This window comes from Marinobacter sp. OP 3.4 (genome assembly GCF_036224885.1).
Lineage (GTDB): Bacteria > Pseudomonadota > Gammaproteobacteria > Pseudomonadales > Oleiphilaceae > Marinobacter.
Map to the genome: position 1 here is coordinate 1 of NZ_JAVVLT010000096.1, position 56,937 is coordinate 56,937.

General features: G+C 64.3%; 50 protein-coding genes. 23 read left to right on the forward strand and 27 right to left on the reverse strand.

Annotated features, from left to right (window positions below; all coding sequences use genetic code 11):
* Positions 1 to 444: 444 nt before the first annotated feature.
* From RO069_RS15265 to RO069_RS15290, 6 genes are all read right to left on the reverse strand, one after another.
* Positions 445 to 1,674 (reverse strand): heme biosynthesis HemY N-terminal domain-containing protein, encoded by a 1,230-nt coding sequence (locus RO069_RS15265; protein ID WP_328188684.1) that lies wholly within the window; start codon positions 1,672 to 1,674, stop codon positions 445 to 447.
* Positions 1,671 to 2,840, reverse strand: coding sequence for a uroporphyrinogen-III C-methyltransferase (locus tag RO069_RS15270; RefSeq protein ID WP_328188686.1), 1,170 nt, complete (start codon positions 2,838 to 2,840; stop codon positions 1,671 to 1,673). Before RO069_RS15270 ends, RO069_RS15265 begins: the two co-directional genes overlap by 4 nt.
* Positions 2,841 to 2,852: 12 nt before the next feature.
* Complete coding sequence (locus RO069_RS15275) at positions 2,853 to 3,677, reverse strand: uroporphyrinogen-III synthase (protein ID WP_328188689.1); 825 nt, start codon at positions 3,675 to 3,677, stop codon at positions 2,853 to 2,855.
* Entirely contained in the window at positions 3,658 to 4,599 is a 942-nt protein-coding gene (gene hemC / locus RO069_RS15280; RefSeq protein ID WP_328188691.1) for a hydroxymethylbilane synthase, read from the reverse strand. The genes RO069_RS15275 and hemC overlap by 20 nt, the downstream gene beginning before the upstream one ends.
* Positions 4,600 to 4,715: 116 nt before the next feature.
* The gene (locus tag RO069_RS15285) at positions 4,716 to 5,456 is read right to left on the reverse strand and encodes a LytR/AlgR family response regulator transcription factor (RefSeq protein WP_328188869.1); all 741 of its coding nucleotides are present in this window, start codon (positions 5,454 to 5,456) and stop codon (positions 4,716 to 4,718) included.
* Complete coding sequence (locus RO069_RS15290; RefSeq protein WP_328188693.1) at positions 5,453 to 6,526, reverse strand: sensor histidine kinase; 1,074 nt, start codon at positions 6,524 to 6,526, stop codon at positions 5,453 to 5,455. The genes RO069_RS15285 and RO069_RS15290 overlap by 4 nt, the downstream gene beginning before the upstream one ends.
* Before the next feature lie 92 nt (positions 6,527 to 6,618).
* On the opposite strand from RO069_RS15290, the gene argH reads away from it, so the two are divergent.
* A complete protein-coding gene (gene argH, locus RO069_RS15295) occupies positions 6,619 to 8,013 on the forward strand; it encodes an argininosuccinate lyase (RefSeq protein WP_328188695.1) in 1,395 nt (464 codons plus the stop codon).
* Between the two features lie 32 nt (positions 8,014 to 8,045).
* Here the strand turns inward: argH and RO069_RS15300 are convergent, their stop codons facing one another.
* Complete coding sequence (locus RO069_RS15300) at positions 8,046 to 9,248, reverse strand: EAL domain-containing protein (RefSeq protein ID WP_328188697.1); 1,203 nt, start codon at positions 9,246 to 9,248, stop codon at positions 8,046 to 8,048.
* A gap of 241 nt (positions 9,249 to 9,489) precedes the next feature.
* Between RO069_RS15300 and RO069_RS15305 the strand changes: the two genes are divergently transcribed.
* The 8 genes from RO069_RS15305 to RO069_RS15340 all read left to right on the forward strand — a co-directional run bounded on the left by RO069_RS15305 (position 9,490) and on the right by RO069_RS15340 (position 21,248).
* A complete protein-coding gene (locus tag RO069_RS15305) occupies positions 9,490 to 12,372 on the forward strand; it encodes a class I adenylate cyclase (RefSeq protein ID WP_328188698.1) in 2,883 nt (960 codons plus the stop codon).
* A 119-nt stretch (positions 12,373 to 12,491) separates the two neighbouring features.
* Positions 12,492 to 12,632 (forward strand): LPS translocon maturation chaperone LptM, encoded by a 141-nt coding sequence (lptM, locus tag RO069_RS15310; RefSeq protein WP_328188699.1) that lies wholly within the window; start codon positions 12,492 to 12,494, stop codon positions 12,630 to 12,632.
* A 12-nt stretch (positions 12,633 to 12,644) separates the two neighbouring features.
* Positions 12,645 to 13,895, forward strand: coding sequence for a diaminopimelate decarboxylase (lysA, locus tag RO069_RS15315; protein ID WP_328188702.1), 1,251 nt, complete (start codon positions 12,645 to 12,647; stop codon positions 13,893 to 13,895).
* A gap of 11 nt (positions 13,896 to 13,906) precedes the next feature.
* On the forward strand, positions 13,907 to 14,836 hold the full coding sequence (dapF, locus tag RO069_RS15320; RefSeq protein ID WP_328188704.1) for a diaminopimelate epimerase: 930 nt from the start codon (positions 13,907 to 13,909) through the stop codon (positions 14,834 to 14,836).
* A 72-nt stretch (positions 14,837 to 14,908) separates the two neighbouring features.
* Positions 14,909 to 15,631, forward strand: a complete 723-nt coding sequence (locus RO069_RS15325) for a DUF484 family protein (protein WP_328188705.1) — start codon at positions 14,909 to 14,911, stop codon at positions 15,629 to 15,631.
* Between the two features lie 120 nt (positions 15,632 to 15,751).
* Entirely contained in the window at positions 15,752 to 16,702 is a 951-nt protein-coding gene (gene xerC / locus RO069_RS15330; protein ID WP_442915380.1) for a tyrosine recombinase XerC, read from the forward strand.
* Between the two features lie 86 nt (positions 16,703 to 16,788).
* Positions 16,789 to 18,456 carry a diguanylate cyclase gene (locus RO069_RS15335; protein ID WP_328188707.1) on the forward strand — a complete coding sequence of 556 codons (1,668 nt, stop codon included), beginning with the start codon at positions 16,789 to 16,791 and terminating at the stop codon, positions 18,454 to 18,456.
* A 32-nt stretch (positions 18,457 to 18,488) separates the two neighbouring features.
* Complete coding sequence (locus tag RO069_RS15340; RefSeq protein ID WP_328188873.1) at positions 18,489 to 21,248, forward strand: ATP-binding protein; 2,760 nt, start codon at positions 18,489 to 18,491, stop codon at positions 21,246 to 21,248.
* Positions 21,249 to 21,253: 5 nt separating this feature from the next.
* On the opposite strand, the gene RO069_RS15345 is transcribed toward RO069_RS15340, so the two are convergent.
* Positions 21,254 to 21,619 (reverse strand): hypothetical protein, encoded by a 366-nt coding sequence (locus tag RO069_RS15345; RefSeq protein WP_328188709.1) that lies wholly within the window; start codon positions 21,617 to 21,619, stop codon positions 21,254 to 21,256.
* Between the two features lie 240 nt (positions 21,620 to 21,859).
* Between RO069_RS15345 and RO069_RS15350 the strand changes: the two genes are divergently transcribed.
* Together RO069_RS15350 and RO069_RS15355 are read left to right on the forward strand one after the other, a co-directional pair.
* Positions 21,860 to 22,471 (forward strand): hypothetical protein, encoded by a 612-nt coding sequence (locus tag RO069_RS15350; protein WP_328188711.1) that lies wholly within the window; start codon positions 21,860 to 21,862, stop codon positions 22,469 to 22,471.
* 38 nt (positions 22,472 to 22,509) lie between these two features.
* Positions 22,510 to 24,765 carry a patatin-like phospholipase family protein gene (locus RO069_RS15355; protein WP_328188713.1) on the forward strand — a complete coding sequence of 752 codons (2,256 nt, stop codon included), beginning with the start codon at positions 22,510 to 22,512 and terminating at the stop codon, positions 24,763 to 24,765.
* An 18-nt stretch (positions 24,766 to 24,783) separates the two neighbouring features.
* On the opposite strand, the gene cls is transcribed toward RO069_RS15355, so the two are convergent.
* Positions 24,784 to 26,217 carry a cardiolipin synthase gene (gene cls, locus RO069_RS15360; protein WP_328188715.1) on the reverse strand — a complete coding sequence of 478 codons (1,434 nt, stop codon included), beginning with the start codon at positions 26,215 to 26,217 and terminating at the stop codon, positions 24,784 to 24,786.
* Positions 26,218 to 26,345: 128 nt separating this feature from the next.
* On the opposite strand from cls, the gene RO069_RS15365 reads away from it, so the two are divergent.
* The 4 genes from RO069_RS15365 (at position 26,346) to RO069_RS15380 (ending at position 29,864) form a co-directional block, all read left to right on the forward strand.
* Positions 26,346 to 27,137, forward strand: a complete 792-nt coding sequence (locus tag RO069_RS15365) for an alpha/beta fold hydrolase (protein WP_328188717.1) — start codon at positions 26,346 to 26,348, stop codon at positions 27,135 to 27,137.
* 36 nt (positions 27,138 to 27,173) lie between these two features.
* Positions 27,174 to 28,283 (forward strand): SMP-30/gluconolactonase/LRE family protein, encoded by a 1,110-nt coding sequence (locus RO069_RS15370; RefSeq protein ID WP_328188719.1) that lies wholly within the window; start codon positions 27,174 to 27,176, stop codon positions 28,281 to 28,283.
* Between the two features lie 20 nt (positions 28,284 to 28,303).
* Positions 28,304 to 28,789: an acyl-CoA thioesterase gene (locus RO069_RS15375; protein WP_328188720.1), complete on the forward strand. Its 486-nt coding sequence runs from the start codon at positions 28,304 to 28,306 to the stop codon at positions 28,787 to 28,789.
* A gap of 121 nt (positions 28,790 to 28,910) precedes the next feature.
* On the forward strand, positions 28,911 to 29,864 hold the full coding sequence (locus tag RO069_RS15380) for an NADP-dependent oxidoreductase (RefSeq protein WP_328188721.1): 954 nt from the start codon (positions 28,911 to 28,913) through the stop codon (positions 29,862 to 29,864).
* An 18-nt stretch (positions 29,865 to 29,882) separates the two neighbouring features.
* Here the strand turns inward: RO069_RS15380 and tcdA are convergent, their stop codons facing one another.
* From tcdA to speA, 4 genes are all read right to left on the reverse strand, one after another.
* The gene (gene tcdA, locus RO069_RS15385) at positions 29,883 to 30,683 is read right to left on the reverse strand and encodes a tRNA cyclic N6-threonylcarbamoyladenosine(37) synthase TcdA (RefSeq protein WP_328188722.1); all 801 of its coding nucleotides are present in this window, start codon (positions 30,681 to 30,683) and stop codon (positions 29,883 to 29,885) included.
* A gap of 117 nt (positions 30,684 to 30,800) precedes the next feature.
* Positions 30,801 to 31,436 carry a ChrR family anti-sigma-E factor gene (locus RO069_RS15390; protein WP_328188724.1) on the reverse strand — a complete coding sequence of 212 codons (636 nt, stop codon included), beginning with the start codon at positions 31,434 to 31,436 and terminating at the stop codon, positions 30,801 to 30,803.
* Positions 31,433 to 32,032, reverse strand: a complete 600-nt coding sequence (locus tag RO069_RS15395) for a sigma-70 family RNA polymerase sigma factor (RefSeq protein ID WP_328188725.1) — start codon at positions 32,030 to 32,032, stop codon at positions 31,433 to 31,435. Before RO069_RS15395 ends, RO069_RS15390 begins: the two co-directional genes overlap by 4 nt.
* Before the next feature lie 150 nt (positions 32,033 to 32,182).
* The gene (speA, locus tag RO069_RS15400; RefSeq protein WP_328188727.1) at positions 32,183 to 34,084 is read right to left on the reverse strand and encodes a biosynthetic arginine decarboxylase; all 1,902 of its coding nucleotides are present in this window, start codon (positions 34,082 to 34,084) and stop codon (positions 32,183 to 32,185) included.
* A gap of 208 nt (positions 34,085 to 34,292) precedes the next feature.
* Here speA and speE point away from each other — a divergent pair, with 208 nt between their 5' ends.
* Positions 34,293 to 35,174, forward strand: a complete 882-nt coding sequence (gene speE / locus RO069_RS15405) for a polyamine aminopropyltransferase (RefSeq protein WP_328188729.1) — start codon at positions 34,293 to 34,295, stop codon at positions 35,172 to 35,174.
* An 82-nt stretch (positions 35,175 to 35,256) separates the two neighbouring features.
* On the opposite strand, the gene RO069_RS15410 is transcribed toward speE, so the two are convergent.
* Together RO069_RS15410 and glnK are read right to left on the reverse strand one after the other, a co-directional pair.
* The gene (locus RO069_RS15410) at positions 35,257 to 36,525 is read right to left on the reverse strand and encodes an ammonium transporter (protein WP_328188731.1); all 1,269 of its coding nucleotides are present in this window, start codon (positions 36,523 to 36,525) and stop codon (positions 35,257 to 35,259) included.
* Between the two features lie 72 nt (positions 36,526 to 36,597).
* Positions 36,598 to 36,936 carry a P-II family nitrogen regulator gene (gene glnK, locus RO069_RS15415; RefSeq protein WP_004578958.1) on the reverse strand — a complete coding sequence of 113 codons (339 nt, stop codon included), beginning with the start codon at positions 36,934 to 36,936 and terminating at the stop codon, positions 36,598 to 36,600.
* 475 nt (positions 36,937 to 37,411) lie between these two features.
* On the opposite strand from glnK, the gene RO069_RS15420 reads away from it, so the two are divergent.
* The 3 genes from RO069_RS15420 (at position 37,412) to trmB (ending at position 40,091) form a co-directional block, all read left to right on the forward strand.
* Entirely contained in the window at positions 37,412 to 37,678 is a 267-nt protein-coding gene (locus tag RO069_RS15420; RefSeq protein WP_328188733.1) for an accessory factor UbiK family protein, read from the forward strand.
* Between the two features lie 62 nt (positions 37,679 to 37,740).
* Entirely contained in the window at positions 37,741 to 39,264 is a 1,524-nt protein-coding gene (locus RO069_RS15425) for a YifB family Mg chelatase-like AAA ATPase (protein ID WP_328188735.1), read from the forward strand.
* Between the two features lie 110 nt (positions 39,265 to 39,374).
* Entirely contained in the window at positions 39,375 to 40,091 is a 717-nt protein-coding gene (gene trmB / locus RO069_RS15430; RefSeq protein WP_328188737.1) for a tRNA (guanosine(46)-N7)-methyltransferase TrmB, read from the forward strand.
* A gap of 42 nt (positions 40,092 to 40,133) precedes the next feature.
* Here trmB and RO069_RS15435 read toward each other — a convergent pair whose 3' ends face one another.
* The 10 genes from RO069_RS15435 to RO069_RS15480 all read right to left on the reverse strand — a co-directional run bounded on the left by RO069_RS15435 (position 40,134) and on the right by RO069_RS15480 (position 49,255).
* On the reverse strand, positions 40,134 to 40,670 hold the full coding sequence (locus RO069_RS15435) for a hypothetical protein (protein WP_328188739.1): 537 nt from the start codon (positions 40,668 to 40,670) through the stop codon (positions 40,134 to 40,136).
* A complete protein-coding gene (hemW, locus tag RO069_RS15440; protein WP_328188875.1) occupies positions 40,667 to 41,821 on the reverse strand; it encodes a radical SAM family heme chaperone HemW in 1,155 nt (384 codons plus the stop codon). Before hemW ends, RO069_RS15435 begins: the two co-directional genes overlap by 4 nt.
* Positions 41,821 to 42,417 (reverse strand): RdgB/HAM1 family non-canonical purine NTP pyrophosphatase, encoded by a 597-nt coding sequence (rdgB, locus tag RO069_RS15445; protein ID WP_328188741.1) that lies wholly within the window; start codon positions 42,415 to 42,417, stop codon positions 41,821 to 41,823. The genes hemW and rdgB overlap by 1 nt, the downstream gene beginning before the upstream one ends.
* Before the next feature lie 19 nt (positions 42,418 to 42,436).
* Positions 42,437 to 42,877, reverse strand: a complete 441-nt coding sequence (locus tag RO069_RS15450) for a DUF4426 domain-containing protein (protein WP_328188742.1) — start codon at positions 42,875 to 42,877, stop codon at positions 42,437 to 42,439.
* 2 nt (positions 42,878 to 42,879) lie between these two features.
* Complete coding sequence (gene metW / locus RO069_RS15455) at positions 42,880 to 43,479, reverse strand: methionine biosynthesis protein MetW (RefSeq protein ID WP_328188744.1); 600 nt, start codon at positions 43,477 to 43,479, stop codon at positions 42,880 to 42,882.
* Positions 43,476 to 44,624 carry a homoserine O-succinyltransferase MetX gene (metX, locus tag RO069_RS15460; protein WP_328188746.1) on the reverse strand — a complete coding sequence of 383 codons (1,149 nt, stop codon included), beginning with the start codon at positions 44,622 to 44,624 and terminating at the stop codon, positions 43,476 to 43,478. Before metX ends, metW begins: the two co-directional genes overlap by 4 nt.
* A 157-nt stretch (positions 44,625 to 44,781) precedes the next feature.
* On the reverse strand, positions 44,782 to 46,746 hold the full coding sequence (locus tag RO069_RS15465; protein ID WP_328188748.1) for a dynamin family protein: 1,965 nt from the start codon (positions 46,744 to 46,746) through the stop codon (positions 44,782 to 44,784).
* Positions 46,747 to 46,999: 253 nt separating this feature from the next.
* Positions 47,000 to 47,569: a YggT family protein gene (locus RO069_RS15470; RefSeq protein ID WP_328188749.1), complete on the reverse strand. Its 570-nt coding sequence runs from the start codon at positions 47,567 to 47,569 to the stop codon at positions 47,000 to 47,002.
* Positions 47,570 to 47,617: 48 nt separating this feature from the next.
* Positions 47,618 to 48,454 (reverse strand): pyrroline-5-carboxylate reductase, encoded by an 837-nt coding sequence (proC, locus tag RO069_RS15475; RefSeq protein ID WP_328188751.1) that lies wholly within the window; start codon positions 48,452 to 48,454, stop codon positions 47,618 to 47,620.
* A 57-nt stretch (positions 48,455 to 48,511) separates the two neighbouring features.
* Complete coding sequence (locus RO069_RS15480; RefSeq protein WP_328188752.1) at positions 48,512 to 49,255, reverse strand: YggS family pyridoxal phosphate-dependent enzyme; 744 nt, start codon at positions 49,253 to 49,255, stop codon at positions 48,512 to 48,514.
* A 110-nt stretch (positions 49,256 to 49,365) separates the two neighbouring features.
* Between RO069_RS15480 and RO069_RS15485 the strand changes: the two genes are divergently transcribed.
* From RO069_RS15485 to RO069_RS15495, 3 genes are all read left to right on the forward strand, one after another.
* Positions 49,366 to 50,400: a type IV pilus twitching motility protein PilT gene (locus RO069_RS15485; protein WP_328188753.1), complete on the forward strand. Its 1,035-nt coding sequence runs from the start codon at positions 49,366 to 49,368 to the stop codon at positions 50,398 to 50,400.
* 68 nt (positions 50,401 to 50,468) lie between these two features.
* Positions 50,469 to 51,590 carry a PilT/PilU family type 4a pilus ATPase gene (locus RO069_RS15490; protein WP_328188755.1) on the forward strand — a complete coding sequence of 374 codons (1,122 nt, stop codon included), beginning with the start codon at positions 50,469 to 50,471 and terminating at the stop codon, positions 51,588 to 51,590.
* 180 nt (positions 51,591 to 51,770) lie between these two features.
* Positions 51,771 to 53,144, forward strand: a complete 1,374-nt coding sequence (locus RO069_RS15495) for an OmpP1/FadL family transporter (protein ID WP_328188757.1) — start codon at positions 51,771 to 51,773, stop codon at positions 53,142 to 53,144.
* A gap of 2 nt (positions 53,145 to 53,146) precedes the next feature.
* Here the strand turns inward: RO069_RS15495 and RO069_RS15500 are convergent, their stop codons facing one another.
* The gene (locus RO069_RS15500; RefSeq protein WP_328188759.1) at positions 53,147 to 53,518 is read right to left on the reverse strand and encodes a hypothetical protein; all 372 of its coding nucleotides are present in this window, start codon (positions 53,516 to 53,518) and stop codon (positions 53,147 to 53,149) included.
* A 225-nt stretch (positions 53,519 to 53,743) separates the two neighbouring features.
* Positions 53,744 to 56,467 (reverse strand): DNA polymerase I, encoded by a 2,724-nt coding sequence (gene polA / locus RO069_RS15505; protein ID WP_328188761.1) that lies wholly within the window; start codon positions 56,465 to 56,467, stop codon positions 53,744 to 53,746.
* A 99-nt stretch (positions 56,468 to 56,566) separates the two neighbouring features.
* Here polA and RO069_RS15510 point away from each other — a divergent pair, with 99 nt between their 5' ends.
* Positions 56,567 to 56,911 (forward strand): DUF2782 domain-containing protein, encoded by a 345-nt coding sequence (locus RO069_RS15510; RefSeq protein WP_328188763.1) that lies wholly within the window; start codon positions 56,567 to 56,569, stop codon positions 56,909 to 56,911.
* The last annotated feature ends 26 nt before the right edge of the window (positions 56,912 to 56,937 follow it).

Below are 56,937 nucleotides of genomic sequence, written 5' to 3' on the forward strand. Positions count from 1 at the left end.
GCAAAGCTGAGCTTAATTGACAATAAGCGCGCGAATTAACCGAACGGGACACTAGCCTTCATGTTGAGGTGCAGGGCCTCGGGGTGGTGATACTTTCTCCGCTGCAATTCACGGTACGTCCTGTACCGACCTTGCACCGGACCATCCATGGTCCTGCTACGAAAGCACCACCACCCCAAGTCCCACAGAATCAGGGGGTAGACGCTACTGACTTATCCAACCATTCCTGGGCAGGTAGGAGGGAGTGCTTCCTGGAATTTATTCGTCTCGATCCATTGAGGTAACTCCGAATCCTGATAGGGGTGTAGTGGGGGACCTTTTGGAGCAGCGCCAGGGACGGCGCGGTGCAAGGTCGGTCCATGGACGGGCCGTGAATTGCAGCGGAAAAAGGTCCCCCACTGCGGCCCAGGCACCAGACCTGGACCGCCCACTCCAAACGAAGCTTCAGGCCCGGGGCATCGGCAAATCCGGCAACCCGGTTTCCTTGACGAGGCCCTGCATCAACAGCCGCATGCTGGCTTCTTCATCGCCCATATGGGCGTTCAGCCGGCTGAGCTCCGCGAGGGTCTCCTGGTTACGGCGCAGGTGCAAGCTGGTCTCGAAGTATTCACGGGCCTTGCCCCAGAGCTCATTGCGCAGGCTCAGGCGCCCCAGGGCCAGCAACAGGTCCGGGTTGTTGGGCCGGTCCTGCAGCCAGCGCTCGGCAGCCAGTAGCTGCTCATCGGGCTTGGAGCCGCAGATACGGCCATAGAGACGAATCAGCTCATCGCTCCAGTGATTGCGCAGCACCTTCCGCAACAGGGTTTCCGCCTGGGCCTCGTCACCGGCCCGGGCAAGCAGTTCCGCGTACACCCGGATGGTGTGCTCATCCCGCCGCATGGACCCCGGTAGCTCGTCCCACAGACGGGTCAGGGGTGTCATATCCTCGTTACCCTGACGCTGGCACTCGTCCGCGGCCCGGTGCAGCAACTTGTGCCAGGCCGTGCGTTCCAGCCGGTCCAGTTCACCGGAGTCACCCAACTGACGCTTGCGCAGTTCCGGGACCAGCCGGGACAGCTCCCGCCAGTCTTCCAGGCGAACGTAGACATTCTTCAGCAGCTTGAGCACGAACGGATGGTGGGGGGCCTGCTTGCGCAGCCGTACCAGTGTGGCCAGCGACTGCTCCAGCCGGTTGGCGTTCAGTTGCAGTTGCGCCTGGGTGATGCCCACCGCCAGATCGGAACCGGGGGTGCTTTCAAAGGCCTTGCGCAGCAGTTCGTCCACATCGTCATGGTCGCCGGATTCCGAGGCGGCCTGGGCGGCGGCCAGGTAGTTGATCAGTGGCGTGTCCGCCTGCTCCGCCGACGCCTCCAGCTTCTTGCGGGCCTGGGGCCAGTTGCCCTCCGCCAGGGCCAGCAGGCCTTCCGTGGTGCGGCGGCGGGCACGGCGTTGCTGGCCTTTTGCCAGCCATTGGGTGACGACACCCGTCTGTTGCGTCAGGCGGCGGATAAACCAGATCACCGTCAGCAGGACCAATACCAGCGCCACCAGCAGCACCAGCCCCACCCAGAAATTGGTCTCGATCAGGTAGTTGCCCAGGCTGACACGGATATAGCCCAGGTCATAGTGAAGGCCCTGGCTGAGCCCCAGCCCGAGCAGCAGGGCAACGACGAGGATGATCGCCAGGCGGATCATGACTCACCGTCCCCGCTGTTGGCGGGCTGTTCCCGGATTTCGTCGTCCGGGGCATCGGTGCCGTTCATGGGTGCCTCGGTGTTGGCGTGACGACCGGCAATGCGACCCTTCAGGAGCGTCAGCGAGCGGCTGATGTCCGGCAGTTCCGGGTTGATGTCGCGCCCCTTCAGTTCGGTCAGGGTGTCCCTCAGGGCGATGATGCGGTTGTTGCTGCTGTCGTACCAGGTGTCCAGGGAAGTGAGGGCCTTGTCCAGGGCCTGCTGGTACAGGTTGTCGTGGCCGCGCAACACCGCCAGTTCCGCCTGCTCGATCATCAGTTGCAGGTTCAGCCGTGCCCAGGCGCTCTGGTCCGGGGACAGCAGTGGCTTCACCGGTTCGTCCAGCCGGCGGATGGACACCACGTTGCCCAGGCTCGACTTGACCCGTTTCCAGGCCCGGGAGAGGGCGCTGGATTCCTCGCCGGTGCTGACGGTATCGCTTTGCGGGTCGTCACCGGAACCGGTGAAGTCGGGGGCCTGCTCGATCAGGGCCCGGTCCGTGAGCCGGGTGACGGTGTCCCGGGCCGCTTCCAGTTTCAGGTAGAGGCCGGTGCGGTCGATGTCGGTCACGCTGCGCAGGGCCATGATTTCCCGCGCCAGTTGCTCCCGTACCGGGTAGACGCCCACGTCGTCCGTTTCCCGCAGTACCTCATCGGCGGATTCCAGGGCCGCCAGGGCGCCCCGGATATCTTTTTCGATCTGCAGGCGCTGGTTGGCGATGCGCATCAGGTATTCCGCTTCCGCCAGCAGCCAGTCCGTGCGGGTGCGGTTGCCGGCATCCAGCAATTCGCCAGCGGTATGGTCGATCTGCCGTTGCTGCTCGTTCAGCCTCTGCTGCTGCTCCCGCAGGGTGGTCTCCAGGGATTGCAGCCGTTCGGTGCGGCTGTCCCGGCCCTGGTCCAGTCGCTGGTCCAGTTGACTGTTCATCTCGGTGACGTGCTGCAACGACTGCCGGAGCTGTTGCTGGGTCTGCCACTGCTGCCAGCTCCACAGCCCCAGGGCGATCAGGCCAGCCAGCAGGATCAGGCAGGCCAGCCAGACCGGCCAGAGGGCAGCCCGGCGGGGCTCCGAATGGGCGGGTATGGTCGCGGGAAGCTGGTTCTCATTGTTGGATTCGGTCACAGGCATCCTTACTGGCTGTCAGGGCGATCCGGGCGTCGGGGCTGGTCCTGTCTGGTGAGGAGGATAGCAGCCAATCACCCGGTTCACGATGTCCTCGTCTGCCATGCCGCTGGCGCAGATGACCCGGTCGAACCCGGCCTCCCGGGCCTGTTGGGCCACCCGGTCGGTTGGAACCAGCAACAGACTTTTCAGGCAATTATGGCCGCTATTCTCACTCAGTGCGATGAAATTGTTCAATGTTTCCCCGGACAGCGCGATGATGACGTCGGGGGCGAACCGGTCCAGGCGGTCCGCCAGTTGCTCCGGTGACGGGGCGGTCGGCTGGCGACGGTAGAGTGGTAGTTGGGTGACCGACGCGCCCCGCTGTTCCAGGGTCTCGCGGATCAGGTCACGACCGGTCTCGCCCCGGGCCAGCAGTACTTTCTCGTGGGTCAGGGCCTGTAGTGACGGTAACGCCAGCAGGGCCTCGCTGGTAAAGCCTTCCGACGGATGTTTGCAAGTCAGCCCGGCGCTTTCCAGTACCGCCGCGGTGCTGGCCCCGACGCCGTACCAGTGGACGCCGGTGGGGAACTGGGGCCACCAGGTATCCACCCGGTCCAGCAGTTGCCGGGCGGCGTAGGGGCTGACGGCAATGACATGCTGGAACAGGTCCAGGTCGAGGATCACCTGCCGGCTTTCCGGGGTTTCCGGCAGCGGCACCCGTTCCATCACGGGCAGGGTGCGGGTATCGGCACCGGCTGACCGGAAGGCCCCTGACAGTCGGGTGGCCTCCGGTTCCGGCCGACAGATCAGCACCCGCGCGCCGGTCAGGGCACGCACGCCCTCAGGTTGGGGTGTGTCCATAGATATCGGCCAGTATCCGGTCGGCGCCCATCCTGAGCAGGTCCTCGGCCAGTTCCCGGCCCAGGGTCTCGCCCTCGGCCCGGGCGCAGCGGCCTTCCACCCGCAGGATTTTCTTGCCGTTAACCGTGCCCACCAGGCCCCGCAGCCAGAGGGTGTCTTCGTCTTCCAGCAGGGCGTAGGCGGCGATGGGCACCTGGCAGCCGCCTTCCAGGCGCTTGTTGAGGGCCCGCTCGGCGCTGACCCGGTCCCAGGAGTCCCGGTGGTTGAGGGGTGCCAGCAGGTCGATCAGTTCCTGGTCACTGACGCGGCACTCGATACCCAGGGCCCCCTGACCCACCGCTGGTAGCGACAGGTCGTCCGGCAGGGTGTAACGGATGCGGTCATGGAACCCCAGGCGCTTGAGGCCGGAGGAGGCCAGCACGATGGCCTGATAGTCACCGGCATCCAGCTTGGCCAGGCGGGTGTTGACGTTGCCCCGCAAGGTGCGGACATCCAGGTCCGGGCGGTGGTTGCGCAGCTGGGACTCGCGCCGCATGCTGGCGGTACCCACCACGGCGCCCTGGGGCAGGTCGTCCACGGTGTTGTAGTCGTTGCTGATGAAGGCGTCGGTGGGGTCTTCCCGTTCGCAGATGGCCACCAGGCCGAGACCTTCCGGGAATGTCATGGGCACGTCCTTCATGGAGTGCACCGCCAGGTCGGCGCGCCCGTCCAGCATGGCTTCTTCCAGTTCCTTGACGAACAGGGCCTTGCCGCCAATCTTGGCCAGGGGCACGTCGAGGATCTTGTCGCCCTGGGTCTTGATGCCCACCAGCTCCACCTCGACGTTGTCGTGCAGACGCTCCAGCTCGGCCTTGATGTGTTCCGCCTGCCACAGGGCGAGGGCGCTGGTACGGGTTGCGATGCGAAGGGTTCGTTTTGCCATGGTGTCCGTGTTTGTTGAGCGGAATGAGAAGGGCGGGAGATACACTGACCGTGTCCCGCCTGCTTGTGCACAAGCCTAACGCGATGGCGCTGAAAAGTCCCGTCAGCGGGTGTTGATTACAGGTCCCTGAGCCATTGCCTGACTCGGGCCACATGGCGGCGGCTCACCGGCAGCGCTTCATTGGTGTCGGCCACCCGGACCTGGCTGGAACCATCCTCAAGGCGCTCCAGCGAGCGGATGAAGTGGGTGCCGACCAGGGTATGCCGGTGGATGCGCAGCAGGTGCTCCGGAAACCGGCTTTCCAGAGCCTTCAGGCTCAGGTCGGTCAGGGTCTCGCCGTTGTCGTGGTGCAGGGTGACGTACTTCTGGTCGGCTTCGCAATACCTGACCCGGGTCATGTCCACCAGTTCGGTGCCCCGGGCGCTGCTGACACTCAGGTGGTGGCTGTCGGTGTCCGCTTGCCCCTGCAACGCCTGGAGCTGTACCCGGTTCAGCCGTTCCGCCTGGCCCAGGGCGCCGGCCAAGGCCTCCCGGCGCACCGGTTTCAGCAGGTAGGCCACCGCCTGTACCTCGAAGGCGCGGACGGCGTAATCGTCGTAGGCGGTGCAGAAGATGATGGCCGGCGGATTGGGTTGGCGGGACAGGTGCGCGGCCACCTCCATGCCATCCCGGCCGGGCATGCGGATATCCAGCAGCACAATGTCCGGAATGTCCCGGGCCATGGCGTCGAGAACCTGGTCCCCGTTGGCCGCCTCACCGCTGACCCGGTAGCCATCCAGGTCTTCCACCATCCGGGTCAGGCGTTCCCGGGCCAGGGGTTCGTCGTCGGCAATCAGTACGCGGCGCTGGCTGGTCATGGTGTCGTACCTGTGGTCTGCCATGGAAGCCGCAGGGTAACGGTGTAAAGATCATCCTGCTGGCTGTGCTTGAGCACGGCGGTTTCCCCGAACAGGGTCTGGATCCGCGCCTGGGTGTTGCTGAACGCGACCCGGTTGCCCTGGTGCTGACGGGCGCCGTCCTCCGGTTTCGGGTTCTGTACCAGCAGGTAAACGTACTGGCCGCTGCGCTGGCTTTCAATCACCACCGTGCCCCCCTCGGCCCGGGGCTGGATGCCATGGTAGATGGCGTTCTCCACCAGCGGCTGCAGGGTCAGCGGGGGGATGGCCTGGGTATCCAGGGCCGGGTCGGTGCGCCATTCCACCCTGAGCCGGTCTCCCAGCCGCAGTTTCTCCAGGGCCAGGTAGCGTTGGCACAGGCCCAGTTCTTCCTTCAGGGGCACCACCCGCTCGGTGGTCCTGAGTGAGGCCCGGAACAGCTCCGACAGGTCCAGCACCGCATCCTCCGCCTGTTCCGGTCGGGTGCTGATCAGGCTGGCGATGGTGTTCATGCTGTTGAACAGGAAGTGCGGATGGATGCGGGCCTGCAGGGCGGTGAGCCGGTAGGTCATTTCCGCCTGCTTCTGCAGCCGCCACTGGTGCTGCAGGTAGAAATAGCGCAGGGCCATGAGGGTGGCGATGATGGCAATCAGCAGGCTCTTGCCCATGGCCTGCCCGTGTTCGGCGATGGATTCCGGGTAGAGGAAGACACCGGCGAGTCCACTGAACAGGAGGACGTCCAGCGCCACCAGGGTCACCATGGCCAGGGTGGCCCGGGCGGTGGACAGGCTCGACAGCCAGGGCCGGGCCAGGCAGATCAGCGCCGCGCTGGTGAGTACGGTCCACTGCACCAGCAGCGACACCAGGCCGAAATAGTTCCAGTCCAGCCACTGGCCCCGGGCATGGGCCATGGCCAGCAGCAGCACCATCAGTTCGCTGGTGATTACCAGCATGAACACGGATCGCACCCGGCACAGGTCCGGCACGAAGAACCCGTTGAGTGGCGCGCCGGGATCGTCCTGCTGACGGTTTCTGGTACTGCTGACAGTCATGCGGGTGAGAGTCCTCTCCGGAGTGTTATAATCCGCACACATTTTTTCGCACCCGGATCATTCTGCCGGGCCGTCAGCAGGAAAGATACACCATGACCGACCAGAACAAGAGCTCTGAAAAACCCTGGGGAGGCCGTTTCAGCGAGCCGACCGACGCATTTGTGGAAAGGTTCACGGCCTCCGTGGATTTTGACCGGCGCCTGTACCACCACGATATCCGCGGTTCCATCGCCCACGCCACCATGCTGGCGGAGGTGGGCGTGCTGACCGCCGACGAGAAGGATCAGATCATCCAGGGGCTGGAAGGGGTCCGGTCGGATATCGAGAAGGGCGAGTTCGAGTGGTCCGTGAGCCTGGAAGATGTGCACATGAACATCGAGGCCAAGCTCACCGAGCGCATCGGCATCACCGGCAAGAAACTCCACACCGGTCGCAGCCGCAACGACCAGGTGGCCACGGATATCCGCCTTTACCTGCGGGACGAGATCGATGCCATCGCCGCCGAGCTGGCCCGCCTGCGTGGTGGCCTGCTGGACCTGGCGGAACGGGAGGCGGACACCATCATGCCCGGCTTCACCCACCTGCAGACGGCCCAGCCGGTGACCTTCGGTCACCACCTGCTGGCCTGGGCCGAGATGCTGGAGCGGGACGCCGAACGCCTGCAGGACTGCCGCAAGCGGGTCAATGTGATGCCCCTGGGGGCGGCGGCCCTGGCCGGCACCACCTATCCCATCGATCGCACCATCACCGCGCGGCTGCTGGGCTTTGACCGGCCCACCGAGAACTCCCTGGACTCGGTCAGTGACCGGGACTTCGCCATTGAGTTCTGCAGTTTCGCGGCCCTGCTGATGACCCATCTGTCCCGCTTCAGCGAGGAACTGGTGCTGTGGACCTCGGCCCAGTTCGACTTCATCGACCTGCCGGACCGCTTCTGCACCGGCTCCTCGATCATGCCCCAGAAGAAGAACCCGGACGTGCCGGAACTGGTGCGGGGCAAGACTGGTCGCGTCAACGGCCACCTGGTCAGCCTGCTGACCCTGATGAAGAGCCAGCCGCTGGCCTACAACAAGGACAACCAGGAAGACAAGGAACCCCTGTTCGACACCGTGGATACCGTCAAGGGCAGCCTGCGGGCCTACGCCGACATGGTTCCCGCCATCACCTCGAAGGCGGACAGCATGTATGAGGCGGCCCGTCGCGGTTTCTCCACCGCCACCGACCTGGCCGATTACCTGGTCAAGAAGGGTGTGGCGTTCCGGGATGCCCATGAGATCGTAGGCAAGGCAGTGGCCCTTGGGGTGGCCGAGAAGAAGGATCTGTCGGAAATGACCCTGGCGGAGCTGCAGCAGTTTTCCGATACCATCGGCGAGGATGTCTTCGACGTGCTGACCCTGGAGGGGTCGGTGCAGGCCCGGAACCATATGGGCGGCACGGCGCCGGATCAGGTGAGGGCGGCGGTTGGTCGTGCCCGGTCGCGGTTGGGGTGATCGCTAACGGGGCGTGCCGGGGTGTTGCCGATTCAGGCGATGGCGCCGGTCGACCATTTGCCCTGGTCGGGGGTGCCCAGTTCCTTCAGGGGGCGGGGCGCACTGACCAGCCGGCCCTGGATCAGGTGGATGCCCAGGTTCTGCACCCGCTGACGGGCAATGTCGTTCTCAACGGCGGTGGCGATGGTGATTTTGCCGGAGGCATTGGCGATCCGCTGCAGCGCTTCCATCATCACCAGGTGGGTGGGTTCGTCCCGCAGCCCCCGCAATAGCTCCGGGGCAAGCTTGATATAGTCCACCGGCAGGCGGCCAGCAAGACGGTAGCTGTCCATGCTGTTGCCGGCCCCGTCCAGGGCGGTCTTGCAGCCCAGGCGGCGCAGCATGCGGCAGATCTGGCGGCAGTCGGCGGTGTAGGCGACGGCATGGTGGGCCGGAATCTCGAAACACAGGGACTCGGGTTTCAGGCCGGTCTTTTCCAGTGCCCTGGCAATGAATCCGGGGAAGGTGCGGTCCTGCAGGGACCCCAGGGACAGGTTGAAGCCGCAATAGCCCATTGAGCCGGCCACCTGCGGGTGATTATACAGGTGACACAGTGCCTGCTTGATCACCTGTCGGTCCAGGCGTCGCGACAGTTCGAAGCGCTCTATCAGGGGCAGGAACTGTGATGGCGTCATGGCGGTCCCGGCGCCGTCGGCGCCGCGCAGCCGGGCCAGCACCTCGAAACACAGCCCGTTTGTCCTGGTCGTCAGGGCTTCGATGGGCTGGAATTCCAGTGGCAGGCCACCATCGGCAAGGCAAGAGCGGATATGGGCCAGCATGGCCTTGGTCTGGGCAATGTGTTCCCGGTGGGGGGATCGACCGGCCCGCTGTACGGGGGCTTGCTTGGGAACCACCAGGGTGTCCGCGGTCTGTGAACGGGCCATTGGTTTGGGAGCACTGGCCTTGCGCACGGTTACTTTCGCTGCCATAAAATAACCACGGCCATGGCGCAGGGTGACGGTGAGGGGGCGGCCACTGTCGTGGTAGCCGGCATAGTCCGGGCTCAGCGGATTATCTTCTGCAGAGGCAATCAGCTGTTTGAGGGGGCGACCTTCGATGTCACTGCTACTGTACCCCAGAACCACGGAAAGGTTGGGGTCCGTCGCGGTTACCGTGCCGTCCTGGTCCACGGTCAGTATGGTCGTCACGCCCTCGCCGGCAACCGGTCGGTGGCGGCAGATGACGAGCTCATTCACGTCAGAGTACTCCTGTCTCAGTCCCTGTTGTCGCTCCGTAAACAGGTCGGCGCGCCGGACTGCGTTATTATTCTTTCCAGTATTGCTTGGCTCTGGCGTCCGGTGCCGGGAATCCGAGGTGGTCAGTACCGATGACCCGCTCAGTTAGTTAGATGTTCTGTTAGGCTATCCAAATGCCAACCCGATCACATTGTACAGATAAAACGCAGAAAGGAAACGTCTCGATCCCGGAGTGGTGTCGATGACGCCAGCGCATGCCGTATCGGTGGACTTTTCCGAGGGTGTTGACCGCAAGGTCCTGAGGCGCATTACCGATCGTTTCTGCACCCTGAACCAGCTGCGGCTGGACCGTGCCCGCTCGGCGCTGACCTGGCGGCAACAGGTGGTGCTGGACCTGCTGCCGCTGGTGTTCCATCTCAACCATCCGGCCCTGCCGGGCTACCATGCCACAGATTGCCCCCGGGGACTGGACCGGTATCAACCCTCGGATCAGGCCATGCATGCTGCCCAGCGCCTGGCCCGCTCGTTCCGCTTCAGTGCCGGAAAAAAGGGGGCGGCGGAACTGACCGGTCTTTACCTGATGGGCAGCCCCGGATCCCTGGGGCATTCCGTGGCCAGTGACCTGGATGTCTGGGTGTGCCATCGGGGTGACCTGCCGCCGGAGCGGGTGGCCGCCCTGAACGAGAAGGCCGAACGACTCACCCGCTGGGCGGCGGATTACGGCCTAGAGCTGAACCTGTTCGTGTTCAGTGCCGAGGATTTCCGCCAGGGACGGCAGCAGGCGGAGGTCACCACGGAGAACTGCGGCAGTGCCCAGCATTACCTGTTGCTCGATGAGTTCTATCGCACCGCGATTCACCTGGGAGGGCGCTATCCCCTTTGGTGGCTGATTCCGGTGGAGGAGGAAGCGCGCTACGACGAACTGACCCGGTTCCTGCAGGACAACCGCTTCATCCGCCCGGATGAGTACCTGGATTTCGGGGCCGTGCCTTCTGTCCCCGTTACCGAGTTCCTGGGGGCTGGCGTCTGGCAACTCTATAAGGGTATCGATTCCCCCTGGAAGTCGCTGCTCAAGCTGCTGCTGATCGAATGCTACGCCCGTGATCGGGACAACGGCCTGTTGTCCGGGGATTTCAAGCGAGCCGTCTACCATGGCGAGACCTCGGTGGACGCGGTGGACCCCTACGTGATGCTTTACCGTCGGCTGGAGCGCTGGCTGACGGCCATGGACGCCCCGCAACGGCTGGACCTGGTGCGGCGCGCTCTCTACCTGAAGACCGGTCTGCCGCTGACCCGGGCCGGGGAGACCGCTAGCCGCTGGCAGGGTCGTATCCTACGGGAGCTGGTGTCGGAATGGGGCTGGCAACGGGAGACCCTGTCCGAGCTGGATGCCCGACACCAATGGCGGGTGGAGCTGGTCATGGAGCTGCGTCGTCGGGTGGTGTCGGAACTGACCCACAGCTACCGGCTGCTGTCGTACATGGCCCGCAGTGACAATGTTCGCGCCAGTATCAGCAAGGCCGACCTGGACCTGCTCGGTCGTAAGCTCTATGCCGTCTTCCAGCGCAAGGCGGGCAAGGTGGAGATCATCAATCCCGGGATCGCGCCGTCCCTGGCCGAGGAGAACCTGTCGTTCTGCCAGCGCACCACCTCCGCGCGCCAGCTCACATCGGACGGGTGGTTGTTGTTCCGTAACCTGGAGAGCCTGGCGGACATCGTCTGGCAGTCGCCGATCCGTCGGGCCGGCAGCCTCGTGGAGCTGGTGGTCTGGTGCCAGTGCAATGGCCTGCTGTCGCCGGCGACACGGATCAACCTGCGCCAGGAGTACCAGGAGCCGGATGCCCCCGCCCCAGCGCTGACAGTGAAGGGCCTGCGGGCCATGACGGCGTTTATCGGCCAGCATCTGGGAGTGCCCGAGCCGCCGTCCCGGGAGGCGCTGATGGCGCCGGTGCGACCGGACACCCATCTCCTGCTGGTGAACGTGGGCGTCGATCCCCTGGCCAGGCTTACCGAACGCGGCCTGCACAAGCTCAGCGGCCAGCACGATTCCCTTGGGTTCAGCGGCGGCCGTGACAACCTGGTGGCCACCATCGAGCAGGTCACCATCAACAGCTGGCGGGAAATCAGTCTGCAGCGTTACGTGACCGGTGATGCCCTGGTGCAGTGCCTCAAGAACCTGTTGGCGTTGGTGGCCCGGGATCCGGCCCATCCACCGGTAGTGAAGGTGTGGTGTGCCGGTGGCAGTCACGCCACCGCCATTTCCCGGCGTATCCGTGAGCTGGTGGAGGACGTCACCCGGCAGTTCTTCGCCGGTGGCACCGGGCCACACCCATTGCGCTACCTGCTGAAGGTGGATCAGCGCTGGTTCGTGCTGCGTTTCGACGGGCTGGAGCCCGGCTTTATCGGTCTGGCTTCGGATCAGGAGCTGATGGGCTACCTGGCCCGGCCCCAGGAGGAATACACGCCAGTGGTGCCGGACCGGTACGCGCTGCAACAGGATCCCGCCTTCCGCGCCGTGTGCAATGCCTGCCAGCCGGATGTCATCCAGATGTTCTGGCAGCGGGGCAACGGTCGCCTGCGGTTCTGGGTCACCGATGAGACCGGCTCCCTGTACGGCTGGAGCCAACCCTGGTCCGGCAGCCGGCGCCAGTCACTGCTGCCGCTCATGCGGTTCCTGGAAAACCTGACCGAACGCAGACAGCTCCGCCAGATGGCCGGGGCGGAAAGTCCGGTCGCCGGGCTGATCTGTACCGAGGTGATTGTCGAGGCCGGCGAGGCCCGCCTGGAACGCACGCCCCTGGCGCCGGAATCCCTGTCGCTGGATGGCATGGAGCTGCAGGCGGTGGGGGTGCAGCAGGGGGACGGCAGCCTGCGTTTCGACCTGTACTGCGATGAGCAGGAATTCAGCCTTGCCGAGTACGGCGACCGGCAGATGGCGGCAGTGGCCCACTACGTCCGCCAGCTCCGGCGCAGTGGTGAGGATTACCCGGTTTATCTCACCGACCTCCATCTGCCCCATGATCTGGATCCGCAAATGTGGCAGCAGGAACTCCAGACCTGCCAGTACCTCTGGTACCGCCAGCAGCTCCAGCAGGCCCTGAACCGGGAGCTGGGGCTGGCCTGACCTGTCGCTCCGTGGCTCGCTCTCGCCGGGCTCCCTCAGGTATACTGCTCCATTGATTTTTTCGAGGTGCAGCCCTGTCGTGACGGGGCCGTCGCCGGATGAGGCAGGAAGGTCTGACCATGAGAACTGCGATTTACCTGGCTGTGCTGGTGTTGATGTCTGGCCTGGTGGCCGGATGCGGCCAGAAAGGGCCGCTGGAGCGTCCCCAGGAAACCACCACTGCTGTCTCTTCGGCGGATGAAGACGCCGAGACCCGTTAACAGGATTTATTCATGGATCAGTTCAACTATCGCGACGGCCAGCTGTTCGCGGAACAGGTAGCCGTGGCCGACATCGCCCGGGACCATGGTACCCCGGCCTACGTGTACTCCCGGGCGGCGTTCGAGGACCACTACCGGGCCTACGACAGGGCCCTGGCAGGGCGTCCCCACCTGATCTGCTATGCGGTCAAGGCCAACAGCAACCTGGCGGTGCTCAATGTGCTGGCCCGTCTCGGTGCCGGTTTCGATATCGTCTCCGCCGGCGAGCTGGAACGGGTGCTCCGTGCCGGCGGTGATCCGGCCCGGGTGGTGTTCTCCGGCGTGGGCAAGCAGCCCTGGGAAATGCACCGGGCCCTGGAGGTGGGCGTACGCTGCTTCAATGTGGAATCCGACACCGAACTGGACCGCCTCAACCAGGTGGCCGGCGAGCTGGGTGTGAAGGCGCCGGTGTCCCTGCGGGTGAACCCCGATGTGGACGCGGGTACTCATCCCTACATCTCCACTGGTCTCAAGGAAAACAAGTTCGGCATCGACATCGCCGACGCCCCCAGGGTCTATGCCCGTGCCGCCGCCATGCCCCACCTGGATATCCAGGGCGTGGACTGCCACATCGGCTCCCAGCTCACCACGGTGGCGCCCTTCCTGGACGCCATGGACAGGGTGCTGGCACTGGTGGACCGTCTGGCGGAGGACGGCATTGTCATCCGTCACCTGGACATGGGCGGTGGCCTGGGCGTGACCTATGAGCAGGAGCAGCCGCCGGCGCCGCAGGACTACATCGGCGCCATGGTGGAACGGCTGGGCGACCGTAACCTGGAGCTGGTGCTGGAGCCGGGGCGTTCCATCGCCGCCAACGCCGGCATCATGCTGACCCGGGTGGAGTTCCTCAAGTGCACCGACCAGCACAATTTCGCCATTGTCGATGCCGCCATGAACGACCTGATCCGCCCGGCGCTGTACAGCGCCTGGCAGGCCATCGTGCCCGCCGCGCCCCGTTCCGACCTGGAGGCGAAGTCCTGGGATATTGTGGGCCCGGTGTGCGAGACCGGCGACTTCCTGGGCAAGGATCGCATCCTGGCGCTGGCGCCGGGCGACCTGCTGGCGGTCCGGTCCGCCGGGGCCTATGGTTTTGTCATGAGTTCCAACTACAACACGCGCAACCGCCCGCCGGAACTGATGGTGGACGGCGACCGTGTGCACGTGATCCGTGAGCGGGAAACCCTGGATGACCAGCTCCGCCACGAACACTGCCTGCCGCAATGAGTGAGCATGGGATGAGTCGACCAGCACGCAGCCAGGGCCCGACGCTGTCATTCACCAAGATGCACGGCCTGGGCAACGATTTCATGGTGGTGGATGCCATCAGCCAGCCGTTCCGCCTGCGCCCGGAGATGATCCGCAAGCTGGCGGACCGGAACTTTGGTATTGGTTTCGACCAGTTGCTGGTGGTGGAACCGCCCGGGTTGCCGGACGTGGACTTCCGCTATCGCATCTTCAATGCCGATGGCTCCGAGGTGGAGCAGTGCGGCAACGGCGCCCGCTGCTTTGCCCGTTTTGTACGCGACCAGCGCCTGACCAACCGCCGGGTGATCCGGGTGCAGACCGCCGCCGGGGTGATCGAACTGCGCGTGGGTCGGGACGGCTGGGTCACCGTCAACATGGGCGTACCGGAACTGAACCCGGCGGCCATCCCGTTTGCGGCGGAATCCCGCCAGTCGGTGTACCCCGTCGAGGTGAACGGCCAGACCCTGGAGCTTTCCGCGGTGTCCATGGGCAACCCCCACGGGGTGCTGCTGGTGGACGATGTGGACACGGCACCGGTGGAGACCCTGGGGCCGGCCCTGGAGCGGCACCCACGATTCCCGGCCCGGGCCAATATCGGCTTCCTGCAGGTGCTGGACCCCGGCCGTGCCCGGCTGCGGGTGTTCGAGCGCGGCGCGGGGGAAACCCTGGCCTGCGGCACCGGTGCCTGTGCTGCGGTGGTCGCCGGACAACTGCGGGGGCTGCTGGGCAAGCGTGTCAGGATCACACTCCCGGGGGGCGACCTGGTAATCGAATGGCAGGGGGAAGGGGCCCCTGTTATGATGGAAGGACCAACCGCCCGTGTCTTTGACGGCCAGATCCGCCTGCCTGGCGACAATCGCCGCCGGGGTCGCCGTCATTCCTCCGCACGCGAGCCGGAACGCCGGCCCGCGGACCGCTGAGCCGGGCGACCATAGGAACCGTGACACACAACGGCCCGGCAGAAGGCCGTCGCGATAACAGGGGAACCTTCAGTGGATGCAACCTTGACCGCCGAGCAGGTGGCCGATTACCTGCGGAATAATCCGGATTTCTTTATCGGCCGGGACGAGCTGCTGCGCGCCCTGACCCTACCCCACGACAGTGGGCGGGCCATCTCCTTGGTGGAGCGACAGGTGCACCTGTACCGGGAGCAGCGGGACACCCTGCGCCACGAGCTGGTGGAACTCGTCTCCATTGCCCGCCAGAACGATCGCCTGTTCGAGAAGAGCAAGCGCCTGCTGATGCAGGTGATTGAAGCCCGCAACCTCACCGAGATGGCCTCCGCCATCGACGACAGTATCCGCGGCGATTTCGGCCTGGACGCCGCCTCACTGATGCTGGTGGGGGGCTCCCTGCCGGCGGGCAGCACCACCGGCGCCCTGCACGTGGTGTCCGACGAGGATGCCAACCGCCAGCTCGGGGCCCTGCTCGACGGCGAACGCGCGGTCTGCGGCCAGTTCCGGGAGTCCGACCGGAATTTCCTGTTCCCCGGTCGTGATGAGCCGGTGGCCTCGGTGGCACTGGTGCCCCTGCGTACGGATCGCCTGATCGGTGTCTTTGCCGTGGGGAGCTGTCAGCCGGGGTATTTCGACCAGAGCATGGGGTCACTGTTCCTGTCCTATATCAGCGACACCCTGAGCCGGCTGTTGCCGCCCCTGTTGCAGCGCCATCGCCAGGTGGAACCGGTGCTGGATGCGGTGGCCGAATCCCGCTGACGTGACCGGCACTGGCGACGGCTTGACCAACCGGTTAGGTGGCGTCGGGTGTTGGCCATGGTGCCGGCTGGACTGGATCGGGAGGATAGCTTGAACCGCAATGAGTCCGACAGGCAGGCCCTGCCCGACAGCCTGACCGAGGGGGTGGTTGCGTTTCTCCACCACCTGTCCGCCGAACGTCGCCAGTCCCCCCACACCTGCCAGGGTTACCGGCGTGACCTGACACGGCTGATGCACTGGGCCTGTGAACAGTCGCCCCCCATCGACCAGTGGTCCATGCTGACCGTGGCGGATGTCCGGCGCTATGCCGCCACTCTCAACCGGGAAGGCCTCTCGGGCCGCAGTATTGCACGGGCACTGTCCGCCATCCGCCGTTTCTACGACTACCTGATCCGGGAAAACCGCGCCAGGAGCAATCCGGCCCTGGATGTGAGGGCGCCGAAAAGCGGCCGCCGGTTACCGGTGGCGGCTGATGCCGATCAACTCGGCCACCTACTGGATGCCACCCCGGACGACCCACTGGAAGTCCGGGACCTGGCCATGTTCGAGCTGTTCTATTCATCGGGCCTGCGGCTGTCGGAACTGACCGGCCTTGATCTGGTACACCTGGATCTGCCGGACAGCGAGGTGCGGGTACGGGGCAAGGGCAACCGGGAGCGGGTGCTGCCGGTGGGTCGCAAGGCGGCCAAGGCCCTGCGGGAGTGGCTGGCCCTACGACCGGCGCTGGCCGATGCGGGCGAGAATGCGCTGTTTGTCAGTCGCCGGGGCCAGCGACTCAGCACCCGTAGCGTGCAGCAGCGGTTGGCCCGCTGGGGGCTCCATCATGGCGCGGACCAGCACCTGCACCCACACATGCTGCGACACTCCTTTGCCAGCCACCTGCTGGAGTCCAGTGGCGACCTGCGGGCGGTGCAGGAGTTGCTGGGACACGCCGATATCGCCACCACCCAGGTCTATACCCATCTGGACTTCCAGCACCTTGCCCGGGTCTATGATAATGCCCATCCCCGGGCGAGGCGCCGGAAGGGGCTGACGTCTGAAAAGGGCCCCGTGCCCGGGGATTCGCTATAGTGGTCATGGGGTTTGTGATATTCCCAGGTTCAAGCGGTCCTGTCGGGGCGTATTGAGAGACGGAATTCAGCAGAACGGGATTGGATATGTCATCAAGAAACGCTGGTCAGCCCACGTCCGCTGCCGATGAAACCGAGCTTCGCTACCTGATTGAGCGCCTGCTGGCCCGTACCAGCCTGGCATCGGAGGGCCAGGACGGGCGCCTGGATGCGCTGGTGTCCGAGCTGCGCCAGTACCTGCGGGGGCGCGACCGTGACCTGGACATCCTCCGGGACTTCCAGGAACGCCTGGACGATGAACTCGAGCGCCTGGATGATCAGGTGGCCGGGGATGCCCGCCAGGCAGGGCGGATCCTGGGCGAACTGCTATCGGCGGTAGAGGGGAATGACCTGTTCCAGACGGTGGGTTCCGACCTCAAGCGACTGCGCAAGAAGCTGGGCCCCCGGGGGTTGTCCCGTCAGCAACTGCTTCCCTGGCTGGAGGGTTTCTGCGCGGCAACCGAGAGAGCCCTGGCCCACCCGACCCCGGGCAATGGCCGGGAACGGGGGTTGCTGGACCGGCTTTTCAAGCGTGGCGATGAGGCGGCAGTGGATACCGGACCGGAGTCTCGCAGGCCACCGGCGCAGGATGATGAGCTCGAACTGGCCACCGGGGCGGACGATCCCCTCAGCACCGTTCCGGGAGACGGGGAGCAGCGCCTGCGTATCGCCCGTCGGGTGGGTGAACTGATGGAGCGGATCATGCAGCAGGTGGATCTGCCACCGGACACCCATAAGCGGGCGGTCCTCCTGAGATCACGCCTGTCCGACCTCCATGACTGGGACTTGCTGCGCCAGAGCCTGGATGAAACCGCGGATCTGGTGATTGCCGTGGTCACCCACAGCCAGCGGGAGTTCCAGAATTTCCTGCAACGTCTCGATGAGCGGCTGTCCTCTCTCTATGGCCATCTCAGTGACCATGCGGACGTTATCGAGGGGCGGCGGACATCCGCCGCCGAGCTGGAGCGGACCCTCCGGGCGGAACTGTCGGAACTGGGGGGCCGCCTGGAAACCAGCTCCGATCTGGCGGAATTGCGCACCTCCGTGTCGGGTCACATCGAGCGGATCGCCCGGACCGTGGAGGCGTTCCGGACTCAGGAGGACCGGCGGGAGGAGCAGGTGTCTGAGCAGATGATGCTCATGCGGGAAAAGCTCGTGGCCATGGAAACCCATTGCGACCAGGTTCGTGAGCAACTGGAGCGGGAACGGGCCCGGGCACTTACCGATATCCTGACCCAGCTACCCAACCGTGAGGCCTGGGACGAGCGGCTCCGGTTCGAGTACCAGCGCTGGCAGCGTTATGGACGCCCGGTCACCCTGGCCATGATTGATATCGACTACTTCAAGCGGGTCAACGACTCGTTCGGCCACAAGGCCGGGGACCGGGTGCTCCAGCTTGTGGCCAAGGCGATCCAGGAACGTCTGCGCGCCACGGACTTCCTGGCCCGCTATGGTGGCGAGGAATTTGTCGCCATACTGCCGGAAACCTCACCCGAACAGGCCGCCGGCATGCTGGATGAGATTCGCCGCCATGTGGCGGACATGCCGTTCCACTTCCAGGGTCAGCCGGTCAGGGTAACCGTGTCCGCGGGCTTTTCCGGGTTTCGGGAGGACATAGAGCCCGACCTCGTCTTCGACGAGGCGGACAAGGCCCTCTACCAGGCCAAGACCCATGGCCGCAACCGTGTGGAGTATGCCAGGGAGTTGGAACTGTAGTGAGACTGGCCCTTTTCCTGATCCTGGTACTGATGTCCCTGGCGATTCCCCATGTGGCGGCGGAGCCCGATACACCCTTGCCCTGGCCGGTGCTCGGGGCCGATGAACTGGCCCTGGTGGAAAGCATCGACGAGCTGGAAGTGGGCGTGCGGGCCGGACAGACCCCGCTGGCCTTTGTGACGGCGGAAGGCTGGCTGGCGGGTACCTATGTGGACTACCTGACCCTGATGGCCGCAAAGCTCCGCATTGGTCTTGATGTGACCTCCCTGGGGACGGAGCGGGTGGAGTCGGAAGGGCAGGACACTGGTGAGCCGGACCTGCGGGTCAGCACGCGACGGCCCGAGGAGTCGCAGGCGGATGGCTGGCTGCGGACGCAGCCTTTCATGCAGCTTACCTATGGCATCTTTGCCGACCCCGGTGATGCCGGTATCCGCCGGCTGGCGGACCTGGAGCGCCGACGGGTCGCCTTGGTGGGAAAGGACAGCAACCAGTACGCCCTGCTGGATTCCGTGGACAACTTCACCCCGGTGCCCGTGGCCACCATCAGCGAGGCGGTGAGCATGGTGCTGTCGGGCCAGGCCGATGCCTTTGTGGGGCCGGTGCCGGTGGTGTCGGATTACCTGCAGTCGGCCCTGATCAACGGCGTTGGCCTGATCGTCCTGCTGGACGAACACCCGGTGGATGTGGTACTGGAAGTCAGGGAGGAGCGGGCTGAACTGATTCCCGTGCTGAACCGCACCATCGAGGCCATCAGTCATAATGAACATAGGAGGATACGATCCGCCTGGTTGCCCGACCCGGTGGTGGAACGGGATACCTCGGAGGGACTGGCCCTCAGTTCCATTGAAAGCGAATGGCTGCGCCAGCACGGTCCCCTGCGGGTAGCCTATCGGGAGAACTGGCCGCCGTTCGAGTTCACCGAGAACAACAGCCCCCGGGGGCTGGTCCCCGACCTGGTGCAGAGGCTGGGAACCAGCCTGGGGACGGATGTCCAGACACGTTCCGTCTCCGACTGGGCCACGGCCGAGAAGATGCTGCGCAACGGCGATATCGACATTCTCCCGGCGCTGCCCCGCACCCCCAGGCGGGAAGAGGATTTCCTGTTTACCAGGGCCTACCTCACCCTGCCCATCGTGGTGGTGATCCGGGAGGACGGCCGGTTCATCGGTGACCTGCGGGAACTGCGCCAGGAGCGGGTGGGTGTTGTCAGTCAGCATGCCGCCCATGACTACCTGCTGATCAACCATCCGGATCTCAATATCTACCCGGTCAATACCGTCCAGGACGGTCTGCTGGCCCTGTCCAACGGCGACCTGGATGTGATGGTCACGCACATTCCCGGGGTCAGTTACACCGTGGCCAAGCTGGGGCTGTCGAACCTGCGGATCACCAGCATCACCCCCTACGAGTATGAGTTCCGCATGGCGGTGAACCGCAATCGGGGCGACCTGGTGCGTATCCTCAACAAGGGGCTGGGCAACATTGATGCCGCCGAGAAGGACGCCATCTACAATCGCTGGGTGTACCTGGATATCGAGCAGGACCGGGACTACACCGCCATCAAGCGGGTGGTGCTGATCGCGGTGGTCGTGGTGCTCATCTTCCTTTACTGGAACCGCAAGCTGTCCCGGGAAGTGGATGAGCGCATCCGTTCGGAACATGCCCTGCGGCGCAGCGAGGACGAACTGCGGGCCGCCAAACTGGAGGCCGAGCGGCTGGCGCGGGAGGCGGAGGGCGCCAACCGGGCCAAGAGTGAGTTCCTGGCCAATATGTCCCATGAGATACGCACGCCCATGAACGCGGTGATCGGCTACAGTGACCTGCTCAGCAAGACGGTGACCGATCCCCGCCAGAACCACTACCTGGATGCGATCCGTGCCAGCAGTCGCAGCCTGCTGATGTTGATCAACGACATCCTCGACCTGTCCCGCATCGAGGCCGGCAAGATGCGCCTGGAATTCGGCCCGGTGAGCCTGCGCCGGATGTTGCAGGACGTGCGCCATATCTTCGACCTGCGGGCCCGGGAGCACAACGTCAGCCTGGAGGTCAGCGTGGCCCCGGATATGCCGACGGGCATGGTGCTGGATGAGACCCGGCTGCGGCAGGTGCTGTTCAACCTCGTGGGTAATGCCATCAAGTTCACCCATGAAGGCGGGGTGACCCTGCGGGCGACCGTGTCCGCCATGGAGCAGCGGGATGATCAGGAGTTCTGTCGCCTGATCATTGCAGTCACCGACACCGGTATCGGCATTGCGGACGACCAGCGGGAGCGAATCTTCGACGCCTTCGAGCAGCAGGAGGGCCAGAGCAGCCGCAAGTATGGCGGCACCGGCCTGGGCCTGGCCATCAGCCGCAAGCTGGCGCGCATGATGGGAGGGGAACTCAGCGTCGAGAGTACCCAGGGGCAGGGTTCCACCTTTACCCTGGTGCTGCCGGACGTACAGGTGGTTCCCATGGCGGAGGAGCCTGAGGACCAGCCCCAGGCCAGCCAGGCGCCCATGACCGAAACCCTCGACATGCAGGAGCGGAGTTGGCTCAAGGAGCAGCTACGGGACGATTTCGGTGATGAGTGGCGCACCGTCCGGGAAAGTGGTGATCCGGAGCAGATGCGTTATTTCGCGGCGCGGGTCCTGAGCTGGGGCCAGCGCTATCGGTCGCGGGCGGTGACCCGTTATGCGGAAAAGCTGATGGCGGACGTGGACGCCTTCAACCTGGATGCCATCAACAGCGAGCTGGAAGCCTTCCCTTCACTGTTGGGCAATGCGCCGCCGTCTGATGGGGACGACACCTGACGGTGTCAGGGCAGGCAGTCGTACTGATAGTTGCGGTCGAACGCCACGCTCACCATGTCGTACCCCTGGTGGGTAAGGTCCTGGATCAGGTCCAGGTTGCCCAGCAGGGTGGTGCAGATTTCGTGGACCCGGGCCACCTGGGTCTCGCGGTTGGCATCCTGGCGGCTGCGGAAATCCACGATCAGGTACTTGCGATCAACGCCGGAGGCCTCCGGAATATCGACCCGCTCGACACTGTCAAAACCGATGTAGGTGAGTTCATCCTGCGGAAACAGCCGGTTCATCAGCATGTCGATATTCTCTGCCGTGGCCGCCAGTGGCGTCAGGCCGATCAGCAGGCCTGCGGCATAGCTTAGTGAGTGGTGAGCCATTCCGGATCTCCTGCAGGGAGTTTTCCCCGTTACATTCTGTTACGAAAAGTATCGCAGAAAAAGTGTGGAAGCGTCGGCAAAACAGGCCGCATTTTTCAACTTTTCACAAATGCGTCGCCCCGAGGCCTATCTTGACCATGCGATACGTGCCAATTCCCGGTCCGGAGCGCTAAACTACATCAAGAAACCGCATCCGTCATGGTGTACGGGCGGACAGAGGGCAACCGTAAGGATCAGGACATGTTTCAGTTGATTTTCCGGGGCGAATGCCAGCCCGGCACCGACGTCGAAACCGCCCGCAACAATGCGCGTGCGCTGTTCAAGGCGTCTGTTGAGCAGGTGGACCGCATGTTCAGCGGACGCCCGGTGGTGATCCGCAACCGGCTGGAGGAAGACCAGGCCGAGAAATACCGCACCGTGCTGGCCCGCCATGGCATGATTGCCTATGTGGAGCCCATGGCGGACCGCAAACCGGCCAGTCCGCCGCCGTCACCATCGCCCGCACCGGAGAAGGCAGACGCGGACGAGCCTCCGGCAAAACCCGCCGACACCGCTTCCGGTGAACGGGCCGCGTCCGGCCCGGGGCCACAGGTGGAGCCCGGTGATCGTCTGCCGGTGGCGGGCGACAGGGTGGATACCCTCTTGTCCGGCTCCAGCCTCGGTCTGGAGCCCACCGGCACCCGCCTCAGCGAGGAGCGGCACGACCCGGAACCCATGTTCGAGCACCTGGATGAGTGGACCCTGGCCCCCGCTGGCACGGACCTGGGGGTCAAGCGGGAATCCCCGCCACCGGTGGTGCCGGACATCAGTCATCTGTCACTGGCCGACGATCCGGACGACAGGGACGCCTAGCTTGTCCCGGGACCGCACCATCATCAGGGAGTGACGCCGTGCCCCACCTCGTCCGTCTGTTTTTCGCCGGCCTTGTCATGCTGGCCATCTCTGCCTTTGTCCCCGTGTCCGCCCAGGAGGCCGCCTCGCCGCCCACGCCGCCGGATGGTTCATCCCAGGATGAGGACCGGCCTGTGGTGGGCCTGGTGCTCAGCGGCGGCGGTGCCAAGGGCCTTGCCCATGTCGGGGTATTGCGGGTGCTGGAGGAAATCCACGTGCCGGTGGACCTGGTGGTGGGCACCAGCGCTGGTGCGGCCGTGGGCGCCCTCTATGCCCAGGGCATGACGGTGGCGGAAATCGAGGAGCGGTTACTGGAAATGGACTGGGTGTCCAGCTTCCGGGATAACCCGGGCCGCCGATACGAGCCGGTGCGCCGCAAGGAGGATAACTGGCGCTTTCCCATTCGCCCCGGCCTGGGGGTGGGCCTGGACGGGCTCCGGGTGGGCCGGGGGCTGATTTCCGGCCAGAACCTGGGATTCATCCTCAATGAACTGACCGAGGACGCCGCCCTGGTGCGTGACTTCGACCAGTTGCCCATTCCATTCCGTGCCGTTGCCACCGACCTGGAGACCGGTGAGGAAGTGGTGCTGTCCGACGGCAGCCTGGCCGAGGCCATCCGCGCCAGCATGAGCATTCCCGGTGTCTATGCCCCGGTCAGCCGGGATGGCCGTCTGCTGGTGGATGGCGGTGTGGCCAATAACCTGCCCGTCAGCGTGGCCCGGGAAATGGGCGCCGAGGTGGTGATTGTGGTGGACATCTCGGACAAACCCGGGGAGGGGCGGTCCCTGGACCAGGCCTTCTCCGTGGTGGGGCAACTGACCACCCTGATGACCCTTCGCAGCGTGGAGGAGCAACTGGCGTCCCTGACCCCGGATGATGTGCTGATAACCCCTGATCTGACCGGCCTGGGATCAGCGGATTTCTTCCAGGTGCCCCTGTTGATGGAACTCGGGGCGACCGCCGCCCGTAACCAGTCGTCGGCCCTCAACCGGCTGTCGGTGGGCGAGGAGCGTTGGCGCAACGAGCTGGCCCTGCGCACGGAACGCAGTTTCCAGCCGGGGGTGATCAGTCAGGTGGTGATCCGTCAGGACAGTCGCCTGTCCGACCGTTTTCTCCGCGACCGGATCCGCCAGAAAACCGGGAAGCCCCTGGACCAGCAACAGCTTGAGGAAGACCTGAAGCGGATCTACGGCCTGGGCTACTATGAGACCGTCAGTTACAGCCTGAGCCCGGGGGATGAGGGCACGGTGCTTGAAATCCTGGTACGGGAGAAAAGCTGGGGGCCGAACTACCTGAGTTTCGGCCTGGGCTATGAGGAAAATTTCGAGAGTGATACCCGTTTCAATGTGGCGGCCTCCCTGCGCATGACCCAGCTCAACCGCCTCGGCGGGGAATGGCAGACCGGCCTGCAGCTGGGCACCCAGCCCTGGGTGAGAACGGAATGGTTCCAGCCGCTGGATTACGGCTATCGTCGGTTCCTGGTGGTGGGTGCCGAGTATGAGAAGGATCGCTACAGCGTGTTCGGCCAGGAGGGTGACCGGGAGGCGGAAGTGGATGTCTCCAGCCGCCAGGTGGACCTGGCCCTGGGAACCGAGCTGGGTGCCAACGCCGAAATGCGCCTCACCGTCGAACGGGGCTATGCTCGGGTGGATGACCGGGTCGGCGACAGCCAGGCTACTGGCGACCGCATTGACCAGGGAAGCTGGAACCTGCGTTACGTGTACGACTCCCTGGACGATCCCTTCCTGCCGGAGAGTGGTACCTTCGCCGGCCTCCGGGGCCGTTTCGAGCGCCCGGGGCTGGGGGCGGACAGCGATTTCGACCAGGCCGTGCTGAGGCTGGCCAGTGCCGGCAGCCGCGGTGACTGGGTGGTGTCCGGGGAGTTCTTTGCCAGTGTGGTGACCCGGGGTGAGGCGGGGATCGAGAACAACGTGCTGCTGGGAGGCTTCCGTCGCCTGTCGGCCTATGGCCAGGGGGAGATAACCGGCCAGGACGCAGTCATCGGCTCGGTGGTGGCCTACCACAAGTTTGGCGGTCCCATTGTGCCTTTCTTCCTCGGGGCCGGTGTCGAGGCGGGCAACGCCTGGGAGGACATCGGTGACGCTGAGCGGGACGACCTGCTCACCTCCGGCACCATTCTGGCCGGCATGGACACGGTGATCGGTCCGGTGCAGGCGGCCCTGGCCTACAACAACGACGACCGCTGGGGCATCTACCTGAACGTGGGGTACTCGCTGCAGCAGCTGTTTGATTGATCGCGGTGCCTAACCCCGCTACAGCAGGGGCGCCATCAGCCGCACCGACCGGCAGGCCAGCCGGAACAGCAGGGAACGGTCCTCGTAGTCCGCCCGTTGCAGTACCCGGCTGTTTGCCAGGTCCGCCTCCAGCATGGTTTCTACTTCGGCCACGAAGTCCGGTGCGGTGGACAGGGCCGTGATCTCGAAATTCAGCCGCATGGAGCGGTTGTCCAGGTTGGCCGTTCCCACCGCCGCGTAGCGATTGTCCACCAGCACCACCTTCTGGTGCATGAAGCCCGGCTGGTAATGGCAGATGCGGATGCCGCACTCGTTGGCGCTGACCAGGTAGGAGTAGGCGGCCAGGGTGATCAGGATGTGATCGGACTTCTCCGGGATCAGGATACGAACGTCCACGCCGCGCATGGCCGCCAGTTGCAGGGCATTCATCACCTGGAAATCCGGCACGAAGTAGGGCGAGGCGATCCAGATCCGCGCCCGGGCGTTGTTGATGCAGTTGAGGAAGAACAGGGTGCAGGTTTCCCACCGGTCCGCCGGACTGCTGGGCAGCACCAGTACCTGCTGATCGCTACCGGTGGCCCGGTGGGGCTGCCAGCTCAGTGTCGGGTTCTCCTCGGCGGCCCAGTTCCAGTCCTCCAGCCAGGCCAGTTGCAGGCCCAGAACTGCGGGGCCGGTGATGCGGCAGTGGGTATCCCGCCAGGTTTCCTGGTGATGGTCCCTGCCCAGGTACTCGTCACCCAGGTTGATACCACCCACGAACCCCACCCGGCCGTCGCACACCAGGATCTTGCGGTGGTTGCGGAAATTGATCTGCAGCCGGCGTCGGCGCACATTGCCGTTGCCGAAGGAGGTCACGTTGGCGCCGGCGCTTTTCAGGGCGTTCAGGTAGCGGCCGGGCAGTGACAGGCTGCCGATGTCGTCATACAGAAAGTAGACCCGGACACCCTGGGCCAGCTTGCGCCGGAGGATATTGAGGATGCGCTCCCCCACCCGGTCGGAGCGGACAATGTAGAACTCCAGCAGGATGTAGTCCGTGGCGTTCTCCATGGCATCAAACAGGGCCTCGAAGGTGGCGTCGCCATTGCGCAGCAGGGTGCAGTGATTGCCCCCGGTGAACGGCTGCCTGCCCAGCTTGCACAGCACGCCCAGTTCATCGGCGTCACCAGGGTAGTCCACCGGGTAGGGCACTCCCTCGGCCTGCCGCTCGTAGCGGTTGAGCAGGGGCTCCAGGGTGCGGTCGTTCAGTCGCCGGGCCCGTACGTAGCCCGAGAAACGGTTGCGGCCAAACAGCAGGAACAGGGGTACGGCAATCCAGGGCATGCCCACCAGACTGATGATCCATGCGATGGCGCCCTGGGCGGTCCGGTAGCTGATAAGGGTGCGGTAGACGCAGACCAGGGCCACGCTGTAGAGCGCCGTAACCACGATGGCCAGCAGTGAAAAATCCGGCATGTACTGTACTCTTGCAAACAGACCCTGCAACAATAGCAGACCCGGGTCTCGCCCTGTATGGCTCTCCGCTTGACGGTTGGCGGGCGAACCGGCAGGTTTGTGGGCCCAAAAAGCAGAAAGAGGTAGCAATGAGCGTCAGGTTACACCATCGGATCACCGGCGAAGGCGAGCCACTGGTCTTGCTCCACGGGTTGTTCGGTTCCCTGGAGAACCTGGGAGGCGTCAACCAGAGACTCCAGGATGGCTGGCAGGTGCACGGGCTGGACCTGCGTAACCATGGCCGTTCACCCCATACCGACACCATGGATTACCCGGCCATGGCGGAAGATGTGGTGGCCTACCTGGATGAGCAGGGCATCGACAGGGCTTGCCTGCTGGGGCATTCCATGGGGGGCAAGACCGCCATGCAGGTGGCCCTGGCTTACCCGGAGCGGGTGCAGCGCCTGATCGTCGCCGACATTGCCCCGGTTACCTATCACCCCCGCCACGATGCCATCCTGGAGGGCATGAAGAACCTGGACCTGTCCTCGGTCAGCTCCCGGGGCGACGCCGACCGGGCATTACAGGAATATGTGGAGGTTCCGGAAGTCCGCATGTTCCTGCTGAAGAACCTGGTGCGGGTCCCTGCGGACGAGAAAGCCGATAACCCCGATACGTTCCGCTGGCGCCTGAACCTGCCGGTGATTGAGGCCTGCTACCAGAACCTGGCGGACGCCCCGGAGGGGGAAGGCCCGTTCGAGGGACCGGTGCTGTTTCTCAAGGGGGCGGAGTCGGCCTATATCCAGCGCAAGCACCGGGAACGCATCGATACCCTGTTCCCGCGTGCCCACCTTGAGGAGATTGAGGGCACCGACCACTGGCTGCATGCGGAGAAGCCGGATGAGTTCGCTCGCCGGTGCCGGGATTTCCTGACAGCCTGAGCGCATCGCCATGTTCACCGGTACAGGAACCGTTCCATGAAATGGCTGCTGATACTGCTACTGATCATTTTTGTCGTCCTAGGTGGCTTTCTGCTGAGTCCGTCGCCCATTGAGAGCCAGGGCTGGCAGCCACCTTCGGCCCCGGCCATGACGGGGGTACTGTCCCCCAATGAGCGTCTGAGGCTGTCGGATATCCTGGCCAGGGGGCACCTGGAACATCCCGAGGATACCGCCATGGACGCCCAGGGCCGGCTCTACACCGGCACCAGCGATGGCTGGATCATGCGGCTGGAGGACGGCGGCAGCGGCGAGCCGGAGCGCTGGGTGGACACCGGTGGCCGTCCGCTGGGACTGGTCTTCGATCATCAGGGCAACCTGATCGTGGCGGACGCTCAACGGGGACTGCTGACGGTATCTCCCGTCGGCGAAGTGCGGGTGCTGACCCGGGAGGCGGAAGGTCTGCCATTTCGCCTGACCGATGGCGTGGACGTGGCGAGAGACGGGGTGATCTACTTCACCGATGCCAGTTCCAGGCACTCCCTGGCCAACCACCAGCTTGACCTGCTGGCCATGCGGCCCAATGGCCGCCTGCTCTCCTACCATCCGCGGACCGGGCAGACCCGGGTATTGTTACGCAACCTGTATTTTGCCAATGGGGTGGTGGTCTCCCCCGACGACGATTACCTGCTGGTGGCGGAAACGCCCCGCTACCGATTACTGCGCTACTGGCTGACCGGGCCGGAACAGGGCCAGGCGGAAGTGTTTGCCGACAACCTGCCGGGCTTCCCCGATAACCTGGATGTGGACGGCCGGGGCCGCTACTGGGTGGCCCTGCCCGCACGCCGGCGCGCGACACTGGATTTCCTGCATCACCAGCCCTGGCTGAAGGATGTGGTGGCCCGTCTGCCAGAATCCCTGCGCCCGGGGCCCGGCCGGTACGGACTGGTGCTGGCCCTGGACGGAAACGGCGAGGTGATCACCAGCCTGCAGGATACCCGCGGCGATTACCTCTGGGGCCTTACCTCCGCCCGGGTGCATGACAACGAGCTGTTCTTCGGCAGCCTGTACAGCAACCGTCTCGGTCGGTTGCCCCTGTCTGCCGTGCCGGGCCTGGCAGAAGCCGAACCGTCCGCCGCCAACGACTGAACTGAAGGAGCAATCGATCCATGCAAGACAACACGGGGGGCGACCTGGCCTGGGATCTGCCCGACCCCTTCACCCTGGACATCCATGTCAGCGATGACGATACCGATCGCCTCGGGCACGCCAATAATGTGGTCTATGTGCGCTGGCTGGAGGACATCAGCTGGGCGCACATCGACAGCGAGGGCATGACCTGGGCCCTGCATGAGCAGACCGGCAAGGCCATGGCCATCACCCGTACCGAGATCGACTACCTGGCGTCCGCCAATGCCGGCGACCACCTGATACTGGGCACCTGGTTCACCGATTTTGACGGTCGTATCCGATCGGCCCGGCAGTTCCAGCTGATCCGCCCGGCGGATGGCAAGACCCTGGTGCGGGCGGTGTCCACCCATGCCTGCGTGAACATGGCATCGCAACGACCCTCCCGTGTACCGCCGGAATACGCAGAGATATTCCGGCGTATCCGGGTGGATGGGGGTTATACCTTTGCAGGGGCCGCTGGTTGAACTGGTTTCTGCTAACCTGAAATGTCAGGGTCGTCCGCAAAGGGCGGCCCTGTGCCGTGCGGTTATTTAACTCCGGGTGACCGGTTGGGAGGCAGTCATGGATCCACGGGAAGTCACGACCATGAAACACCTGGTTTACCACCAGTTCGGTGAACCGGATGTGCTGACGGTGGAAGAGGCGCCGGTGCCGGAACCCGGGCCGGAGGACGTACTGGTGCGGGTGGTGGCCGCCGGTCTCAATCCCATCGACTGGAAGACCCGTCGCGGCCTGGGTTTCGCCGCCCGCCAGATCGAAAACCGGCTACCCTGGACGCCGGGCTACGACATGGCCGGTGAGGTGGTTGCGGTGGGGCAGAAAGTGGCCACGCTGGTGCCCGGCGACCGGGTCATGGGAATGGTCGGATTCCCCACCAGCGGCGGGGCCTGCGCCCAGTTCCTGGTGGTTCCGTCGGTGGACCTGGCCATTGTGCCGGAGGAACTGGAGCTGCTGCCGGCCGCCGGGCTCCCCCTGGCGGGCCTGACGGCCTGGCAGGCGCTGTTCGATGTGGGCGAGCTGGAACCCGGCCAGAAGGTGCTGGTCCATGCCGGCGCCGGCGGTGTCGGCCACCTGGCGGTGCAGTTTGCCCTGGAGCGCGGCGCCCATGTCATTGCAACGGCGTCCGCGGACAACCGGGACTTCCTGGCGGGGCTGGGCGTGCACGAGGTGATCGACTACCACCAGGAGGATTTCGCGGATGAGTGCTACGGGCTGGACCTTGTGCTCGACCTGGTCGGTGGCGACACCGGCAAGCGCTCGCTGCATGCCCTCAGCGAGCACGGTGTGCTGGTCACCATTCCCACGGTCACCGCGGATGAGATCGTCAGCGAAGCGGAGCGGATGGGCCTCAAGGCCCATGGCATGACCGTACGGCCGGACGTGTTCCAGCTTGAGGAAATCCTGGAGCTGATCGAGGACGGGGACGTCAGGGTCCATGTGGACGGTGTGTTCCCGTTGTCGGACGCGGCGGCGGCCCACCGGTTGCTGGAAGGTGGCCACGTCCGCGGCAAGCTGGTGCTGGATTTGTGGGGGGACTGAGTCCGTCCCCGCCCCGGATCAGTCGTTGGCGGCGCTGGCCTTGCGGGCGATGCGGTTGACCAGCCGTGATGCGGCGATAAAGCCGAAGCTGGCGGTTACCGGTGACGAGGCTCCGAACCCGGTGGCGCAGTCCAGCCGCACCGGCCCGCCGGTATCCGGCTTCTGGTGGCACACGCCGCCGTCCGCTGTCGGGTAGATCAACTGCTCCGTGGAATAGACCGCCTCCACCCCGAAGCGCCGTTTGGGGTTACGGGAGAAACCGTACTCCCGCCGTAACAGGTTGCGGATCTTGGCCAGCAGCGGGTCCTGGGTGGTGCGGCTGAGGTCGGCCACCTGGATCTGGGTCGGGTCGATCTGGCCACCGGCGCCGCCGGCCACCACCAGGGGGATCTTCCGGCGCTGGCAATGGGCGATGAGCGCGGCCTTCGATTTGACGCTGTCGATGGCGTCCACCACCCCATCCATGTCACGGGTAATCAGTTCATCAACGTTGCCCGTGGTGACAAACCCGAAGTGAACGCGGATATCCGCCTGGGGGTTGATGGCCCGCAGGCGATCGGCCATGGCGTCGGTCTTGGTGCGGCCATACTGGCCCTCCAGGGCATGGAGCTGGCGGTTGGTGTTGGACACGCAGACATCGTCCATATCGATCAGCGTGATCATGCCGATGCCGCTGCGGGCCAGGGCCTCGGCGGCCCAGGAACCCACGCCGCCAAGCCCGGCCACGGCGATATGGGACTGGCGCAGGGCCTCACTGGCGCGCTGGCCGTAGAGGCGCTGGATGCCGCCGAAACGGAAACTGTAGTCGTCACTGCTCATGGGAAAATCATAAATACCGGTACCTGAAAGCCGGTATTCTACAGCATGGCTCGCGGGTGACTAACCGGGATTTCACGGAGATGGTCCGGCCCCGGGATGGCGGGGCCGGACGGGACGCTAGCGGATGAACGGGTTCAGCAGGCGGCCGAAGGTGCCGGTCAGTTTCAGGGGGGCGCTGAGCACAGACAGGGTAATGCAGTCATCCCCCTCCAGGGCCACGGGCTTGTGCTCGTCTTCCTGCCCCAGCACCACGAAATCCCACTGGTTGAACACGCCCCGGTTGTCGGCAAAGGCGCCCTGGAGCACCACCGTGGTTTCCTCACCGCGATGGGTGTGGACCGGGGCCTTGCCGCCGGCACACAGCTTCTGCAGGATGACTTGGTCATCCTGGTCAGGGAAGCGGTCGGTAATGTCCAGCACGCTCACGTCCCGGAGCTGTCGTTTCCAGGGCAGGCCGTCCAGGTCGTCGCCCAGCAGCTTGCTCAGCGCGGAGCGACGGGGGGTGGGGGATACCGGTCGGGGTTCGGGCTCGCTGTCGATGCGGGCCATGATGCTGTCGAAGGTGGACTCGGCAACCGCCACGTGGGACTGCTGCTCCATCATCACCGCCCCGAGGCTGTCCAGGGCATCCACGCGGCTGCGGCAGTGGGCGCACTGATCCAGGTGAAGCCGGATGCACAGGGCATGGGGCTCACTCAGGTTACCTGCGCTGTATTCCATCAACATCAGGCTGTCGGGGTGGTGGTTGGTCATACGTTCTGGTCCTGCAGAATTACCTTGAGCTTGTTTAGCGCCAGTCTGACGCGACTCTTCACGGTGCCCAGGGGGATGTCCAGTTCATCCGCCACCATCTGGTGGGACTTTTGTTCCATGTAGACCTTGGCGATGACGGTGATCTGTTCCTCGGGCAGGTGCCGGAGCGATTCCCGGACCCGACGCTCAGACATCAGCCGATGCAGTGAGGTGACCGGCTCATCCTCGTTGTCGCCGGGAATCTGCCACAGGTCCTCGGTTTCCACGGGCATTTCCGCGCTGGTGCGCCGCATCTTGCGGAGCATGTCGATACGCTGGTTCCGGGCAATGGTGAAAATCCAGGTGGACGCCGCCGCCTTGCGCCAGTCGTACAGGCAGGACCGGCGCCAGATGGACACAAACACTTCCTGCACCAGTTCCTCCGCATGGCTCGACAGACCATTGGCCATGGCGTAGTACTTGATCTGGGGGGCGAAATGCTCGAACAGGGCGTGGTAGGCCTGACGATCCCCATGCCGACCAACCTTCTCGAGCAGCTGGCTCCAGGGATCCCGGCGACGCTCTGACCGGGCAGGTTTCTGGTCCAGTGTGGACACCGGGCGCTCCTTGACAGCAGCCTGGGCTGACGTGTTTTTCATCATGATTGTAGCACTCGTCCAGCAATTGTCAGTTGCGGGATATACGCCCGGATTTGGGGGGCGGATCACGATGTCGGCGGAATTTTTCCGGAGGTCGCCAGCGCGGCCTTATTCCTCCAGGTAGGTGTACCCTTCCAGGCCGGCTTCCAGCTCCGCCAGCAGGGGAGCCTGATCTTCCGGTGCCAGGCCGCTGGCGGCGAAGCGGGCCCGGTAGGCCGTCAGCAGGGTCTCGGGGTCGAAGTTCACGTAGCGCAGGATATCCGCCACGGTGTCGCCCTCGGTGGGCTGGCTGATGTGGTACCGGTCGTCCCCGTCCAGGCGCACATCCACCGAATGGGTGTCGCCGAACAGGTTATGCATATCGCCGAGGATTTCCTGGTAGGCCCCGGTCATGAAGAAGCCGATCAGCAGTGGCTGGTCGCCGTCCTGCTCCGGCAGGGGCAGGGTGGCTTCCACCCCCTGGCCATCCACGTAGCGGTCGATGCGTCCGTCGGAATCACAGGTGATGTCCTGGATCACCGCGCGGCGGGTAACGGCCCGGTCCAGGCCGCTTATGGGCAGTACCGGGAAAATCTGGTCAATGCCCCAGATGTCCGGTAGCGACTGGAACAGGGAAAAGTTCACAAACAGCTTTTCCGCCAGCTTCTCGTTGAGTTCATCCAGGATTTCCCGGTGGGCCCGGTTGGCACCGTCCAGTTGTTGCTGGAGCTGCCGGCAGCCGGCGGTGTAGATGCGCTCCGCCTCGGCCCGGTGGGCCAGAGACAGCATGCCGTGGGCGAACTGGGCATGGACATCACCCATGGCATGGAGCAGGTCGTGGTAGATCTCGATCCGGGACCGGGGGCTGCCGTCGTCCACCAGGTGCCGGTAGTCCCGCCACAGGTCATGAAGGGGAGCGGGGGCATCGTCGGCGGGAGCCGATGGTGTCCGGGATTCCGGCTGGTCCCGGTCGATCACGTTGGTGACCAGTACTGCGTGGTGGGCGGTGAGGGCCCGGCCGGACTCGCTGATCAGGTCCGGGTGGGGCACCCCGGCCCGGTCGCATTCCCCCTGCAGGGTGTGGATCACGTTCCAGGCGTATTCCCGCATGCTGTAGTTCATGGAACAGCTGCTGCGGGAGCGGGTGCCTTCGTAGTCCACCCCCAGGCCGCCACCGATATCCACGGTATCCACCGGGGCGCCGAGCTGGCGCAACTCGCTGTAGAAGCGGGCGCATTCCCGCAGCCCGGTCTGGATATCGCGGATGTTGGCGATCTGCGAGCCCAGGTGGAAGTGCAGCAGTTGCAGGCTGTCGAGGGCATCGGCGGACCGCAGTCGTTCCACCACGTCCAGCACCTGGCCGGCGGACAGGCCGAACTTGGATTTCTCGCCGCCGGTGTTCTGCCAGTTGCCCTTGCCGATGGTGGCCAGACGAGCACGGACGCCGATCAGCGGCCTGACCTGCAGGCGCCCGGATTCCTCCAGGATCAGTTTCAGCTCCGAGGGCTTTTCCACCACGATAAACACCCGGTGGCCCAGCTTCTGGCCGATCAGGGCCGTGCGTACATATTCCCGGTCCTTGTAGCCATTGCAGACGATTACCGCCCCCGGTGACGACAGGGCCAGTACCGCCATCAGTTCCGGCTTGCTGCCGGCTTCCAGTCCGATCTGGCCGTTGCCGGCCGCCGGTTCCGCCCGCAGCAGTTCCTCCACCACGCCCCGCTGCTGGTTCACCTTGATGGGATAGACGGCGGTATAGCGGCCATCGTAGCCATGTTCCGCGGCCACCTCGTTGAAGGCCTGGCACAGGCTGTTCACCCGGTCATGGAGGATGTCGGTGAAGCGGATCAGCACCGGCAGGGCCGTGCCGGCCCCGGTGATACGGCTGACCAGTTCCGGCAGTCGGATGCGGGCGCCCCGGGCCTGGCGGTGGGGCTGGATCAGCACCTCGCCGTCGGCACTGACGTCGATGTAGCCGTCGCTCCAGTGGGGGATGTTGTAGACCTGGCTGGCGGTGGTTTTGGTGGCCATACTGAACTCCATAAGTCGTCCGGTGCCGGCGTCCGGCGAGCCCATTGTAGGCGTCTGGCCCGAGCTGGACCAGCGCACAATGGCCAATCGGCGCAGGTTTTTCCGGCCAACGCTTTGGCCTGCCAGCAACAGCCCATACAATGGCGGCATAACGCCCGGAGCCGTCGGGTAACAGGCCGGGGCAGGCCGTAACGATTGGAGGTATGGGATGAGTACACTTGATAACAACTGGTTTACCGAAGTCTTCCAGGACAAGGGAACCGCATTTTCCCTGCAGGTGAAGCGCAAGCTCCATGAGGAGCAGACCCCCTACCAGAAGCTGGAGATTTGGGAGACTGAAACCTTCGGCAACCTGATGGTGCTGGATGGCTGCGTGATGCTCACCAGCCGTGACAACTTCCTCTACCACGAGATGATGACCCATCCCGCGCTCTTCACCCATCGGGACCCGAAAAAGGTGGTGATCATCGGCGGTGGCGACTGTGGCACCCTGAAGGAGGTGCTCAAGCACCCCGGTGTGGAGGAAGCCTGGCAGGTGGAAATCGATGAGCGTGTGACACAGATGTCAGAGAAATACTTTCCGGAGCTCTGCGAGTCCAACCGGGACCCGCGAGCCAACTTCTTCTTCGGCGACGGCATCCAGTGGATGCGCGACCAGCCGCCGGGCAGCGTGGACGTCATCATCGTCGACAGTACCGACCCGGTGGGGCCGGCGGAAGGCCTGTTCGCCCTGGACTTCTACCGCGACTGCATGATCGCCCTGCGGGAGGGCGGCATCGTCGTGCAACAGAGCGAATCGCCCCTGCTGCACACCGACAGCATCATCCGCGATATCCACCAGGACATGAAGAAGGCCGGGTTCGACCATGTCCAGACCCTGCCATTCCCACAGCCGGTCTACCCCACCGGCTGGTGGAGCTGCACCATGGGGGGCAAGGACGTCCACACCAGCTACTTCCGCGAGGAAGACGCCGCCGACCGGCCCTTCGTGACCCGCTACTACAACGAGGGTGTCCACCGCGGCGCGCTGGCCATGCCCCAGTTCATGCTGGAGGCCCTGGAGGATCCGGTCAGGCCTGCAGAAGGCTGACTATCTCCAGGCACAAAAAAGGGCAGCCCGAGGGCTGCCCTTTTGCTTTGGCTCCCCGGGAAGGGGAGCCGGTGGTGCGATCTTACTGCTTGCCGGAAACGAATTCCGGGTAGGCTTCCATACCGCACTCGGACAGGTCGACACCTTCGTACTCCTCCTCTTCGGTGACGCGGATGCCCATGACGGCCTTGAGGATACCCCAGACCACCAGGCTGGCCACGAAGACCCAGACGAAGATGGTGATGGCGCCGATGATCTGGCCGCTGAAGGTGACACCGTCGTTGGTGACGGGCACCAGCAGCAGGCCCAGCAGACCACACACACCGTGGGCGGAGATGGCGCCGACGGGATCGTCGATGCGCAGCTTGTCCAGGGTCACGATGCTCAGTACCACCAGGATACCGCCCAGCACGCCCCAGATGGTGGCAACCAGTGCACTCGGGGTGGACGGCTCGGCGGTGATCACCACCAGGCCGGCAATGGCACCGTTGAGCAGCATGGTCAGGTCGGCCTTGCCGAACATCACGCGGGCGGTGATCAGGGCGGCGATGGCACCACCGGCGGCGGCAGCGTTGGTGTTCAGGAATACCATGGCCACGGAGTGGGCACTGGCCACGTCACCCAGCTTCAGCACGGAACCGCCGTTGAAGCCGAACCAGCCCAGCCACAGGATGAAGGTACCCAGGGCGGCCAGCGGCATGTTGGCACCCGGGAAGGCGCGGATCTCGCCGTTGGGGCCGTACTTGCCCTTGCGGGCGCCAAGCAGGATGACACCGGCCAGGGCAGCGGCGGCGCCGGCCATGTGTACGATGCCGGAGCCGGCAAAGTCCGAGAAGCCCAGATCGCCGAGGCTGTACATGCCGAATACGTCAGCACCGCCCCAGGTCCAGGCGCCTTCCATCGGGTAGATGAAGCCGGTCATGACCACGGCGAAGATCAGGAACGCCCACAGCTTCATGCGCTCGGCCACGGCACCGGAGACGATGGACATGGCGGTGGCCACGAACACCACCTGGAAGAAGAAGTCGGAAGCACCGGAGTAGATGGAGCCGCCCTCGAAGTCGCCGCGCTCGGCAAACTCACCCATCACGCCGCCGACGTCAACGCTGCCCATGCCGCTCAGGAAGATGCTGCCGTCGTACATGATGGCGTAACCGCAAACCATGTACATGGTACAGGCCACTGCGAACAGGGCCACGTTCTTGGTCAGGATTTCGGTGGTGTTCTTGGCGCGAACCAGACCGGATTCCAGCATGGCAAAGCCAGCTGCCATCCACATGACTAATGCGCCGCACACCAGGAAATAAAAGGTGTCTAGAGCGTACTGTAAATGAAATACACTGTTTTCCATTGGAAGCCCTCCGCACGAGGCTTATCTAGGTTGGATTTTTTGCGTTGGCCTGACTGCTTTAAGCGTCCGGGATCAGACGGCTTCTTCGCCGGTCTCGCCCGTCCGGATACGGATGGCCTGTTCCAGTTCGGTCACGAAGATCTTGCCGTCACCGATCTTGCCGGTATTGGCTGCCTTGGTGATGGACTCGATCACCTGGTCCAGCAGGTTGTCGCCGATGGCCACTTCCACCTTCACCTTGGGCAGGAAATCGACCACGTATTCAGCACCGCGGTAGAGCTCGGTATGACCTTTCTGGCGACCGAAACCTTTTACTTCGGTTACGGTTACGCCCTGAACGCCAATCTCGGATAGTGCCTCACGGACATCATCCAGCTTGAAAGGCTTGATGATCGCTGTCACAAGTTTCATTGCTGTCTCCTTGGATTAAGCCGCCCCGGTTTTCTGGCCACTGCATCGTGGATCGACCGGGTTCGGGATGCTGCCACCTCGCACACCAATTGTGCGGATTGCGTGCAAGGCTCAAAGCATCGTGTATGCCAACGCAAAAAAATAGTTATAAAACAGTGTATTACAATATTTGTGAACCAAAATGGTTCCGAAGTGTGCGCCATTATAGCGCAGCGATATGGAGCGAGAACCAATTTGGTGCAACTGCTCAAGACAGGTGCGCCTGCTTTTGATAAACGTCCATTCCTTCGGGGGCTTTCCTCTGAAACCGTCACCGACAACGACAGGTTGCCAGCGGGCTTGAGGGGAGTCCCTTCGAATAGTATGGCAGGGACCGGGCTGTGTTACACTCCCGGCGAACAGAAGGCCGCCAGCCCCACCGTCAGGGTACGCGACTGGTGACCGGGAACCCACGGAATATAACGGAGAGAGTGCGGTGAAGATTCCCAACGATCTGCTGGGCCAGGTCCAGCAACAGTTCGGTCAGTTCGTTCCGGATATGGCGCGGGCGGCCCGGGACGATGTTGAGAACCATGCCCGTGCTGCGGCCATGTCCGTGGTCTCGAAGCTGGAACTGGTGACCCGGGAGGAGTTCGACGCCCAGCAGGCGGTGCTGCTTCGCACCCGCGAGCGTCTGGAACAGCTGGAGAAGCGGGTCGCCGAACTGGAGCAGACGCACAGCGCCGACCCGGCACAGGACTGAATCCCCCTTAAAAGGCGGCACAGGCAGTACCGCCGGGGCCTATAACATCAGGGAAGATCTGCATGCTTGCCACCATCCATACCCGTGCACGGCTGGGCGTTAGCGCCCCGGCCGTGACCGTTGAAGTCCACCTGTCCGGCGGACTGCCGTCCCTGTCCATTGTGGGGTTGCCGGAAACGGCGGTCCGAGAGAGCAAGGACCGGGTTCGCAGTGCGCTACTGAACGCCGGTTTCGAATTCCCCGCCCGACGCATCACCATCAACCTGGCTCCGGCGGACCTGCCCAAAGAGGGCGGCCGTTTCGACCTGGCCGTGGCCCTGGGTATCCTGGTGGCCTCGGAACAGTTGCCTCCGGAACCCCTGGCCGGCCTGGAATGCCTGGGGGAACTGGCGCTGGACGGCACCCTGCGGCCGGTGCGCGGGGTACTGCCGGCGGTCATGGCCGCCCGGGAGACCGGCCGCCGTATCCTGGTGCCCTCCGATAATGCCGACGAGGCCTCCCTGGCCGGCGGTGATGATGTGCTGGCCACCGACCACCTGCTACGGGTATGCGAGCACCTGGCGGGTACCGACACCCTCTCTCCTGTGGCTCCCATGGAAGCCGTGGACAGCACCGCCGGGGTGGCGGACCTGGCGGATGTGCGGGGCCAGCACGTGCCCCGGCGGGCCCTGGAAATCGCCGCGGCCGGCGGCCATAACCTGTTGCTGTTCGGCCCCCCGGGAACCGGCAAGAGCATGCTGGCCAGCCGTCTGCCGGGCATACTGCCGCCACTGACGGACCAGGACGCCCTGGAGGTGGCCAGCGTCCATTCCATCGCCGGTCTGCCGGTGCGGGCCGGGCAGTGGCGTCAGCCACCTTATCGCGCGCCCCACCACACTGCCTCCTCGGTGGCCCTGGTCGGTGGCGGCAGCAGTCCCCAGCCCGGGGAGATCTCCCTGGCCCATCGCGGGGTACTGTTCCTGGACGAACTGCCAGAGTTCGACCGCAAGGTGCTGGAGGTACTGCGGGAGCCCATGGAATCCGGCGAGATCATGATTTCCCGGGCGGCCCGCCAGGTCCTGTTCCCGGCCCGTTTCCAGGCCATCGCCGCCATGAACCCCTGCCCCTGTGGCTACCGTGGCCACCCCACCATTGAGTGCCAGTGCACGCCCCACGAGGTGTCCCGCTACCGGCGCAAGCTGTCCGGTCCCCTGCTGGATCGTTTTGACCTGCATGTGGAAGTGCCGGTGCAGGATGGTGAGGTGCTGTTGCGGCGGGATGGTGAAGGGGAGGGCAGTGCGGCGGTGCGACAACGGGTGATGGCGGCCCGGGAGCGCCAGCTCGACCGCCAGGGCCTCAACGCCACGCTTTCCGGGGCGGCGCTCCATGAGGCCTGTCGCCTGGATTCGGCCAGCGAGCAACTGGTGAGCCAGGCCATTGAGCGTCTGGGACTGTCCGCCCGGGCCATCCACAGGATTCTGCGGGTGGCCCGCACCATCGCCGACCTGACTGGTGACCAGGCGCTGTCGAAGTCGCACCTGGTTGAGGCCCTGGGCTACCGCAAACTGGACCGCCAGCCGGCGGCGCAGGGGGTGTCGGCGATCTGACGCAGGTCCCGGGCGGAGGCTGCCTCTGACTGGTGGCGGGATTCTGGTAAACTGTGAAGCCTGTCGAATCGTACCCGAGAGTTATCCAGACCGTGGCCTGAGGACGCAAGATGACTGATCACCAGAACCAGACGGATTCATCCCCCATTACCACCCGCCGGGGGGTACGCAGCTTCGTGATCCGTCAGGGTCGTATGACCGACGGTCAGAAGAAGGCCTATGAGCGCCTGTGGCCCAAGTATGGCCTGACCCGGGAGCAGGGGGTTATCGACCCCCGGGAGATCTTCGGTCGTGAAGCCTGGCTGAACCTGGAGATCGGGTTTGGTATGGGCCAGTCCCTGGTGGAAATGGCCGAGGCAGCGCCGGAGCAGGACTTTATCGGGGTGGAAGTGCATGCCCCTGGCGTGGGCGCGTTGCTCAAAGAGGTGGAGGAGCGGAGCCTGGAGAATGTCCGGGTGTACGCCATCGACGCCAACGATGTGATCGACCTGTGCCTGCCGGACGCCGGCCTGGACCGGGTCATGGTGTTCTTCCCCGACCCATGGCCCAAGAAGAAGCACCACAAGCGCCGGTTGATCCAGCACGAGTTCGTGCAACGCCTGCGCCACAAGCTCCGTGTTGGTGGCATCCTGCACCTGGCCACGGACTGGGAAAACTACGCCGAGCACATGCTGGAAGTGATGGACGGCTCGGAAGGCTTCGTCAACGCCCGGGACGAGGGCGGCTACTCACCACGCCCGGAGCACCGGCCCATTACCAAGTTCGAGAAGCGGGGTGAGAAGCTGGGCCACGGTGTGTGGGACCTGGTGTACCGGCGGACCAACTGAGCCGCTACGCATCGACGTCTCAAACCTTTACCAGCGGCGCTTTCAGGCGTGGTGTGTGTGTATCGGGTGGCGTCGCGCCGCCCGGATCACCACCAGGCCGGCAATGCCCAGCAGCAGGGCGGTGTAGTTGATCAGCGCCAGCAGCGTAGCGGACAGGCTCAGGCGGTCACTGGGCGAATCCAGGTTCACCAGCATCAGGGAGTACTCGGCAACATGGGTCATGCCGGCGGCCACGAACAGCCCCCGGACCCAGCGCCCCGCCTTGCGCTCCCGGATGCCGGGCCGGTCCACCAGCAGATGGTTGGTGAAGAGAATCAGCAGGGTGCTGTAGAGGAAGGCAAACACGAAGCCGCTCCACAGGGACGCCCGGGCCCAGCCCAGGCCGGCCCCGGTCCAGCTCTCGACAATGGCGATGGCGTTCTCGCCGGTGGTGGCCAACTGGAAGTTGAGCATGCCCTGCGGGGAAACCGGGGTCTGGAGGGGCTGGTTCAGCCCCAGTTGCAGTACCAGCACGATGGCGGTCACGCCCCCGAGCCAGCGGATCCTCGCCGGGATCGGTCTGCGGGTAGTGTCGTTCATGACAGAAAACGCTCCAGCACACTGTTCAGGACCTGTCGCCCCCGCTCCGTGGCCTGTAGGCGGTGAGGGTCCAGTAGCCCGTCTGTTCTCAATTGATTCAGTATTGCAGCAATTGTAGTCAATGGTAAACCGGTCCGTTCCCGGAACAGGACCTCGTCGACACCCTCCTTCAGCCGCAGGGCATTCATCATGAACTCCAGGGGACGTTCCTCCGGATCGATGGACTGGGTGCCGGCGGTGCGACTACCGATGCGCCTGAGGTAGGCATCGGGCTGGCGGGTCTTCCAGTAGCGCAGGATGTCCCCGTCCGCCAGCGACACCTTGCCATGGGCGCCGGCCCCCACGGCCAGGTAGTCGCCGAAGGTCCAGTAGTTGAGATTGTGGCGGGAGGACCGGCCGGGCCGGGCCCAGGCGGATACCTCGTAGTCGTCGAACCCGGCCGCCAGCAGCCGTTCCCGCCCCGCCTGCCAGATGCTCCAGAGGGTGTCGTCCTCGGGCAGGGCCGGGGGGCGGCTATAGAATTCGGTATTGGGTTCCAGGGTAAGCTGGTACCAGGACAGGTGGGGCGTCTGCCAGGACAGGGCCTCGTCCAGGTCCGCCAGGGCCTGTTGCGGGCTCTGGTCCGGCAGGCCGTGCATCAGGTCCAGGTTGAGGTTGTCGAAGCCGGCCTCGAAGGCGGCCTCGATGGCCCGTCGGGCGTCGTTGTCGTCGTGGATCCGCCCCAGCCGTTGCAGGTGCTGTGGATTGAAACTCTGGATGCCGATGGACAGCCGGTTGATGCCGGCCTCCCGGAAGCCCCGGAAGCGGCCCTGCTCCACGGTGCCCGGGTTGGCTTCCAGGGTGATCTCGGCGTCCGGGGTGAAGGTGATCCACTCACCGATCCGGCGGAACAGGGTCTGGTAGAACGCCGGGGACATCAGCGACGGCGTGCCGCCACCAATAAACACGGTGGATACCGGACGGTTGCGGACCAGTGCCAGGTCCTGCTGCAGGTCCTCCAGCAGTGCGTCCAGGTAGTCGTCTTCCGGCAGTGGCCCGGTAAAACTGTGGGAGTTGAAGTCGCAGTAGGGGCACTTGCGCACGCACCAGGGCACGTGGATGTAGAGGCCCAGTGGCGGGCAGGGTGTTCCGGTATCGCTGGCGGCGGAGATCACGTCTGTTCCAGCTGTTCCACCAGCAGGCGCAGGGCACGACCCCGATGGCTGATACGGCCCTTCTGCTCGCGGGTGAGTTCGGCGGCACTGAGGTTGAACTCCGGAGCCAGGAACACCGGGTCATAACCGAACCCGCCATCCCCCCGGGGAGCTTCCAGGATACGCCCTGGCCAGCGGCCGTGGCAGATCACCGGGGTCGGGTCGTCGGCATGGCGCAGATAGACCAGCACGCAGTGGAACTGGGCCGAGCGCCCGGCCTCGGGTACGCCCTCCAGGGCCCTGAGCAGGGCGCTGACATTGTCCTCGTCGCTGGCATCGGGGCCCGCATAGCGGGCGGAACGGACTCCGGGCTGACCGCCGAGGGCATCCACCGCCAGGCCGGAATCATCCGCCAGGGCCGGCAGGCCGGTTTCCCGGGCCGCGTGCCGGGCCTTGAGCAGGGCGTTTTCCACGAAGGTGACGGCGGGTTCCTCGGCTTCGCCGACTCCCAGGTCCCCCTGGGCAACGGGGCTGAGGCCAAGCGGCGCCAGCAGGTCGCCCAGTTCCCGCAGCTTGCCCGGGTTGTTGCTGGCAAGGACCAGTCGCTGGGTCATGGGGCCTCCGGAATCCTGGTCAGTCATTGAACAGCGCCTGGGAGAAACGGATTGGCAGGTCCTGGGCGTGGCCACTGGGGCGGGCGGTGATCTGGAAGGTCATCAGTTCACCGGCGCTGTACTGGTACTCGGCAATGAAGTACACCGCATCCCCCTCCTGGATCCGGCGAAACGCCAGGAAGCTGGGCTGGCCCACATCATTGAGCGCCTTGCCCTCCACCTGTCCCGGTACCGTCCTGATGCCCCCATTGTCCCCTTGGGTCATGATGGCGATGTTGACAATGCCAATGCCCCTGCTGCGGTTGAGGTTGTTGGCGGCCGCCACCTCCGGTGGCAGGAAGGTGCTGGGAAATACCGCATAGTGGACCTGGTATTCCCCGAAATCGACGCTCTTCTCCTGGGCCGTGACGGGGCCGGCGAGAGTCAGCAACAACAGCGTCAACGTAATTGCGAGCTTCATGGTCAGTCTCCCCGTGTAATGCGGTAGATGGCAATCTGGCCCAGCAGGTTGGGCCAGAGGCGGCTCAGCCAGCGGTCCTGGTGTTCACCGTCCACTACCGTACGATTACGGATGCGGAAGTTCTTCTGATGACACAATGCCTCAAAATCCTTGAAGGTGCACAGGTGAATATTGGGCGTGTCATACCATCGGTGGGGCAGGGTTTCCGATTCCGGCATCCGTCCCCGCCACATCAGGTACCAGCGTAGCCGCCAATGGGCGAAGTTGGGAAAGGTGACGATGCCTTCCCGTCCCAGGCGCATCATTTCGTCCAGCACGATGTCCGGCCGTTGCACGGCCTGCAGGGCCTGGGTCATCAGCACGGTGTCGAAGCTGTCGTCATCGAAGTTGGACAGGCCCTGGGTGTCCAGGTTCTGTTCGATCACCGGCACGCCCTTGCCCATGCACTCGGTGATATGGTCCGGGTTGATCTCCAGGCCAAAGCCGGTGGTCTGTTTCTCCTGTTGCAGGTACTGCAGCAGGGTGCCGTCACCACACCCCAGATCGAGCACATGGCTGCCGGGACGGATCCATTGCTGGATGATCTCGAGGTCGGCCCTCATGCCCCCACCTCCCGTGCCACCCGGTTCATGTAGGCGGAGAACACGGCATTGTACCGGGGGGTCGGAATCAGGAAGGCGTCGTGGCCCCAGGGTGCGTCGATTTCCGCGTAACTCACCCGGCGCCGGGCGGCGATCATGGCGTTCACCAGTTCCTCCGACCTGGCCGGGGTAAAGCGCCAGTCACTGCTGAAGGACAGCACCAGGAATTCGCAATGGGCCTTGGCCATGGCCTTCACCAGATCGTTGTCGGTCTCATAGGCCGGGTCGAAGTAGTCCAGGGCCCGGGTCATCAGCAGATAGGTATTGGCATCGAAGGTCTCGGAGAAGCGTTCCCCCTGGTAGCGCAGGTAGCTTTCCACCTGGAACTCCGCATCGTAGCCGAACTGGTAGGCCTGGTCCCTCAGTTCGCGGCCGAATTTTTCACCCATGGAAGCATCGGACAGATAGGTGATGTGCCCCACCATGCGGGCCAGCATCAGGCCGCGCCGGGGCAGGGTGTTGTGCTTGTAGTAGTGGCCGCCGTGAAAGTCGGTATCGGAGGTGATGGCCCGGCGCGCCACTTCGTTGAAGGCAATGTTCTGGGCCGTGAGCCGGGGGGTGGAGGCAATCACCACGGCATGTCTGAGGCGATCCGGGTAGCTGATGCTCCACTGCAGTGCCTGCATGCCCCCCAGGGAGCCGCCCACCACGGCGGCCCAGCAGTCGATGCCCAGCCGGTCGGCAAGCACCACCTGGCTGTCCACCCAGTCCCGCACCGTCACCACCGGGAAGTCCGGACCGTAGGGCTCGCCGGTGTCCGGGTTGATGCTGCTGGGGCCGGTGCTGCCGTGGCAGCCGCCCAGGTTGTTGATGCTCACCACGTAGAAGTGGTTGGTGTCGATGGGCTTGCCCGGCCCGATGCAGGCGTCCCACCAGCCCGGCTTGCGTTCGTCCATGGAATGGTACCCGGCGGCATGGTGGTGGCCACTGAGGGCATGGCAGATGAGCACGGCATTGCTGCGCCTGTCATTCAGGGTGCCATAGGTTTCCACCACCAGGTCCCACTGCTTCAGGGTCCGGCCACAGGCGAGCGTCAGGGGCTCGTCAAAATGCAGGGTTTGTGGGGTAACCAGGCCTACAGAATCCGAAGGCAGGGAGTCGGGCATCGATGCGGTTGAGTCCTTGATTGGTCGTCTCGGGTCGTTCATCCAGCCGTCTTCCGGGCCGGTGCAAGCCCTTCAGTTTAAAGGGGCGACGACACCGCTGCAACCAAACCCTGGCAGCGTGGTCCGCTGCCAGGGTGATGTTAACTGGCAGGCCTGGTCAGGCAATGCCAGAGATATTGACCACTTTCTGCTGGCTGAGGGTGGGGGCGGGGCGGCGGATCTGTCGCTGCATGGTATCTGCCAGTTCCAGTTGCTTGCGCAGGTCGGTGATGGTGTTGGTGAGGCGTTCCCGTTCGGCCTTGCTGTCACGGTCACTGCGGACCATGTCGCGGATGCGTCGTACCTGATGCTCAAGCAGCTGCTTCTGCTCCATGGAGTATTGCATGATCGGCAGCAGTGCCTCGCCGGGCCAGCGCTCCACGTCACGACGGACCCGGTCGTGCAGGGTGCGGGCCTCGGTCACCATGACCTGGAAGAAGCGACGGATCAGCTGGTTCTGCTCCCGCAACAGGTTGCCGGGGGCACGGCGGAAGCGGGTGGCCCGCTTGCGCAGTTCACGGATGGCGATCACGTGGCGGCCCGCCCGCAGGGGGATCGGTTCCAGGTGCCGGGCCCGGGTGTCCTGGTTGTAGCGCCGGTAGATGGCTTCCACCATGCGCTCCGCCAGGCGGCCTTCTGCCAGCAGGTTCTGCAGGTCGCTCTCCAGTAGCTCGAAGAAGTGGTCCATGGCCTGGCTCATGCCGGCGGAGGTCCAGCTCCTGGTCATCATCTGGCGGACGGTGGCGGCATGGGCATTGAAACGCTCCTCACTCACCATGTCCGTCAGGATATCGCCCTGGGACTGCATCAGCCGGCGGCTGGAGCGCAGGGTGATCAGCTTGCGGTAGTAGAAGTCGTAATCGGTCTGGGCGCGGTCCGCCAGCCGGCGCAGGGCTTCCCGATCAACGGCGCTGCCGGCGCAGGCCTGGCGTTCCTCCTCCAGGCTTTCCAGTCGGGACTGCATCGCCGCCTGGCTGTTCTGCAGCATGCCCAGCAGATCATTGATCAGGCTCTGGGTGATCAACTCTTCCTTCTGCTTGAGGATACGGCCCACCAGCAGACCTTCCAGTTCGGGCAGTTCGCTGCGGTCAAGCAGGGTATCGTCACCCCGCGTCTTCGCGGTCAGGCCCTGTTTGGCGGACACCGGGATGACCTCGTCGTCCTTCAGGCCAAGCTGGTTGGCGGTGTTGTGCCGGACCCGGTCGATGCCCTGCTGGACCTGTTCGTCGGACTGGAGTTCATCCCACAGGGTGTCGATCTTGTTGAGCACGGCGAACCGGCCGGCACGGTGGTCGGCGTCCTCGGTATCGATGTGCTCCTTCCAGATGGTCATGTCGCTGGCGGTCACGCCGGTGTCGGCGCTGAGCAGGAACAGGATGGCATGGGCCGCCGGCAGCAGGCTGACGGTCAGTTCCGGCTCCGAGCCCAGGGCGTTGAGCCCGGGCGTGTCGAGGATGCGCAGTCCCCGCTCGAACAGTGGATGGCGGATGCTGATCTGGGCACTGCGCCAGGACGGGATCAGTACCTGCCCGGGGTTGTCGAGATCGGCTTCCAGCATGGATTCGCTGAAGCCGAAACGACGGGCCTGTTGCGGGGTGACGCTGCGAACCCGGGCCACTTCGGCAAGCACGGCCCGCATGGTTTCCGGGTCGTCCTCGTCCAGTTCGTAACGGATCCAGTGCTCCGGGTGGCGGCGCAGTTCCTGCAGCGACAGGTCCTCCTCGCGGGTCTCGATGGGCAGCAGTTTCAGGTAGTTGCTGCCGTTGGCCCGGTCAAAGAACAGCTCCGTGGGGCACATGGTGGTGCGGCCCGCCTGGGACGGCAGCATGCGCTGGCCATACTCGGAGAAGAACAGGGCGTTGATCAGCTCGGTCTTGCCACGGGAGTACTCGCCCACGAAGGCGATGGTCAGTTCGTCCTCGATCAGCAGTTCGACGCCCCGGCGGATGCGCTCGCTGACATCCTCGGAGTACAGGTCGTTGTCCTGCAGCCAGAGCCGGTAGCGACTGATCTGGCGAATGAGTTCCTTCTTCCACTGGTGATAGGCTTCAACCTGGTGCGCCAGGATGGCTGGTCCGTTCATGGTACTTGCCCTGTCCGCTTGGCAGACTTCCCCAAGAGCGTCTGCGGTGATCTGAATGCTTGTCCGGTGGTCCGTTCCGGGCAGCGTCAGGTGGTGGTCCCGACAGGCTTGCCGGTGTCCCTGCATCAATCGCGCGTACAATTGTCGCAGGTTAACAATCGATAAGGTTTAGCGTATGTCGGTTTTATCGTCAGATCTGTTAAGCCGGTCACAGGAGTCCAAACGCACCCTGGCCCTGTGACCGTTGATGTGATCAGACCGGCATGCCCACCGCAGCACCCAGGTGATCCACCACCACCCGCAGCACGTTGAGGATCAGGAAGACAAAGATCGGGGACAGGTCGAGGCCGCCCAGCGGGGGGACGATATTGCGGACCGGCCGCATCACCGGCTCGGTGATCTGGGCCACCAGGGCGATGGCGGGATGGTCACTCTGGGGCGCCACCCAACTGATGATCACCACCGCCAGCACGCTCCAGAAGTAGATGTTGATGATCAGGTCGAGTACGTAGACCCCGGACCAGGCCAGCAGGGCCACGGGGTTCAGTTGCATGATGGAGTAACCGCTGGCCACCCATAGCAGTGTGAAGAACAGGGCGCTCACCAGTACCGCCAGCACCAGCGAGGCGCCATCGACACCGCCGATGCCCGGAATCACCCGGCGCAGGGGGCGCAGCGGGGCGTTGGTGGCCTTGACCACGAACTGGGAAATGGGGTTGTAGAAGTCGGCCCGTGCCAGTTGCAGCAGAAAGCGCAGCAGTACCACGGTCAGGTAGAACATGGACACGAACTGCAGCACGGTGATGAAGATCTTGGCCAGCATTGGGGCAGTTTCTCCGTTAAAAGCCTGAAATGTGGTGTGGATTGCCGGTTATTTGCTGGCGTCCGCCAGCTCTTTGGCCATTTCCCGGGAGCGGCTCATGGCGGCGTTGTAGGCTTTTTCCACCAGGGGCCGCAGGCCGCCTTCCTCGAAGGTGTTGATGGCCTGCTCGGTGGTGCCCCCGGGGGACATGACATTGCGCTTGAGCTGCGCCGGGTCGTGCTCGCTGCGGGCGGCCATTTCGGCGGCGCCGGCCATGGTCTGGATGGCCAGGCCCCGGGCGGTTTCCGCCGGTATGCCGGCCTCGCTGGCGGCCGCTTCCAGGGCTTCAAGCATCAGGAAGAAATAGGCCGGTCCGCTGCCGGACAGGGCCGTCACCGCGTGGAGCTGGTTTTCGTCCTCCAGCCACAGTGCCTTGCCGATGCTGTTGAAGATGGACTCAACGGTCTGCTTCTGCTCGTCGCTGACTTCCGAGTTGGCGTACAGACCGGCGGCACCCATGCCCACCAGGGACGGGGTATTGGGCATCACCCGTACCATCGGCAGGCCGCCGCCCAGCCAGCCATCCAGGGTGTCGGCGGTCAGGCCGGCGGCAATGGATACCATCAGCGGACGGGTGTTCTGGGCCACCGGGGTAATGTCCCGGCATACGTCGGCCATGATCTGGGGTTTCACCGCCAGGATGAGTACGTCCGCCTGCTGGGCGCAATAGCGGTTGTCGGTGGTCACGCTGACGCCGAACTTGCGGCGGATGGCCTGCAGGTGGTCATCGTCCGGAGCGCTGACCCAGATGCCGTCGGCCTGGAAGCCGCTGTCCAGCATGCCGCCAATGATGGCGCTGGCCATGTTGCCTGCGCCGATAAAGCCGATTGTCGGTGATGTACTCACAGTTCACTCCGCATCATGAAAATGTTGATCGCAAATCATACCAGTTAAATCGAGCGCTTACCTGCTCGCCCGGGTGTCCGGGCCACCCTGGCCGGTACCGCTGGAATAGTCCCGGGCGCCGAACAGGGCCGTGCCCACCCGTACCAGGGTGGCGCCCTCGGCGATGGCCAGTTCCAGGTCGCCGGACATGCCCATGGACAGGGTGTCCAGCGGACCGGTCACGTTACCCCGCTTTTTCAGATCCGCCAGCGCGCCAGCCAGCGCCCGGAAGCTGGCGCGCAGGTGGTCTTCCGGCTGCCCCGGGTCGGGAATGGCCATCAGCCCCCGCAGGCTCAGGCGGGGCAGTTCACTGATGGCGGCGGCGAGCTCCGGCAGTTCCTCCAGGCGGCAGCCGGATTTGCTGTCTTCCTCGTCCACATTCACCTGCAGGCAGAGGTTCAGGGGCGGCAGATGGTCCGGGCGCTGTTCGCTCAGGCGCCGGGCCACCTTGAGCCGGTCCACGCTGTGCACCCACTGGAAATGCTCGGCAATGGCCCGGGTCTTGTTGGACTGGATGGGGCCGATAAAATGCCACTCCACATCGGGCAGGTCCGCCAGGGCGTCGATCTTCTCCAGGGCTTCCTGCAGGTAGTTTTCGCCGAACGCCCGCTGGCCGGCAGCGGCCGCTTCACGAAGGTCTTCCGCCGGTTTTGTCTTGCTGACTGCGAGCAGGCTCACACTTCCGTTGGCTCGACCGGCAGCCTTTGTTGCTTTTTGTATGCGTCGGGTTACGCTCCTGATGTTGTCTGCTATGCTGCTCATAATAATTTCTGACTGCCGCTGGCGTGCTGTATAGGGGCCTCACGTTAACCCCGGGGCCGGTAAAAACCAAGCGGGCCAGGGCATAAAAGAACGGCCTTCCGAGGAACCCTATGGATATTACTGAACTGCTGGCCTTCTCGGCTAAACAGGGTGCGTCTGACTTGCACCTGTCTTCCGGGTTGCCCCCCATGATTCGTGTCGATGGCGATGTACGCCGGATCAACCTTCCGCCGATGGAGCATAAAGAGGTCCACGGCCTGATCTATGACATCATGAATGACAAGCAGCGCAAGGATTACGAAGAGTTCCTGGAAACCGACTTCTCCTTCGAAGTGCCCGGTGTGGCCCGCTTCCGGGTCAACGCGTTCAACCAGAACCGTGGCGCCGGCGCCGTGTTCCGGACCATCCCCTCGAAAGTGCTTACCATGGAAGATCTGGGCATGGGCCAGGTTTTCAAGGATATCTCCTCGGTGCCCCGTGGCCTGGTACTGGTGACCGGCCCTACCGGCTCCGGCAAGTCCACCACCCTGGCGGCCATGCTCGACTACATCAATGATTCCCGCTACGAGCACGTGCTGACCATCGAGGATCCCATCGAATTCGTGCATGAATCCAAGAAGTGCTTGGTCAACCAGCGGGAAGTCCACCGTGACACCCTGGGGTTCAGTGAGGCGCTGCGCTCGGCCCTGCGGGAAGACCCGGACATCATCCTGGTGGGTGAGCTTCGTGACCTGGAAACCATCCGCCTGGCGCTTACCGCCGCGGAAACCGGTCACCTGGTCTTCGGCACCCTGCACACCACCTCGGCGGCCAAGACCATTGACCGGGTGGTGGATGTGTTCCCGGCGGAAGAGAAATCCATGGTGCGGTCCATGCTATCGGAATCGCTGCAGGCGGTTGTTTCGCAAAGCCTGATGAAAAAGATGGGCGGTGGCCGGATAGCGGCTCACGAAATCATGATCGGTACCGCAGCAATCCGTAACCTGATCCGCGAAGATAAGGTGGCCCAGATGTACTCCGCCATCCAGACCGGTGGATCGCTGGGTATGCAGACCCTGGATCAGTGCCTCCAGCGATTGCTGCAGAAGGGCCTGATCAGCCGCGAGGCGGCCCGGGCCAAGGCCAAGATTCCGGACAACTTCTGACACTGACAACGATAGGACACCGGCGATAGCGGTGCCGGCAAACGCGACTGAACGCTGGACTTACTCTCATGGAATTCGAAAAACTGCTGCGATTGATGGTCGAGAAGGGCGGCTCGGACCTGTTCATCACCGCCGGGGTGCCGCCCAGCATGAAGGTTAACGGCAAGGTGCTCCCGGTCACCAAGAACGCCCTGACGCCGGAGCAAACCCGGGAGTTTGTCTATGGCTCCATGAACTCCAAACAGCAGGCGGAGTTCGAGGAAAGCCATGAGTGCAACTTCGCCATCAGCGCCCGGGGCATCGGCCGTTTCCGGGTAAGCGCCTTCTTCCAGCGCAACCTGTGTGGCATGGTGCTGCGGCGGATCGAGACCAAGATTCCGCAGATCGATGACCTGACCCTGCCGGACATCATCAAGGACCTGGCCATGACCAAGCGTGGCCTGATCATCTTCGTGGGGGCCACCGGTACTGGTAAGTCCACCTCCCTGGCGGCCATGCTTGGGCACCGTAACCGCAACAGTCGAGGGCATATCATCTCCATCGAGGATCCCATCGAATTCGTCCACCAGCACCAGGGGTGTATCGTCACCCAGCGGGAAGTGGGCATCGATACCGACAGCTTCGAGACCGCCCTGAAGAACACCCTGCGCCAGGCGCCGGATGTCATCCTCATTGGTGAGGTCCGGACCCGGGAGACCATGCAGTACGCGGTACAGTTCGCCGAGACCGGTCACCTGTGCCTGGCCACCCTGCACGCCAACAACGCCAACCAGGCCCTGGATCGGATCATCCAGTTTTTCAACCCGGACCAGCACAACCAGACCTGGATGGACCTGTCCCTGAACCTCAAGGCGATCGTCGCCCAGCAACTGATCCCGACCCCGGATGGCAAGGGCCGGCGGGCGGTTATCGAGGTGCTGATCAACACCCCGCTGGTGGCGGACCTGATCCGCAAGGGCGAGGTGCACAAGCTCAAGGAACTGATGGCGAAGTCCACCGAGTCGGGCATGCAGACCTTTGACCAGGCGCTGTACACCCTGTACTCCGAGGGGGCGATTACCTACGAGGACGCCCTGGCCCATGCCGATTCCGCCAACGACCTGCGCCTGATGATCAAATTGGGCACCGATGCCAAGGGCTCCGACCAGCTATCGTCCAGCGTCGACAAGCTGTCCATCCAGAACGACTGAGTCTCCCCGGTATCGCCCCCTGTCGAGCAGGTAGGGGGCGCGTCGCCTTCCCTGTTTCGACGCCTGATGCATGTCCAGTCTCAATGCATTGATATTTCGTATATTAGTCATAAGCAGGCGATATTTTTCGGTGATTATCCGTGCTTCGTATACTCCGCGCGCGCTAATAGAGGAGATACCATGCACAAATCACACAAAACGCTCGCCCGCTCCATCCGTCTCGTTTCATTGACCGCCGCCCTGGCACCCGCCGGTGCCCTGGCCGGGGGCTTTTCCCTGAACGAGCAGAGTGCCAGTGCCATGGGCACCGCCAATGCCGGTGCCGCCGCCAACCCGGAGAATGCCGCCATTGTCCTGTTCAACCCGGCCGGCATGAGCCAGTTGTCCGGCACCAACGTGTCACTGGGGGCGGCGGTGCTTGATATCGATGCCGAGGCCAAGGGCGACTCCATCGACGTGAGCCGCCAGAACCCGTCAGTGCCGGTCCGGCCCGCGTCGGACGGGGGCGACATCGCGGATCCGGCGGTGCTGCCCCACCTGTACCTGACCCACGAGATCAATGAGTCTGTTGATGTGGGCTTTGGTATCCATGCCCCCTATGGCCTGGCCGCCGACTACGACAACGACTTTGCCGGTCGCTACTTCGCGGACAAGACCGAGCTGACGGCGGTTGCCTTTACCCCGGCGATCTCCGTGAGCAACGGGACAGGGCTGTCCATGGGCGCGGGGCTGAACGTGATCTATGCCGAGGGTCGGCTGACCCGCTACCAGGACCTGAGCGCGACGGCCGGTGCGGGCGCACTGGCGCTGCCCGAGCCCTACGCCGATATCGAGGGGGATGATGTCGGCATGACCTTTCGCGTGGGTTTCCTCTACGAACTGTCGGACCGGACCCAGTTTGGCCTGACCGCCCAGACCGGTACCGAGCTGGAGCTGGAGGGCGACGCCGAAATCCACAATGTGCCAGTGGCGCCCACCTACACCCAGACCACGACATTGAATGAGAAGGTGACCGTTCCCCTGGCCATTCCGGAAACCGTCACCTTTGGTGCACGGCACCGGCTGACTGATGATGTCACCCTGCTGGCCGGCGCCACCTATGCCAAGTGGAGCCGCTTCGAGGAGCTGGACGTTATCAGCCGTGACCAGGACGGCGACATCACCGCCGGCTCCGGGGAGTACGTCACCCATATCACCGAGGAGTGGAAAAACACCTGGCAGTTCAACCTGGGCGGCATCTGGCAGGCGACACCGGCCTGGGCCTTCAAGGCTGGTTACGCCTGGGACGAATCACCGGTGGATGACTATGTGACCGCCCGGATACCGTCGGAGGATCGCCACTGGCTGACCCTGGGAACCCAGTGGAAGGATGCCCGCAGCGGCTGGGCCGTGGATGCGGCCGTGGGTACGCTGATCTTTGCGGATGATGCCGAGGTCAGCGATCGGGAGTACAGCCATGACAACCCGAACGTGCCGGCGTCGTCCGCCAGCTATGACGCCACCTATGAACTCAGCGCCTGGAGTGCCTCGCTGCAGGTCAGCAAGGCGTTCTGACACTAGCCCACCACCTGGCCCCGGTAGATCACCTTTGGCTTCCGGGGCTGGGAACCCTCATCCTGCGGGCTGCTTGCCGGGGGTTCTGGATCCGGGATGGACTGTCCCCGATAGGTTCTTTTGCCGTTGGCGGGTGAGGGCTCGCTCAGCACGTCCGCCAGTTCCGGCACGCTCTCCTTCAGTTCGGCCCAGGTTCGTGTCAGGGCATCGGAGCGCGAGCGGTCGGCAAAGCTGGCCAGTTGCTCCACCAGTGACGCCTCCGTCAGGTGCAGCTTGACCCCGAACTCCATCTGGATCAGCCGCCGGCACTGCTGGATCTTCTTCATGGTGGAGGGATTGAACAGCCAGTTACGTTCACTCGCCAGAGATGCCATGGAAGCCTGCCTCATGTCTGGAATCGGATAAGTGGCTAATATCGTAGCCAGAATCGTGCCATGGCATCCGAACCGCTCAAGGCGTCAACAGGCAGTCTGTGGGGTCACCTTTGGCGGCGGGAGCGTGGTGTGGGAGAGGGTGAGGCGGTGCATGCTTGGTCCGGCACGCACCGTATTGGGGCGATTGTCGATGACCGTGTCAGGGCCGGCAGGCTGACCTGTTTATCAGTGGGCTTCGTCCCAGTTGTCACCGATCCCGGTTTCCACCAGCAACGGCACGTTAAGCTTCGCCGCGGCTGACATGCGTTGCTCCAGGCCCTGGCAGATGGTGTCCAGGGCGTCTTCCCTCACTTCCAGGATCAGTTCGTCGTGCACCTGCATGACCATGCGGGCCTCGTCGGCATGGTTGCCGGTCAGCCAGTCCTCGACGGTGATCATGGCCCGCTTGATGATGTCGGCGGCGGTGCCCTGCATGGGGGCGTTGATGGCGGTGCGCTCGGCGGCCTGCTGCATCTGCTTGTTACGGGCGTTGATCTCGGGCAGGTAGAGCCGGCGCCCGGCCAGGGTCTCCACGAAACCGTCGTCATGGGCCTGCTTGCGGATCCGTTCCATGTACTCCAGCACCCCCGGATAGCGGTGGAAGTAGCGGTCGATGTAGTCCTGGGCCACCTTGCGCTCCACCTCCAGCTGCCGGGACAGGCCGAACGCGGACATGCCGTAGATCAGGCCGAAGTTGATGGCCTTGGCGCTGCGGCGCTGGTCGCCGGTAACATCGTCGGTACTGACCCCGAACACCTCGGCGGCAGTGGCCCGGTGGATGTCCTCGCCCTTCTCGAAGGCGGTCAGCAGCCCCTTGTCACCGGACAGGTGGGCCATGATCCGCAGTTCGATCTGGGAGTAGTCCGCTGCCACCAGCTTGTAGCCTTCCGGCGCCACGAAGGCCTGGCGGATACGGCGGCCCTGCTCGGTGCGCACCGGGATGTTCTGCAGGTTGGGCTCCGATGATGACAGGCGCCCGGTGGCGGCCACCGCCTGGTGGTAGGAGGTATGGACGCGCCCGGTGCGGGGGCTGATCAGCTCCGGCAGGGTATCGGTGTAGGTGGACTTGAGCTTGCTCAGGCTGCGGTGCTCCAGGATCAGCCGGGGCAGGCGGTGGTCGTGGGCCAGTTCCTGCAACACCGGTTCCGCGGTGGACGGCGCACCCTTGGGGGTCTTCTTGACCACCGGCAGCCCCATCTTGTCATAGAAGATGGCCTGCAGTTGCTTGGGCGAGCCCAGGTTGAAGCTCTCTCCGGCTTCCTCGTGGGCTTCCTGCTCCAGTTCCGCCATGCGCTCCGCCAGTTCCTGGCTGTGGCGTCTCAGGGTCGGAGCGTCAATCATCACACCCCGCTGTTCCATATGGGACAGCACCGGCACCAGGGGCAGGTCGATGTCCCGGTAGACCGCGTCGAGTCGACCGGTTTCCGCCAGTTGCGGGCGCAGCACATGGTGCAGGCGCAGGGTGATATCCGCATCCTCGGCGGCGTAGTCGGACGCCTGTTCCAGGGCGATCTGGTTGAAGGTGAGCTGCTTGGCCCCCTTGCCGGCAATCTCCTCGAACTTGATGGTCTTCTCGCCCAGGTACTTCAGGGCCAGGCTGTCCATGTCGTGACGGGTAGCGGTAGAGTTGAGCACGTAGGACTCAAGCATGGTGTCCTCGGCGATGCCCGCCAGGGAGATGCCGTGGTTGGCCAGCACGTTCTTGTCGTACTTGAGGTTCTGGCCCACCTTGCGGTGTTCCGGGCTTTCCAGCAGTGGCTTCAGCCTCTCAAGGGTGGTGTCCCGGTCCAGTTGCTCCGGCGCGCCCATATAGTCGTGGGCCAGGGGCAGGTAGGCGGCCTTGCCGGGCTCGATGGCAAAGGACAAACCGACAATTTCCGCCTCGCTGTAGCGCAGGCTGGTGGTCTCGGTATCGAAGGCGAACAGCTCGGCTTTTTCCAGGCGGTCCAGCCACTGGTCCAGTTGCGAGGTGGTGAGGATGGTGTCGTATTCCCGTTCCGGCGGGGTGTTGTCCGGTTGGTCGGAGGTATTATCACTGTTGTTGCCGTTGTCACTGGAATACTCGGCAATCCAGGTCTTGAATTCGTACTCCCTGAACAGCGCCAGCAACTGCTCCCGGTCTTCCGGCTCCGGCGCGACTTCCTCGATACCGAAGGCCAGTTCCACATCCGTACGGATGGTGGCCAGTTCCCGGCTCAGGGGCAGGTGGTCCAGGGCATCCCGCAGGTTGTCCCCGATCTTGCCGCCCACTTCATCGGCGTGTTCTATCAGGTTGTCCAGGTTGTCGTACTGCTGCAGCCATTTGACGGCGGTCTTGGGGCCGCACTTGGTGACACCGGGAATGTTGTCCACGGTGTCGCCCACCAGGGCCAGATAGTCCACCACCTGTTCCGGTTTGATGCCGAACTTCTTCTCCACGCCATCCCGGTCCATGGCGGTTTCGGTCATGGTGTTGATCAGGGTGACGTGGTCACTGACCAGTTGCGCCATGTCCTTGTCGCCGGTGGAAATCACCACGTCGACGCCCTTGCTGGTGGCTTCCGTGGCCAGGGTGCCGATCACGTCGTCGGCTTCCACGTCGGGGATGATTAGCAGTGGCAGCCCCATGGCCCGGACAATCTCGTGAATGGGGTCAATCTGGACGCCCAGGTCTTCCGGCATGGGGGGGCGGTTGGCCTTGTAGTCCTCGTACAGGTCGTGGCGGAAGGTCTTGCCCTTGGCATCGAAGACCACCACCACCTTGGAGCCCGGGAAGTCCTGCTCGAGCCGACGCAGCATGCTGATCACGCCCTTGATCGCTCCCGTGGGGTGGCCCTTGCTGGTGGTGAGCGGGGGCAGGGCATGGTAGGCCCGGAACAGGTAGGAGGATCCGTCGACCAGGACTACGGGGGGCGTCTTTTGCTGACTCATATCAAGGGAAATCCGGAATCTGTTTGAAGGTTCGGGTGGCTTGTGCAACGCTTCAGATAAGGTTGTTGCAACAGCGGCCTGTCGAACACAGAGGTTATCATGAAAAGGCTCTCCGTCTCCCTGTTGGCGCTGTCCCTGCTGGTGGTTTTCCATGCCGCCCGGGCCCAGGATGCCGACTCGCCCCTGGATGAAAAACCCGATGCTCCCGACGAACCGGTGGTCATGCCGGAGTACCAGCCGGACACTTCGGAGTCACAGATTGTGATCCGACCGGGGGAGGATGTGGTGTACTACGAGTACCGGATCAAGGGTGAGATCCGGGAGATCAAGGTCGTGCCCAGGGTGGGCCCCTCCTACTACCTGGTGCCCGCTGAAGGCGGTGGCTGGATCCGGGAGGGAGAGTCCTCCCTGCTGGTGCCAAGCTGGGTCCTGTTCCGCTGGTAGATTCGCTCGCCCGCCCCGCCCCCCGG

What these genes read in the sequence shown, in the direction of transcription:
- RO069_RS15305 (WP_328188698.1), top strand. Translation starts at nt 9,490, where the DNA reads ATGACGCCAGCGCATGCCGTATCGGTGGACTTTTCCGAGGGTGTTGAC.
- RO069_RS15290 (WP_328188693.1), bottom strand. Translation starts at nt 6,526, where the DNA reads ATGACTGTCAGCAGTACCAGAAACCGTCAGCAGGACGATCCCGGCGCG.
- metX (WP_328188746.1), bottom strand. Translation starts at nt 44,624, where the DNA reads ATGCCCGACTCCCTGCCTTCGGATTCTGTAGGCCTGGTTACCCCACAA.
- RO069_RS15490 (WP_328188755.1), top strand. Translation starts at nt 50,469, where the DNA reads ATGGAATTCGAAAAACTGCTGCGATTGATGGTCGAGAAGGGCGGCTCG.
- RO069_RS15275 (WP_328188689.1), bottom strand. Translation starts at nt 3,677, where the DNA reads ATGGACACACCCCAACCTGAGGGCGTGCGTGCCCTGACCGGCGCGCGG.
- RO069_RS15350 (WP_328188711.1), top strand. Translation starts at nt 21,860, where the DNA reads ATGTTTCAGTTGATTTTCCGGGGCGAATGCCAGCCCGGCACCGACGTC.
- RO069_RS15285 (WP_328188869.1), bottom strand. Translation starts at nt 5,456, where the DNA reads ATGACCAGCCAGCGCCGCGTACTGATTGCCGACGACGAACCCCTGGCC.
- dapF (WP_328188704.1), top strand. Translation starts at nt 13,907, where the DNA reads ATGAGTCGACCAGCACGCAGCCAGGGCCCGACGCTGTCATTCACCAAG.
- RO069_RS15425 (WP_328188735.1), top strand. Translation starts at nt 37,741, where the DNA reads ATGCTTGCCACCATCCATACCCGTGCACGGCTGGGCGTTAGCGCCCCG.
- RO069_RS15265 (WP_328188684.1), bottom strand. Translation starts at nt 1,674, where the DNA reads ATGATCCGCCTGGCGATCATCCTCGTCGTTGCCCTGCTGCTCGGGCTG.
- lptM (WP_328188699.1), top strand. Translation starts at nt 12,492, where the DNA reads ATGAGAACTGCGATTTACCTGGCTGTGCTGGTGTTGATGTCTGGCCTG.
- RO069_RS15465 (WP_328188748.1), bottom strand. Translation starts at nt 46,746, where the DNA reads ATGAACGGACCAGCCATCCTGGCGCACCAGGTTGAAGCCTATCACCAG.
- RO069_RS15495 (WP_328188757.1), top strand. Translation starts at nt 51,771, where the DNA reads ATGCACAAATCACACAAAACGCTCGCCCGCTCCATCCGTCTCGTTTCA.
- lysA (WP_328188702.1), top strand. Translation starts at nt 12,645, where the DNA reads ATGGATCAGTTCAACTATCGCGACGGCCAGCTGTTCGCGGAACAGGTA.
- RO069_RS15410 (WP_328188731.1), bottom strand. Translation starts at nt 36,525, where the DNA reads ATGGAAAACAGTGTATTTCATTTACAGTACGCTCTAGACACCTTTTAT.
- tcdA (WP_328188722.1), bottom strand. Translation starts at nt 30,683, where the DNA reads ATGAGCAGTGACGACTACAGTTTCCGTTTCGGCGGCATCCAGCGCCTC.
- RO069_RS15370 (WP_328188719.1), top strand. Translation starts at nt 27,174, where the DNA reads ATGAAATGGCTGCTGATACTGCTACTGATCATTTTTGTCGTCCTAGGT.
- RO069_RS15345 (WP_328188709.1), bottom strand. Translation starts at nt 21,619, where the DNA reads ATGGCTCACCACTCACTAAGCTATGCCGCAGGCCTGCTGATCGGCCTG.
- RO069_RS15380 (WP_328188721.1), top strand. Translation starts at nt 28,911, where the DNA reads ATGAAACACCTGGTTTACCACCAGTTCGGTGAACCGGATGTGCTGACG.
- speA (WP_328188727.1), bottom strand. Translation starts at nt 34,084, where the DNA reads ATGGCCACCAAAACCACCGCCAGCCAGGTCTACAACATCCCCCACTGG.
- RO069_RS15435 (WP_328188739.1), bottom strand. Translation starts at nt 40,670, where the DNA reads ATGAACGACACTACCCGCAGACCGATCCCGGCGAGGATCCGCTGGCTC.
- RO069_RS15500 (WP_328188759.1), bottom strand. Translation starts at nt 53,518, where the DNA reads ATGGCATCTCTGGCGAGTGAACGTAACTGGCTGTTCAATCCCTCCACC.
- RO069_RS15450 (WP_328188742.1), bottom strand. Translation starts at nt 42,877, where the DNA reads ATGAAGCTCGCAATTACGTTGACGCTGTTGTTGCTGACTCTCGCCGGC.
- hemC (WP_328188691.1), bottom strand. Translation starts at nt 4,599, where the DNA reads ATGGCAAAACGAACCCTTCGCATCGCAACCCGTACCAGCGCCCTCGCC.
- RO069_RS15485 (WP_328188753.1), top strand. Translation starts at nt 49,366, where the DNA reads ATGGATATTACTGAACTGCTGGCCTTCTCGGCTAAACAGGGTGCGTCT.
- RO069_RS15270 (WP_328188686.1), bottom strand. Translation starts at nt 2,840, where the DNA reads ATGCCTGTGACCGAATCCAACAATGAGAACCAGCTTCCCGCGACCATA.
- RO069_RS15390 (WP_328188724.1), bottom strand. Translation starts at nt 31,436, where the DNA reads ATGACCAACCACCACCCCGACAGCCTGATGTTGATGGAATACAGCGCA.
- RO069_RS15335 (WP_328188707.1), top strand. Translation starts at nt 16,789, where the DNA reads ATGTCATCAAGAAACGCTGGTCAGCCCACGTCCGCTGCCGATGAAACC.
- rdgB (WP_328188741.1), bottom strand. Translation starts at nt 42,417, where the DNA reads ATGACCCAGCGACTGGTCCTTGCCAGCAACAACCCGGGCAAGCTGCGG.
- metW (WP_328188744.1), bottom strand. Translation starts at nt 43,479, where the DNA reads ATGAGGGCCGACCTCGAGATCATCCAGCAATGGATCCGTCCCGGCAGC.
- glnK (WP_004578958.1), bottom strand. Translation starts at nt 36,936, where the DNA reads ATGAAACTTGTGACAGCGATCATCAAGCCTTTCAAGCTGGATGATGTC.
- speE (WP_328188729.1), top strand. Translation starts at nt 34,293, where the DNA reads ATGAGTACACTTGATAACAACTGGTTTACCGAAGTCTTCCAGGACAAG.
- trmB (WP_328188737.1), top strand. Translation starts at nt 39,375, where the DNA reads ATGACTGATCACCAGAACCAGACGGATTCATCCCCCATTACCACCCGC.
- RO069_RS15375 (WP_328188720.1), top strand. Translation starts at nt 28,304, where the DNA reads ATGCAAGACAACACGGGGGGCGACCTGGCCTGGGATCTGCCCGACCCC.
- RO069_RS15470 (WP_328188749.1), bottom strand. Translation starts at nt 47,569, where the DNA reads ATGCTGGCCAAGATCTTCATCACCGTGCTGCAGTTCGTGTCCATGTTC.
- RO069_RS15340 (WP_328188873.1), top strand. Translation starts at nt 18,489, where the DNA reads ATGTCCCTGGCGATTCCCCATGTGGCGGCGGAGCCCGATACACCCTTG.
- polA (WP_328188761.1), bottom strand. Translation starts at nt 56,467, where the DNA reads ATGAGTCAGCAAAAGACGCCCCCCGTAGTCCTGGTCGACGGATCCTCC.
- argH (WP_328188695.1), top strand. Translation starts at nt 6,619, where the DNA reads ATGACCGACCAGAACAAGAGCTCTGAAAAACCCTGGGGAGGCCGTTTC.
- RO069_RS15365 (WP_328188717.1), top strand. Translation starts at nt 26,346, where the DNA reads ATGAGCGTCAGGTTACACCATCGGATCACCGGCGAAGGCGAGCCACTG.
- cls (WP_328188715.1), bottom strand. Translation starts at nt 26,217, where the DNA reads ATGCCGGATTTTTCACTGCTGGCCATCGTGGTTACGGCGCTCTACAGC.
- RO069_RS15480 (WP_328188752.1), bottom strand. Translation starts at nt 49,255, where the DNA reads ATGAGCAGCATAGCAGACAACATCAGGAGCGTAACCCGACGCATACAA.
- RO069_RS15510 (WP_328188763.1), top strand. Translation starts at nt 56,567, where the DNA reads ATGAAAAGGCTCTCCGTCTCCCTGTTGGCGCTGTCCCTGCTGGTGGTT.